41 protein-coding genes, 10 tRNA genes, 9 rRNA genes and 1 riboswitch (1 of these 61 cut by a window edge) are annotated in these 57,671 nt (G+C 44.9%); of the genes, 11 read left to right on the top strand and 49 right to left on the bottom strand.

What is annotated here, in order from left to right:
• The 12 genes from rpoB to OCW38_RS00750 form a co-directional block, all read right to left on the bottom strand.
• A protein-coding gene (rpoB, locus tag OCW38_RS00805; RefSeq protein ID WP_261894771.1) for a DNA-directed RNA polymerase subunit beta crosses the window boundary here: on the bottom strand, positions 1 to 1,758 show its start. Its footprint begins 2,271 nt before the window's first position; the window shows 1,758 of its 4,029 coding nt (coding positions 1-1,758); it begins with the start codon at positions 1,756 to 1,758; its stop codon lies beyond the left edge, outside the window.
• Positions 1,759 to 1,992: 234 nt separating this feature from the next.
• The gene (gene rplL / locus OCW38_RS00800; protein ID WP_010435548.1) at positions 1,993 to 2,358 is read right to left on the bottom strand and encodes a 50S ribosomal protein L7/L12; all 366 of its coding nucleotides are present in this window, start codon (positions 2,356 to 2,358) and stop codon (positions 1,993 to 1,995) included.
• 57 nt (positions 2,359 to 2,415) lie between these two features.
• Complete coding sequence (gene rplJ, locus OCW38_RS00795; RefSeq protein ID WP_010435550.1) at positions 2,416 to 2,910, bottom strand: 50S ribosomal protein L10; 495 nt, start codon at positions 2,908 to 2,910, stop codon at positions 2,416 to 2,418.
• A gap of 244 nt (positions 2,911 to 3,154) precedes the next feature.
• Positions 3,155 to 3,859 carry a 50S ribosomal protein L1 gene (gene rplA / locus OCW38_RS00790; protein ID WP_010435553.1) on the bottom strand — a complete coding sequence of 235 codons (705 nt, stop codon included), beginning with the start codon at positions 3,857 to 3,859 and terminating at the stop codon, positions 3,155 to 3,157.
• A gap of 4 nt (positions 3,860 to 3,863) precedes the next feature.
• The gene (rplK, locus tag OCW38_RS00785; protein WP_010435555.1) at positions 3,864 to 4,292 is read right to left on the bottom strand and encodes a 50S ribosomal protein L11; all 429 of its coding nucleotides are present in this window, start codon (positions 4,290 to 4,292) and stop codon (positions 3,864 to 3,866) included.
• 213 nt (positions 4,293 to 4,505) lie between these two features.
• Entirely contained in the window at positions 4,506 to 5,054 is a 549-nt protein-coding gene (gene nusG / locus OCW38_RS00780) for a transcription termination/antitermination protein NusG (RefSeq protein ID WP_010435556.1), read from the bottom strand.
• Positions 5,055 to 5,067: 13 nt separating this feature from the next.
• The gene (secE, locus tag OCW38_RS00775; protein WP_010435558.1) at positions 5,068 to 5,445 is read right to left on the bottom strand and encodes a preprotein translocase subunit SecE; all 378 of its coding nucleotides are present in this window, start codon (positions 5,443 to 5,445) and stop codon (positions 5,068 to 5,070) included.
• A 223-nt stretch (positions 5,446 to 5,668) separates the two neighbouring features.
• A complete protein-coding gene (tuf, locus tag OCW38_RS00770) occupies positions 5,669 to 6,853 on the bottom strand; it encodes an elongation factor Tu (RefSeq protein WP_010435158.1) in 1,185 nt (394 codons plus the stop codon).
• Positions 6,854 to 6,945: 92 nt separating this feature from the next.
• A tRNA-Thr gene (locus tag OCW38_RS00765) sits at positions 6,946 to 7,021 on the bottom strand.
• 13 nt (positions 7,022 to 7,034) lie between these two features.
• Positions 7,035 to 7,109: transfer RNA gene (locus tag OCW38_RS00760), tRNA-Gly, on the bottom strand.
• Positions 7,110 to 7,148: 39 nt separating this feature from the next.
• A tRNA-Tyr gene (locus OCW38_RS00755) sits at positions 7,149 to 7,233 on the bottom strand.
• Positions 7,234 to 7,276: 43 nt separating this feature from the next.
• Positions 7,277 to 7,352: transfer RNA gene (locus OCW38_RS00750), tRNA-Thr, on the bottom strand.
• A gap of 210 nt (positions 7,353 to 7,562) precedes the next feature.
• Here OCW38_RS00750 and coaA point away from each other — a divergent pair.
• Positions 7,563 to 8,486 (top strand): type I pantothenate kinase, encoded by a 924-nt coding sequence (gene coaA, locus OCW38_RS00745; RefSeq protein WP_029189146.1) that lies wholly within the window; start codon positions 7,563 to 7,565, stop codon positions 8,484 to 8,486.
• 7 nt (positions 8,487 to 8,493) lie between these two features.
• Here the strand turns inward: coaA and birA are convergent, their stop codons facing one another.
• Positions 8,494 to 9,459, bottom strand: coding sequence for a bifunctional biotin--[acetyl-CoA-carboxylase] ligase/biotin operon repressor BirA (gene birA / locus OCW38_RS00740; protein ID WP_016769201.1), 966 nt, complete (start codon positions 9,457 to 9,459; stop codon positions 8,494 to 8,496).
• Positions 9,456 to 10,502, bottom strand: a complete 1,047-nt coding sequence (gene murB / locus OCW38_RS00735) for a UDP-N-acetylmuramate dehydrogenase (RefSeq protein ID WP_010435581.1) — start codon at positions 10,500 to 10,502, stop codon at positions 9,456 to 9,458. The genes birA and murB overlap by 4 nt, the downstream gene beginning before the upstream one ends.
• Before the next feature lie 66 nt (positions 10,503 to 10,568).
• On the opposite strand from murB, the gene OCW38_RS00730 reads away from it, so the two are divergent.
• On the top strand, positions 10,569 to 11,000 hold the full coding sequence (locus OCW38_RS00730; protein ID WP_010435583.1) for a GNAT family N-acetyltransferase: 432 nt from the start codon (positions 10,569 to 10,571) through the stop codon (positions 10,998 to 11,000).
• A gap of 91 nt (positions 11,001 to 11,091) precedes the next feature.
• Positions 11,092 to 12,432: a CDP-diacylglycerol--serine O-phosphatidyltransferase gene (gene pssA / locus OCW38_RS00725; RefSeq protein WP_010435586.1), complete on the top strand. Its 1,341-nt coding sequence runs from the start codon at positions 11,092 to 11,094 to the stop codon at positions 12,430 to 12,432.
• A gap of 629 nt (positions 12,433 to 13,061) precedes the next feature.
• On the opposite strand, the gene OCW38_RS00720 is transcribed toward pssA, so the two are convergent.
• From OCW38_RS00720 to OCW38_RS00650, 15 genes are all read right to left on the bottom strand, one after another.
• Positions 13,062 to 13,138: transfer RNA gene (locus OCW38_RS00720), tRNA-Asp, on the bottom strand.
• Positions 13,139 to 13,205: 67 nt separating this feature from the next.
• Positions 13,206 to 13,321 (bottom strand): 5S ribosomal RNA (gene rrf / locus OCW38_RS00715).
• A 100-nt stretch (positions 13,322 to 13,421) separates the two neighbouring features.
• A 23S ribosomal RNA gene (locus OCW38_RS00710) occupies positions 13,422 to 16,315 on the bottom strand.
• 402 nt (positions 16,316 to 16,717) lie between these two features.
• Positions 16,718 to 16,793, bottom strand: a tRNA-Val gene (locus tag OCW38_RS00705).
• A 70-nt stretch (positions 16,794 to 16,863) separates the two neighbouring features.
• Positions 16,864 to 16,939: transfer RNA gene (locus OCW38_RS00700), tRNA-Lys, on the bottom strand.
• Positions 16,940 to 16,941: 2 nt separating this feature from the next.
• Positions 16,942 to 17,017 (bottom strand) — tRNA-Glu (locus tag OCW38_RS00695).
• Between the two features lie 122 nt (positions 17,018 to 17,139).
• Positions 17,140 to 18,694: ribosomal RNA gene (locus OCW38_RS00690) — 16S ribosomal RNA — on the bottom strand.
• A gap of 373 nt (positions 18,695 to 19,067) precedes the next feature.
• Positions 19,068 to 19,183: ribosomal RNA gene (rrf, locus tag OCW38_RS00685) — 5S ribosomal RNA — on the bottom strand.
• A 100-nt stretch (positions 19,184 to 19,283) separates the two neighbouring features.
• Positions 19,284 to 22,176: ribosomal RNA gene (locus OCW38_RS00680) — 23S ribosomal RNA — on the bottom strand.
• A gap of 379 nt (positions 22,177 to 22,555) precedes the next feature.
• A tRNA-Ala gene (locus OCW38_RS00675) sits at positions 22,556 to 22,631 on the bottom strand.
• A 21-nt stretch (positions 22,632 to 22,652) separates the two neighbouring features.
• Positions 22,653 to 22,729 (bottom strand) — tRNA-Ile (locus OCW38_RS00670).
• A 66-nt stretch (positions 22,730 to 22,795) separates the two neighbouring features.
• Positions 22,796 to 24,350, bottom strand: a 16S ribosomal RNA gene (locus tag OCW38_RS00665).
• 373 nt (positions 24,351 to 24,723) lie between these two features.
• Positions 24,724 to 24,839, bottom strand: a 5S ribosomal RNA gene (gene rrf, locus OCW38_RS00660).
• 100 nt (positions 24,840 to 24,939) lie between these two features.
• Positions 24,940 to 27,833: ribosomal RNA gene (locus tag OCW38_RS00655) — 23S ribosomal RNA — on the bottom strand.
• Between the two features lie 356 nt (positions 27,834 to 28,189).
• Positions 28,190 to 29,744: ribosomal RNA gene (locus OCW38_RS00650) — 16S ribosomal RNA — on the bottom strand.
• The 16S, 23S and 5S rRNA genes sit together here with 6 tRNA genes alongside, the layout of an rRNA operon.
• Positions 29,745 to 30,403: 659 nt before the next feature.
• Between OCW38_RS00650 and OCW38_RS00645 the strand changes: the two genes are divergently transcribed.
• On the top strand, positions 30,404 to 30,856 hold the full coding sequence (locus OCW38_RS00645) for an RNA recognition motif domain-containing protein (protein WP_010438674.1): 453 nt from the start codon (positions 30,404 to 30,406) through the stop codon (positions 30,854 to 30,856).
• On the opposite strand, the gene murI is transcribed toward OCW38_RS00645, so the two are convergent.
• The 3 genes from murI to btuB are packed head-to-tail and all read right to left on the bottom strand — an operon-like array spanning position 30,819 to position 34,235.
• Positions 30,819 to 31,625 (bottom strand): glutamate racemase, encoded by an 807-nt coding sequence (murI, locus tag OCW38_RS00640; RefSeq protein ID WP_016768449.1) that lies wholly within the window; start codon positions 31,623 to 31,625, stop codon positions 30,819 to 30,821. The two genes, OCW38_RS00645 and murI, sit on opposite strands and share 38 nt — an antisense overlap.
• A gap of 60 nt (positions 31,626 to 31,685) precedes the next feature.
• Entirely contained in the window at positions 31,686 to 32,351 is a 666-nt protein-coding gene (locus OCW38_RS00635) for a Dph6-related ATP pyrophosphatase (protein WP_102297025.1), read from the bottom strand.
• Positions 32,352 to 32,399: 48 nt separating this feature from the next.
• Positions 32,400 to 34,235, bottom strand: coding sequence for a TonB-dependent vitamin B12 receptor (gene btuB, locus OCW38_RS00630; protein WP_261894767.1), 1,836 nt, complete (start codon positions 34,233 to 34,235; stop codon positions 32,400 to 32,402).
• Positions 34,236 to 34,275: 40 nt separating this feature from the next.
• A riboswitch (cobalamin riboswitch) is annotated at positions 34,276 to 34,479 on the bottom strand.
• A 154-nt stretch (positions 34,480 to 34,633) separates the two neighbouring features.
• Between btuB and trmA the strand changes: the two genes are divergently transcribed.
• Positions 34,634 to 35,743, top strand: a complete 1,110-nt coding sequence (trmA, locus tag OCW38_RS00625) for a tRNA (uridine(54)-C5)-methyltransferase TrmA (protein ID WP_016795180.1) — start codon at positions 34,634 to 34,636, stop codon at positions 35,741 to 35,743.
• An 80-nt stretch (positions 35,744 to 35,823) separates the two neighbouring features.
• On the opposite strand, the gene OCW38_RS00620 is transcribed toward trmA, so the two are convergent.
• Both OCW38_RS00620 and fabR read right to left on the bottom strand, forming a co-directional pair.
• A complete protein-coding gene (locus OCW38_RS00620; RefSeq protein ID WP_102297028.1) occupies positions 35,824 to 36,195 on the bottom strand; it encodes a YijD family membrane protein in 372 nt (123 codons plus the stop codon).
• Positions 36,195 to 36,836, bottom strand: coding sequence for an HTH-type transcriptional repressor FabR (gene fabR, locus OCW38_RS00615; protein WP_102297031.1), 642 nt, complete (start codon positions 36,834 to 36,836; stop codon positions 36,195 to 36,197). The genes OCW38_RS00620 and fabR overlap by 1 nt, the downstream gene beginning before the upstream one ends.
• 327 nt (positions 36,837 to 37,163) lie before the next feature.
• Between fabR and sthA the strand changes: the two genes are divergently transcribed.
• The gene (gene sthA, locus OCW38_RS00610) at positions 37,164 to 38,564 is read left to right on the top strand and encodes a Si-specific NAD(P)(+) transhydrogenase (RefSeq protein ID WP_010438694.1); all 1,401 of its coding nucleotides are present in this window, start codon (positions 37,164 to 37,166) and stop codon (positions 38,562 to 38,564) included.
• A gap of 189 nt (positions 38,565 to 38,753) precedes the next feature.
• On the opposite strand, the gene dinF is transcribed toward sthA, so the two are convergent.
• The 4 genes from dinF to OCW38_RS00590 form a co-directional block, all read right to left on the bottom strand.
• Entirely contained in the window at positions 38,754 to 40,109 is a 1,356-nt protein-coding gene (gene dinF / locus OCW38_RS00605; protein ID WP_198595948.1) for an MATE family efflux transporter DinF, read from the bottom strand.
• A gap of 117 nt (positions 40,110 to 40,226) precedes the next feature.
• Positions 40,227 to 41,105, bottom strand: coding sequence for a class I SAM-dependent methyltransferase (locus OCW38_RS00600; RefSeq protein ID WP_016768444.1), 879 nt, complete (start codon positions 41,103 to 41,105; stop codon positions 40,227 to 40,229).
• A 98-nt stretch (positions 41,106 to 41,203) separates the two neighbouring features.
• On the bottom strand, positions 41,204 to 41,824 hold the full coding sequence (gene lexA / locus OCW38_RS00595) for a transcriptional repressor LexA (protein ID WP_022570862.1): 621 nt from the start codon (positions 41,822 to 41,824) through the stop codon (positions 41,204 to 41,206).
• Positions 41,825 to 41,918: 94 nt separating this feature from the next.
• Complete coding sequence (locus OCW38_RS00590; RefSeq protein ID WP_016798924.1) at positions 41,919 to 42,281, bottom strand: diacylglycerol kinase; 363 nt, start codon at positions 42,279 to 42,281, stop codon at positions 41,919 to 41,921.
• 221 nt (positions 42,282 to 42,502) lie between these two features.
• On the opposite strand from OCW38_RS00590, the gene plsB reads away from it, so the two are divergent.
• Together plsB and OCW38_RS00580 are read left to right on the top strand one after the other, a co-directional pair.
• Positions 42,503 to 44,926 (top strand): glycerol-3-phosphate 1-O-acyltransferase PlsB, encoded by a 2,424-nt coding sequence (plsB, locus tag OCW38_RS00585; protein ID WP_010438703.1) that lies wholly within the window; start codon positions 42,503 to 42,505, stop codon positions 44,924 to 44,926.
• A gap of 165 nt (positions 44,927 to 45,091) precedes the next feature.
• Positions 45,092 to 46,468, top strand: coding sequence for an IS4 family transposase (locus OCW38_RS00580; protein WP_261894103.1), 1,377 nt, complete (start codon positions 45,092 to 45,094; stop codon positions 46,466 to 46,468).
• Between the two features lie 71 nt (positions 46,469 to 46,539).
• Here OCW38_RS00580 and ubiA read toward each other — a convergent pair whose 3' ends face one another.
• Both ubiA and OCW38_RS00570 read right to left on the bottom strand, forming a co-directional pair.
• Positions 46,540 to 47,394, bottom strand: coding sequence for a 4-hydroxybenzoate octaprenyltransferase (ubiA, locus tag OCW38_RS00575; protein WP_010438705.1), 855 nt, complete (start codon positions 47,392 to 47,394; stop codon positions 46,540 to 46,542).
• Positions 47,395 to 47,937, bottom strand: coding sequence for a chorismate lyase (locus OCW38_RS00570; protein ID WP_010438706.1), 543 nt, complete (start codon positions 47,935 to 47,937; stop codon positions 47,395 to 47,397).
• Between the two features lie 162 nt (positions 47,938 to 48,099).
• Here OCW38_RS00570 and OCW38_RS00565 point away from each other — a divergent pair, with 162 nt between their 5' ends.
• Positions 48,100 to 48,507 (top strand): flagellar basal body-associated protein FliL, encoded by a 408-nt coding sequence (locus OCW38_RS00565; RefSeq protein ID WP_010438708.1) that lies wholly within the window; start codon positions 48,100 to 48,102, stop codon positions 48,505 to 48,507.
• Positions 48,508 to 48,597: 90 nt separating this feature from the next.
• Here OCW38_RS00565 and glpG read toward each other — a convergent pair whose 3' ends face one another.
• From glpG to ftsY, 6 genes are all read right to left on the bottom strand, one after another.
• Positions 48,598 to 49,440, bottom strand: coding sequence for a rhomboid family intramembrane serine protease GlpG (glpG, locus tag OCW38_RS00560; RefSeq protein ID WP_261894761.1), 843 nt, complete (start codon positions 49,438 to 49,440; stop codon positions 48,598 to 48,600).
• 55 nt (positions 49,441 to 49,495) lie between these two features.
• Entirely contained in the window at positions 49,496 to 49,819 is a 324-nt protein-coding gene (gene glpE / locus OCW38_RS00555; protein WP_010438714.1) for a thiosulfate sulfurtransferase GlpE, read from the bottom strand.
• 418 nt (positions 49,820 to 50,237) lie between these two features.
• A complete protein-coding gene (rpoH, locus tag OCW38_RS00550) occupies positions 50,238 to 51,095 on the bottom strand; it encodes an RNA polymerase sigma factor RpoH (protein ID WP_010438716.1) in 858 nt (285 codons plus the stop codon).
• 177 nt (positions 51,096 to 51,272) lie between these two features.
• Positions 51,273 to 52,241, bottom strand: a complete 969-nt coding sequence (gene ftsX / locus OCW38_RS00545) for a permease-like cell division protein FtsX (protein ID WP_016791846.1) — start codon at positions 52,239 to 52,241, stop codon at positions 51,273 to 51,275.
• Positions 52,228 to 52,905: a cell division ATP-binding protein FtsE gene (gene ftsE / locus OCW38_RS00540; RefSeq protein ID WP_004736585.1), complete on the bottom strand. Its 678-nt coding sequence runs from the start codon at positions 52,903 to 52,905 to the stop codon at positions 52,228 to 52,230. Before ftsE ends, ftsX begins: the two co-directional genes overlap by 14 nt.
• 77 nt (positions 52,906 to 52,982) lie before the next feature.
• Positions 52,983 to 54,212 carry a signal recognition particle-docking protein FtsY gene (gene ftsY, locus OCW38_RS00535; protein WP_016787987.1) on the bottom strand — a complete coding sequence of 410 codons (1,230 nt, stop codon included), beginning with the start codon at positions 54,210 to 54,212 and terminating at the stop codon, positions 52,983 to 52,985.
• Positions 54,213 to 54,442: 230 nt separating this feature from the next.
• Here ftsY and rsmD point away from each other — a divergent pair, with 230 nt between their 5' ends.
• Together rsmD and OCW38_RS00525 are read left to right on the top strand one after the other, a co-directional pair.
• Positions 54,443 to 55,045: a 16S rRNA (guanine(966)-N(2))-methyltransferase RsmD gene (gene rsmD, locus OCW38_RS00530; protein ID WP_016768440.1), complete on the top strand. Its 603-nt coding sequence runs from the start codon at positions 54,443 to 54,445 to the stop codon at positions 55,043 to 55,045.
• Between the two features lie 10 nt (positions 55,046 to 55,055).
• The gene (locus tag OCW38_RS00525; RefSeq protein WP_009848233.1) at positions 55,056 to 55,322 is read left to right on the top strand and encodes a DUF1145 domain-containing protein; all 267 of its coding nucleotides are present in this window, start codon (positions 55,056 to 55,058) and stop codon (positions 55,320 to 55,322) included.
• A gap of 117 nt (positions 55,323 to 55,439) precedes the next feature.
• Here the strand turns inward: OCW38_RS00525 and OCW38_RS00520 are convergent, their stop codons facing one another.
• The 3 genes from OCW38_RS00520 to OCW38_RS00510 all read right to left on the bottom strand — a co-directional run bounded on the left by OCW38_RS00520 (position 55,440) and on the right by OCW38_RS00510 (position 57,187).
• Positions 55,440 to 56,024: a YhgN family NAAT transporter gene (locus OCW38_RS00520; RefSeq protein ID WP_010438728.1), complete on the bottom strand. Its 585-nt coding sequence runs from the start codon at positions 56,022 to 56,024 to the stop codon at positions 55,440 to 55,442.
• 215 nt (positions 56,025 to 56,239) lie between these two features.
• Positions 56,240 to 56,476, bottom strand: a complete 237-nt coding sequence (locus OCW38_RS00515; RefSeq protein ID WP_010438731.1) for a YecH family metal-binding protein — start codon at positions 56,474 to 56,476, stop codon at positions 56,240 to 56,242.
• 90 nt (positions 56,477 to 56,566) lie between these two features.
• Positions 56,567 to 57,187 carry a lysoplasmalogenase gene (locus tag OCW38_RS00510; protein ID WP_010438734.1) on the bottom strand — a complete coding sequence of 207 codons (621 nt, stop codon included), beginning with the start codon at positions 57,185 to 57,187 and terminating at the stop codon, positions 56,567 to 56,569.
• Between the last annotated feature and the right edge of the window lie 484 nt (positions 57,188 to 57,671).

Genomic DNA, 57,671 nt, shown 5'->3' with positions numbered 1-57,671 from the left:
GAAACCGTAATCGTTACAACGTGCAAACGCAGATAGCGAGTTAATCAGACCGATGTTTGGACCTTCAGGCGTTTCGATCGGACATAGACGACCGTAGTGAGTTACGTGAACGTCACGTACTTCGAAGCCTGCGCGCTCACGAGTAAGACCACCAGGACCTAAAGCAGAGATACGACGTTTGTGCGTAACTTCTGACAATGGGTTGTTTTGGTCCATAAACTGTGAAAGCTGTGAAGAGCCAAAGAATTCTTTAACTGCAGCAGAGATCGGCTTAGCGTTGATAAGGTCTTGAGGCATAATTGCGTCAAGATCACCAAGACTTAGACGTTCTTTAACGGCACGTTCTACACGAACTAAACCAACACGGAATTGGTTTTCTGCCATTTCACCTACAGAACGGATACGACGGTTACCAAGGTGGTCGATATCGTCCACTTCGCCTTTACCGTTACGGATGCCGATCAGTTTTTTCATCACTTCAATGATGTCTGATTCATCCAGAGTACCGCGCTCTTCTTCTTCTTCACGCTCGATAGAGCTGTTGAATTTCATACGGCCTACAGTTGATAGGTCGTAACGATCTTCAGAGAAGAATAGGCTTTCGAACAATGATTCTGCAGCTTCTTTCGTTGGTGGCTCGCCAGGACGCATCATGCGGTAGATTTCTACCAATGCAGAAATGCGATCTACTGTGCTATCTGCACGTAGAGTGTCTGACATGAATGGACCATGGTCTAGGTCATTCGTGAACAGAACTTCTAGAGTCTTGTGACCTGCTTGAGATAAGTTAGCAAGAGCCTCTAGGCTGATCTCTTGGTTTGCACCAACAATTATCTCGCCAGTTGCTTCGTTGATGTAATCTTTCGCAGCAATCTTTTCAACGATGTACTCTACTGGTACTTCGATGTGCTCAACGCCATCTTTTTCAAGTTGACGGATGTGGCGAGCAGTAACACGACGACCAGTCTCAACGTAAGTTTTACCATTTGCTTCGATGTCGAATGACGCAGTTTCACCACGTAGACGATCAGGGACCAACTCCATAAGTAGAGTTTGGTCTTTCACTTCGAAGTTCACCTTGTCGAAGAACAGATCTAAGATCTCTTCTGTCGATTTACCAAGTGCACGAAGAATAATCGATGCAGGTAGTTTACGACGACGGTCGATACGTACGAATAAGTTATCCTTAGGATCGAACTCAAAGTCTAACCATGAGCCACGGTAAGGAATTACACGTGCGTTATAAAGAACTTTACCTGATGAGTGGGTCTTACCCTTATCACTGTCGAAGAACACGCCTGGGCTTCGGTGCAGCTGGGATACGATAACCCTCTCGGTACCATTAATTACGAAAGTACCATTGTCTGTCATAAGCGGAATTTCGCCCATGTAGACTTCTTGTTCTTTAATGTCTTTTACAGTACCTGCTGGTGCATCTCGATCAAAGATAACTAAACGTAGTTTTACGCGTAGTGGCTTTGAGTAAGTAACACCGCGGATTTGACATTCTTTAACGTCAAAAACTGGCTCACCAAGACGGTAGCTAACGTATTGCAGCTCAGAATTGCCGTTGTAGCTCTGAATTGGAAATACAGAACGGAAAGCAGCTTCAAGACCGTATTGACCTTCTGGATCCTGTTCGATGAATTTATCGAAAGAATCAAGCTGGATCGATAACAGGTATGGAATGTCCAAAACTTGTGGACGAGTACCAAAATCCTTACGGATGCGCTTTTTCTCGGTATAAGAGTAAACCATGGGGTTCCTCAGCTCGCTGATAAGTGACCCAAACCACCCAAAACACTCTTCAGAGGGGGCGGTGACAAACAGCTGTTTACTGTAGTGAACAATCATTTCGAAAAAATGACTGTTTTTTTGCTCGGATTATGACGGTTAAACAGCGGAAAATTCGTCATAGCCCTACAGCGCAAAAAGGCCGGTGGTTAATTAACCACCAGCCATTAGCCTTGCGGCTAAGAAATTAAGTAATAATTACTTGATTTCAACAGAAGCGCCAGCTTCTTCTAGCTGTGCTTTAAGAGCTTCAGCTTCAGCTTTGTCAACGCCTTCTTTAAGCGCTGCAGGAGCTGAGTCTACAAGACCTTTAGCTTCTTTAAGACCTAGGCCAGTTGCGCCACGTACAGCTTTGATAACTTGTACTTTGTTAGCGCCAGCAGCAGTAAGGATAACGTCGAATTCAGTTTGCTCAGCAGCAGCTTCAGCAGAAGCACCACCAGCTACAACTGCAGCAGCAGCAGTAACACCGAATTTCTCTTCCATAGCTTCGATAAGCTCAACAACTTGCATTACAGACATTTCTGCAACTGCGTCTAGGATTTGCTCGTTAGTAATAGACATAACAATTCTCTTTTAAGTCAACAATAAGTTTAAATAGCAACCAGTGAAAAGCAAGGCTTATGCCGCAGCTTCTTCTTTTTGGTCGCGAACAGCAGCGATAGTACGAACCAGCTTGCCAGCAGAAGCTTCTTTCATGCACATCATTAGGCGTGCGATAGCTTCGTCGTAAGTTGGTAGTGTCGCTAGTACTTCAGCATCAGTAACTGCGCCTTCAAATGCAGCAGCTTTGATCTCGAAATCTTTATTCTCTTTAGCGAAGTCTTTGAAAAGACGCGCTGCAGCACCTGGGTGCTCATTAGAGAATGCGATCAGAGTTGGACCAGTGAAAGTGTCTACTAGACACTCGTAGTCTGTACCCTGAACCGCACGGCGTGCTAGTGTGTTACGAACAACTTTCATGTAAACACCCGCTTCGCGAGCTTGTTTACGTAGAGAAGTCATTGCGCCAACTTCAACGCCACGAGAATCAGCTACAACTGCAGAAAGTGCACCACTGGCAGCTTCGTTGACTTCAGCAACAATTGCTTTTTTGTCTTGAAGATTTAAAGCCATTTGGATTAACCTCTGGTTGTGATTACAGCACTCAGTACAAAATGTATTGAGCGTTTACGATGTTATTTAAAAGCAAATAAATTCACTTCAAACAACAACATCGCCTACGTAGGTTTTATTAAGCTTCATCTTAAAAAGATTTAGCGCCTACGGTCTTGGGATAGATGATTTTGAATTGCTTCAAAAACCACCCAACCACAAATATTAGGCGCAGAAGTATACACTAAATCTGCGCCTAAGCAAATTAGTTTGCTTGAGTATCAAGGCTAGCTTGATCAACAGCAACACCAGCACCCATCGTAGTAGAGATGCTTACTTTCTTCAGGAAAGTACCTTTCGCTGAAGAAGGTTTAGCTTTCTTAAGAGCAACTAGAAGAGCTTCTAGGTTCTCTTGAAGCTGGTTAGCTTCGAAAGATGCTTTACCGATAGTAGTGTGGATGATGCCGTTCTTGTCGTTACGGTAACGAACCTGACCAGCTTTAGCGTTTTTAACCGCTTCAGCAACGTTAGGAGTTACAGTACCAACTTTAGGGTTTGGCATTAGACCGCGTGGACCTAGGATTGTACCTAGTTGACCAACAACGCGCATTGCATCAGGAGAAGCAACAACAACGTCAAAGTCCATTACGCCTTTTTTCACTTGCTCAGCAAGATCTTCCATACCAACGATATCTGCGCCAGCTTCTTTAGCTGCTTCTGCGTTTGCACCTTGAGTGAACACAGCAACGCGGATTTCACGGCCAGTACCGTGAGGTAGCACAGTTGCGCCACGTACGTTTTGGTCAGATTTACGAGCATCGATGCCTAGATTAACAGCAACATCTACAGACTCAACGAATTTAGCAGTAGCTAGTTCTTTAAGAAGAGCAACAGCTTCGTTGATTTCGTATTCTTTAGTTGAGTCAACTTTGTCGCGGATTACGCGCATACGCTTAGTAAGTTTTGCCATGATCTTATCCCTCTACCACTAGGCCCATTGAACGAGCAGTACCAGCAATAGAACGCTTCATTGCTTCGATGTCAGCGCCAGTCATATCAGCAGCTTTAGTTTCTGCGATTTCCTGAACTTGAGCGTCAGTTACAGTACCAACTTTCTCAGTGTTTGGACGACCTGAACCAGACTTAACGCCAGCAGCTTTCTTAAGAAGAACAGCAGCAGGTGGAGTCTTAGTTACGAACGTGAAAGAACGGTCATTGTAAACAGTAATAACTACTGGAGTAGGTAGACCTTTCTCAACAGATTCTGTTTTTGCGTTGAACGCTTTACAGAATTCCATGATGTTCACGCCGTGTTGACCTAGAGCAGGACCAACCGGTGGACTTGGGTTTGCCATACCAGCTGCAACTTGCAGTTTGATATAAGCTTCAACTTTCTTAGCCATGATATTTCCTAATATTTTGGGTACGTGCGCTAACCGTAAGGCAAGCTCCCCACAAATTAAATTAACTCTTTTTTACTTCCGAAGAAGCAAAAAGGCGCGAAATTATAATCATAATTCGCGCCTTTAACAACCCTAAAAAGGTGATTTTTTATACTCTTTTATTTTGAACAGCTTATGAAGTATTTATCCACAGCTTGATCAAAGGTTCGAGTATTAGTCCAGTTTTTCAACCTGACCGAATTCAAGCTCAACCGGTGTTGCACGACCAAAGATCGATACAGATACCTTAATGCGGCTTTTCTCGTAATCTACTTCTTCAACAGTACCGTTAAAGTCAGCAAATGGACCATCGTTCACACGAACCACTTCACCCGCTTCGAACATTGTCTTAGGACGTGGAGACTCGCTCGCTTTCTCTAGACGGTTCAAGATAGCATCAGCTTCTTTATCAGTGATTGGTGCAGGACGATCAGAGGTACCACCAATGAAGCCCATAACACGCGGAATGCTGCGTACTAAGTGCCATGATTCATCATTCATGATCATTTGAACTAATACGTAGCCAGGGAAGAACTTACGTTCACTTTTACGGCGTTGACCTGCACGCATTTCCACTACTTCTTCAGTAGGTACTAGCACATCGCCAAATAGTTCTTCCATGTTGTGCATTTTAATATGCTCGCGTAGCGATTGTGCAACACGACCTTCAAAGCCAGAAAAGGCTTGAACTACATACCAACGTTTTTTTGGAGCTTCACTCATGAATCAGAACCCTCTACACCCCAGTTGCTAGAGAAACTAGACGGACCATAATGCCGTCAATTCCCCAAAGCACTAGAGACATAACAATACATACAGCTAAAACGATCAATGTAGTTTGCATAGTTTCTTGGCGAGTAGGCCAAACAACTTTACGAATCTCCATACGAGATTCTTTTGCAAAATCGATCGCAGCTTTACCTTTAGTTGTTGTTGCTGCAACGCCTAGTGCGGCAGCAATCAGCACAACTACACCTGCAGCGCGAATTACAACAGACAATTCACCATACAGGTAATTACCCACAACAGCAGCAGCCAACAGAACAAAAGCGACGATCCACTTCATTGTATCTGCTGCACCTGAGCTATCAGGAGTTTCAGCGTTTGCTTTCATAAAACCAACCTGTGATAAGTCTTAAATATAGACGACAATAACCCCGCTGTTGCAGGGCACATTCCTTTGCGTTGCAAAACAACACATCTAACAGTCATTTTAGTCAAAAAGACCGTTTAATTCTTTGCTAATAGCGAAAATCGATGTCAAAACATCCAACTCTTTTTTCAGCGCAGAAAAAGGGCATCAAATGATGCCCTTTTTACTAGTGGTTCGTCAAATCTTATGCAAAGATTTTAGCTACAACACCAGCACCAACTGTACGGCCACCTTCGCGGATTGCGAAACGTAGACCTTCGTCCATTGCGATTGGAGCGATTAGCTCAACAGTCATTTGAACGTTATCACCTGGCATTACCATTTCTACGCCTTCAGGTAGAGTAATGTCGCCTGTTACGTCAGTTGTACGGAAGTAGAACTGTGGACGGTAACCCTTGAAGAAAGGAGTGTGACGGCCGCCTTCGTCTTTAGAAAGTACGTATACTTCAGACTCAAACTTAGTGTGTGGGTTGATAGAACCTTTCGCAGAAAGTACTTGACCACGTTCAACGTCATCACGCTTAGTACCACGTAGAAGTGCACCAACGTTCTCACCTGCACGACCTTCGTCAAGCAGTTTACGGAACATTTCAACACCAGTACAAGTAGTAAGAGTAGTCTCTTTGATACCAACGATTTCTACTTCGTCACCTACACGTAGGATACCGCGCTCGATACGACCAGTTACAACAGTACCACGACCTTGAATTGAGAATACATCTTCAATTGGTAGTAGGAACGGTTGGTCTACTGCACGCTCTGGCTCAGGAATGTAAGAATCTAGTGCTTCTGCAAGCTCAACGATCTTGTCTTCCCATTGCTTCTCGCCGTTTAGTGCGCCAAGTGCTGAACCTTGGATTACTGGTAGGTCATCACCTGGGAAGTCGTATTCAGAAAGAAGTTCACGAACTTCCATCTCAACTAGCTCAAGTAGCTCTTCGTCATCAACCATGTCACATTTGTTCATGAATACGATGATGTAAGGGATACCAACTTGACGACCAAGTAGGATGTGCTCACGAGTTTGAGGCATAGGGCCGTCAGTCGCAGCAACAACTAGGATACCGCCGTCCATTTGTGCAGCACCAGTGATCATGTTTTTAACATAATCCGCGTGTCCTGGACAGTCTACGTGTGCGTAGTGACGTGCTGGAGTGTCGTACTCAACGTGAGAAGTTGCGATTGTGATACCGCGCTCACGCTCTTCTGGAGCGTTATCGATAGATGCGAAATCTTTAGCAACACCGCCGTACACTTTTGCAAGAGTAGTACAGATAGCAGCAGTTAGAGTTGTTTTACCGTGGTCAACGTGGCCGATAGTACCAACGTTTACGTGCGGTTTCGTACGTTCAAATTTTTCTTTAGACATGGGGTGTCCCTCTAGGTACGGATTAGGTGGCTTAACATAAGACCACGCAACCAAAAAAATGGTTTTTTATTAAAGGAGAAGAAGCTTTAGACTGGTGCTAATACCCAGAGTCGAACTGGGGACCTCACCCTTACCAAGGGTGCGCTCTACCGACTGAGCTATATCAGCACACAAAATGAGTTGGAGCGTGCAGCGGGAATCGAACCCGCATCATCAGCTTGGAAGGCTGAGGTAATAGCCATTATACGATGCACGCAACACGTAACTCTGCTTGAGCTATTTAACCTTTAGAATATGGTGGAGGGAGACGGATTCGAACCATCGAAGGCAGTGCCGGCAGATTTACAGTCTGCTCCCTTTGGCCACTCGGGAACCCCTCCAAATTTTGAGCTTTCTCTCGCTGCCTTATAGGAAGGGAGAAAGTGGTGCCGACTACCGGAATCGAACTGGTGACCTACTGATTACAAGTCAGTTGCTCTACCTACTGAGCTAAGTCGGCACAAGTGGGGCGCATTTTATTGAATGATTTTCCACCTTGCAATAGTAAATTGAAAAAAAATGGAAAAATCTCATCTCAAATTCCTATATACAGCTATTTAGCTCAAGGTTTCTGCCTTTAACCCGCATCTAGTACAGGAAGATATTTTATTTATCTAGCGCATGATGTATTTTCCATGCACTTGTTTTGTCATCCACTATAGAGTTTAGTATGAGTCCATATATGTCATTCGACCGCGCACGTTGGTCTGAGCTAAGGAATTTAGTTCCGATGACACTTTCTGAAAGCGACTTAAAAGAGCTTCAAGGCATCAATGAAAAACTCACAATGGAAGAAGCTGTAGAGATTTATCTACCGTTATCTCGTCTATTGAATCTCTATGTTGCCGCAAGACAAAACAGAAATTCAGTGCTTCATGAATTCCTAGATAAAAAAGAGAAAGCGCCACCTTTTATTATTGGCATAGCTGGAAGTGTTGCTGTAGGTAAAAGTACAACCGCACGCCTGCTTAAAGCTCTCTTATCCCGCTGGGAAAACCATCCCAAAGTAGAACTCGTGACCACAGATGGCTTTTTGTACCCAAATGAGGTGTTAGAAGAGAAAGGGTTGATGAGTAAGAAAGGGTTTCCTGAGTCTTACGACATCAAGCGCTTAGTCAACTTTGTTTCAGATGTTAAAGCATGTAAAAGAAATGTCACTGCGCCAGTTTACTCTCACCTGACTTATAATATTACTGGTGATGTGAAGTGTGTGGATCTACCAGATGTTCTTATCATTGAAGGACTTAACGTTTTGCAAAGTGGCATGAACTACCCACACGAACCACATCGTGTCTTCATATCTGATTTCCTTGATTTTTCACTCTATGTTGATGCGGACAGCAAGCAGATCAAAGAGTGGTATATCAATCGTTTCATGAAATTTCGTGATGGCGCGTTTACCAAGCCCGGTTCGTACTTTAGTCATTACACCCGTCTGTCGAATCAAGCAGCATTCGATAAAGCGGAAGGTATATGGAGCTCAATTAATGGCTTGAACCTAGAACAAAATATCCTTCCGACAAGAGAAAGGGCACATCTGATTCTACGTAAAGGCGCAGATCATATGGTTGAAGAAGTGTTGCTTAGAAAATAGTAACGCCTTAGTCTCCTTTTCTTAACGATATCTCTCCACCAATATAGCTCTCGATGCCGTTCTCTGTTTTGAGTAACACGGCACCTTGTTCATCGATCCCCTGAACGACACCTTCAATTTCTCTAGGTCCAATAATCAATTTGACATTGCGACCTAAGAAATTATCTAAGCGATTCCAACGTTCGACAAAATTCGACATCCCTGTTAGTTCATAGTCGACAAGAGACTTGTCCCAGGCATTAATCAGAGCCTGTGCAAGCTGATTACGATCCGGTACTTGTCCATCACACACCTCCTTGAGAGAGGTCCATGGCTGGCCAATACCTGATGTTGTCGGGTCCATAGATAAGTTAAGGCCCAAACCAATTACAATATGAGCAGCACCACCAGATTGCCCTGACAACTCTACCAATATTCCTGCTAGCTTTTTGTCATTATGGTAAAGGTCATTCGGCCATTTAAGCTTAACGCCTTCGACTCCCATCTCTTCCAAAGCTTCAACAACGGCAACACCAACTACGAGGCTTAATCCCATAGCAGCAGCCATACCCGCATCAAGTCGCCAGTACATCGAAAGGTACAGATTAGCGCCAAATGGTGACACCCACTCGCGCCCGCGACGTCCTCGACCTGCTGCTTGATATTCAGCAATGCAGACTGAACCGGATTCGAGGTCGTTGGTGCGTTCTAACAGATGCTGGTTTGTTGAACCTATGATTGGAATCAGTTCAAGGGAAGCATCACGGCTAACAGCAGACAATCGCCCTTGGTCAAGCATTTCTAAGCGTCTGGCTAGCTTATAACCTTTCCCTTGCACTCGATAAATATCCAAGCCCCACTCTTGAATACCTTTAATATGCTTACTGATCGCAGCTCGTGATACTCCGATCATTTCACCAAGGAATTCTCCAGAATGAAACTCACCATCAGCAAGGCATCTTAATAAGGCAAGCTTAGTACTGTGTTCTCTCATACTAATATCTCCAATGCTTTATCTAAGTTTGTCTCACCTTGTCGTCCCATAAAACGGACTTCATGTTCCAATTGAATATCAAATTTATCTAAGACAGATTGACGTACTCGCTCAGCTAGCTTAATGACATCCAAAGCAGTGGCTTTGTCATAGTTGATAATAACCAACGCTTGGTTTGGGTGAACTTGAGCACCACCTTCGATTACACCTTTGAACTGACATTGATCAATGAGCCATCCAGCAGCAACTTTGATCATGTTATTATTCTCATAACCTACAATGCTCGGGTACAGCAATAGCAATCGATCAAAATGATCTTTGGTGATCACTGGGTTTTTGAAGAAGCTGCCGGCATTACCTTGCACAGCAGGGTCTGGCAACTTGCTCGAACGAATGGCACATACTTCATCAAATATAGTACGAGGAGAAAGGGTCTCTATAGGAAGGCTTTTTAACGGACCGTAGTGATTACACGGCTTCCACTCTTTAGGTAATGCTAAGCCGATCGCAACAACAATCGCTTTACCGTATAAAGCGTGTTTGAAAATAGAATCTCTATAACCAAAGAGACATTGCTCTTTGGTTAATCGTTTAACTGTATAAGTATCCAGGCAAAGAGTATCGACATATTCGCACACGTCTTGCAGTTCAACACCATATGCACCAATATTTTGAATAGGTGCAGAACCTGAACAGCCCGGTATCATTGCTAAATTTTCGAGGCCACCAAGCCCCTTTCCAACGCTCCACTCAACCAAGCTAGGCCAATCTTCACCACCGTTAACATGCAGTAAGTGATGGCTATCTATCTCGGTCAAAGTAATCCCCGTCAACTGATTCACAATGATCAGGCCCGCGAAATGATCAGTAAAAAGCATGTTACTGCCCTTTCCCAGTATTAACTTAGGTAAGGCCGACCATTTAGAGTCTTTATAAACAGAAATCAGTTCTTCGATGGTTGTCACTTCAACCAACGCATCACACGTCTGATCGATGGAAAATGTATGAACATTTTTTAAACTAGCATTGAGATGGAATTGCATGATGATATTCAATTAACTTACACTGCAGCCATTCTACCGTAGATAAACAAGTGGCGCAGTGACAGAATGAACAATGTCATCATTACCCAATTAGACCCCGTAAAGGTTCCTCTCGTTAAACGTTTCTATAAAGAACACTACCCAACAGGAAAAGCTAATAAGAGTGAACTGATTTATTCATTGTTACTGGATAACGAGCTTTGTGGTGTCGTGCGTTTTCGAACGATAGAAGATAGCCGCTTGCTTACCGGCATGGCTATCTCAAAACAGCATAGAGGCAAGCAATTAGGCTCCCAGCTTATGGAGTACTGTGAGCAACATACACTCACAGAAAAAGACTACTGCTTTACATACGCTCATCTCATAAACTTTTATACACGACACCAATTTATACAAATAGACCCAAAACAACTACCTAATGGTTTGAGAGTTTTATACGAGCGATATTCGAATAGCGGAAAAGATCTCATTCCTATGCATTATCAGCAAAATTGTTAGAGAATGCCTCGATTATCTAGTATTTGATGCTATGCCTTTGGTAAAATTAAAGGTTCGCAATTTTGCATATTTTTAAGGTAAAACAGTCAATATGATTGCCAGTAGGAATCCATTCATACAATTGCCAACCATAGCGCAGAATCCTGACAAGTTTGAAGTACTACTATCAGCGCAAGAGTTTCGAACTCGTTTACTTGACGAGATATCTCGCGCAACGACTCGTATTAGTTTAGTCGCTTTGTACCTTGAAGATGATGAGGCTGGCCGTGAGATCCTAACTGCCTTATATGAAGCAAAGCAAAAGAACCCAGATTTGGACGTGAGTGTTTGTGTCGATTGGCATCGAGCACAACGCGGATTAATTGGTGCAGAATCTTCTGAAGGCAATGCAGCAATGTACAAAGAATTCGCTGAAAAATATCAGCTCTCTGTTCCTGTCTATGGCATCCCTGTTCGCGGTAAAGAGGTCTTTGGCGTTTTACATCTGAAAGGATTTATTGTCGACGATAACGTGATCTATAGCGGTGCAAGTCTTAATAATATTTATCTGAATTATCATGACCGCTATCGCTTTGATCGCTACCATGTTTTAAACAACCCAACACTGGCTGATTCAATGTTCACTTATGTACAAGAACAAATGATCGCAGATAGTGCTGTTTATGATTTAGCTGATAAGAACAAGCCTGCTACCAAAGAACTCAAACCAGCTATTCGCCAATTCCGTTCGTCATTAGCAAGATCTCAATATCAGTTCGATGGACAAGAAGTTTCACCTGAACAAGTTGCCATAACGCCACTGGTCGGTATAGGTAAAAGACGTAATCGCCTGAATCAAGGAATTAATCAGCTGGTTGCTCAAGCGAAAGATGAGATATTCATTTGTACTCCTTACTTTAACTTCCCACCTAGTTTAGCAAAGGAAGTAAAGAAAGCGCTCAAGCGTGGTGTAAAGGTCAGCATTGTTGTTGGTGATAAGACCGCGAACGACTTCTTCATTTCACCAGAAGAAGAGTTTAAAACCATTGGCGGGCTGCCTTACCTTTACGAATTGAACTTACGTCGTTTTGCTAAAGCCAATGAAGCCAACATTGCCAGTCGCAATTTATCAATTCGGCTTTGGAAACACGACTCTAATAGCTTCCACCTTAAGGGTATTTGGGTCGATAAGCGCTATATGCTATTAACGGGGAATAATCTCAACCCTCGCGCATGGAAACTAGATCTAGAGAATGGTATTTTTATCCAAGATAACTACCATCACCTAACGGATAAGTTCCAAGCCGAAGTTGATAACATCCTTCAACATACGCAACTTATCTGCACTTACAAACAATTAGATAAAGTCGATACCTACCCGGTCGAAGTTCAGAAATTGATTCGAAAGATCACTCGCGTGAAAGCCGATAGAGTGCTTAAGCAAATACTGTAGTAGATGTATTAAAAACACTATTTATCAACGCCTGGCAAACGCTAGGCGTTTTTGTATCTACGAGGTAACGAGTCAACATCTCTATTTATTCACAGTGAGTGTGGTAGATCTAAGTGCTAAGTACCCTAACTTTTCCTTAGTTAGTCTAAGAGTTCCGGATACCTGTATCCGGTATGATATAGAGAACAGTTAAACGAGTACCAATACGAACATAATCGACAATTACCCTCTACGTATTAAAAGCAATAATGGTCGTCATTCCCTACAGCAAAGTACGTGAGCGATAGGAAATCTCACATAATAAAGCAATAAGATAAGCCAAATTTGATGTTCTGTTCTATTTTAGCTTAACGACCAGAGTTAGAAGTAACCACCTATATTCCCAAGCAGCACGTCCCGATATCGAGTGAAGTACCAGAGCTAGTGATAAGGATCTGTAGCCAAATTCCAAAACACATACGCTTAAAACGACGAAAGCCTAGTCGTCAGACTAGGCTTTCTAATATGTGCCGGCATAGCGTTAAGTGCAGGGGCTCGATGCCTTTACCGCACTCATACAATCTAAAAGCAAAACACTTTTCTTCAAATGTAAAAAAGCCCTGCTATTACTAGCAGGGCTTTCTAATAAGTGGCGGAGTGGACGGGACTCGAACCCGCGACCCCCGGCGTGACAGGCCGGTATTCTAACCAACTGAACTACCACTCCGCAGTGGTCAACTCACTAAGTGAGCGTCCATATCTCCAGGTTGGTCAACCTAAAGATTTAATTTAAAGCCTGGCGATGTCCTACTCTCACATGGGGAAGCCCCACACTACCATCGGCGCTATTGTGTTTCACTTCTGAGTTCGGCATGGAATCAGGTGGGTCCACAATGCTATGGTCGCCAAGCAAATTTTAAAATTCGGAAAGCTAATCTAAAAGTTATGTCTCTTCAAACGCATTCAAGGTCTGTCTTTCTATTGAGTCCACAAAACCCCTTGGGTGTTGTATGGTTAAGCCTCACGGGCAATTAGTACAGGTTAGCTCAATGCCTCGCAGCACTTACACACCCTGCCTATCAACGTCGTAGTCTACGACAACCCTTTAGGACACTTATAGTGCCAGGGAAAACTCATCTCAAGGCTCGCTTCCCGCTTAGATGCTTTCAGCGGTTATCGATTCCGAACTTAGCTACCGGGCAATGCCATTGGCATGACAACCCGAACACCAGAGGTTCGTCCACTCCGGTCCTCTCGTACTAGGAGCAGCCCCTTTCAATTTTCCAACGCCCACGGCAGATAGGGACCGAACTGTCTCACGACGTTCTAAACCCAGCTCGCGTACCACTTTAAATGGCGAACAGCCATACCCTTGGGACCGACTTCAGCCCCAGGATGTGATGAGCCGACATCGAGGTGCCAAACACCGCCGTCGATATGAACTCTTGGGCGGTATCAGCCTGTTATCCCCGGAGTACCTTTTATCCGTTGAGCGATGGCCCTTCCATTCAGAACCACCGGATCACTATGACCTGCTTTCGCACCTGCTCGAATTGTCATTCTCGCAGTCAAGCGGGCTTATGCCATTGCACTAACCACACGATGTCCAACCGTGTTTAGCCCACCTTCGTGCTCCTCCGTTACTCTTTGGGAGGAGACCGCCCCAGTCAAACTACCCACCAGGCACTGTCCGTAATCCCGATTCAGGGACCAACGTTAGAACATCAAAACTACAAGGGTGGTATTTCAAGGACGACTCCATCACATCTAGCGACGCAATTTCATAGTCTCCCACCTATCCTACACATGTAGGTTCAATGTTCAGTGCCAAGCTGTAGTAAAGGTTCACGGGGTCTTTCCGTCTAGCCGCGGGTACACTGCATCTTCACAGCGATTTCAATTTCACTGAGTCTCGGGTGGAGACAGCGTGGCCATCATTACGCCATTCGTGCAGGTCGGAACTTACCCGACAAGGAATTTCGCTACCTTAGGACCGTTATAGTTACGGCCGCCGTTTACCGGGGCTTCGATCAAGAGCTTCGACCGAAGTCTAACCCCATCAATTAACCTTCCGGCACCGGGCAGGCGTCACACCGTATACGTCATCTTACGATTTTGCACAGTGCTGTGTTTTTAATAAACAGTTGCAGCCACCTGGTATCTGCGACTCTCGTCTGCTCCATCCGCAAGGGACTTCACTGATAAGAGCGTACCTTCTCCCGAAGTTACGGTACCATTTTGCCTAGTTCCTTCACCCGAGTTCTCTCAAGCGCCTTGGTATTCTCTACCCGACCACCTGTGTCGGTTTGGGGTACGATTCCTTACAATCTGAAGCTTAGAGGCTTTTCCTGGAAGCATGGCATCAATGACTTCACTACCGTAGTAGCTCGACATCGTATCTCAGCGTTAGTAGCGGTCCGGATTTACCTAAACCACCCGCCTACATACTTGAACCTGGACAACCGTCGCCAGGCCCACCTAGCCTTCTCCGTCCCCCCATCGCAATTGTAAGAAGTACGGGAATATTAACCCGTTTCCCATCGACTACGCCTTTCGGCCTCGCCTTAGGAGTCGACTTACCCTGCCCCGATTAACGTTGGACAGGAACCCTTGGTCTTCCGGCGAGGGAGTTTTTCACTCCCTTTATCGTTACTCATGTCAGCATTCGCACTTCTGATACCTCCAGCAGCCCTTACAGACCACCTTCAACGGCTTACAGAACGCTCCCCTACCCCACATACCCTAAGGTACGTAGCCGCAGCTTCGGTGTATAGCTTAGCCCCGTTACATCTTCCGCGCAGGCCGACTCGACCAGTGAGCTATTACGCTTTCTTTAAATGATGGCTGCTTCTAAGCCAACATCCTGGCTGTCTGAGCCTTCCCACATCGTTTCCCACTTAGCTATACTTTGGGACCTTAGCTGGCGGTCTGGGTTGTTTCCCTCTCCACGACGGACGTTAGCACCCGCCGTGTGTCTCCCGGATAGTACTTACTGGTATTCGGAGTTTGCAAAGGGTTGGTAAGTCGGGATGACCCCCTAGCCTTAACAGTGCTCTACCCCCAGTAGTATTCGTCCGAGGCGCTACCTAAATAGCTTTCGGGGAGAACCAGCTATCTCCAGGTTTGATTGGCCTTTCACCCCTAGCCACAAGTCATCCGCTAATTTTTCAACATTAGTCGGTTCGGTCCTCCAGTTGATGTTACTCAACCTTCAACCTGCCCATGGCTAGATCACCTGGTTTCGGGTCTAATCCTAGCAACTGTACGCCCAGTTAAGACTCGGTTTCCCTACGGCTCCCCTAAACGGTTAACCTTGCTACTAAAATTAAGTCGCTGACCCATTATACAAAAGGTACGCAGTCACACCACGAAGGTGCTCCTACTGCTTGTACGTACACGGTTTCAGGTTCTATTTCACTCCCCTCACAGGGGTTCTTTTCGCCTTTCCCTCACGGTACTGGTTCACTATCGGTCAGTCAGTAGTATTTAGCCTTGGAGGATGGTCCCCCCATATTCAGACAGGATATCACGTGTCCCGCCCTACTCGTTTTCACTGATTATGATGTGTCGGTTACGGGGCTATCACCCTTTGTTGCGAGACTTTCCAGACTCTTCACCTGCATCATTAAAAGCTTAAGGGCTAATCCAATTTCGCTCGCCGCTACTTTCGGAATCTCGGTTGATTTCTCTTCCTCGGGGTACTTAGATGTTTCAGTTCCCCCGGTTTGCCTCCTGTTGCTATGTATTCACAACAGGATACGTGCTTATGCACGTGGGTTTCCCCATTCAGGAATCCCAGACTCAAAAGGTTATTACTACCTAATCTGGGCTTATCGCAAGTTATTACGCCTTTCATCGCCTCTGACTGCCAAGGCATCCACCGTGTACGCTTAGTCACTTAACCATACAACCCGAAAGGGTTTCTATTTGCTTTCACTTTAAAAAGTGAAGACAAATAAGCGTATGGCAACTAACCAAGGTTTTTGGTTGTCATCAAGAAGGGTTAATTCTTGATAACTGTTTGCCGGACTCAATTGTGAATCAAACTAAAGTTTGATTCGAATACAAGACACTTGAATGTGTTTGTTGTGTTTATCTAATGAAAGATAAACATTGAGAACTTTTAAATTTGATTGAATTACTCGTAAGTAATCAATCAGTCAGCTTTCCAAATTGTTAAAGAGCATGAGACTTTAAGAACAGTGTTCTAAAATTCACATTTTCTAAAGACTCTCAGGGTCAAAGATACCAACCAACGACAAAAGAAGTGGTTTGGATATGTAAATAACCAAGAATATTTAGAGAATGGTGGGCGATACCGGGCTCGAACCAGTGACCCCCTGCTTGTAAGGCAGGTGCTCTCCCAACTGAGCTAATCGCCCACGATAGTTTCTTTTGTCTTCACTTTTAATAAAAGTGAAAATAAAAGCCATCCTTTACGCGGAGAAAGAATGGTGGGTCGTGCAGGATTCGAACCTGCGACCAATTGATTAAAAGTCAACTGCTCTACCAACTGAGCTAACGACCCAATGGTATCCCGTAGGGGAGTCGAACCCCTGTTACCGCCGTGAAAGGGCGGTGTCCTAGGCCTCTAGACGAACGGGACACTGCTAATTTATCTCTACTTTTAAAAGTAGAAACAAACCTTGAAGAACTTGGGAGTTCTTCATCTCTTTGCTTTTCTAAACCTAATCAATCTGTGTGGACACTCATCGTGGTATCTTCGTATAAGGAGGTGATCCAGCCCCAGGTTCCCCTAGGGCTACCTTGTTACGACTTCACCCCAGTCATGAACCACAAAGTGGTGAGCGTCCTCCCCGAAAGGTTAAACTACCCACTTCTTTTGCAGCCCACTCCCATGGTGTGACGGGCGGTGTGTACAAGGCCCGGGAACGTATTCACCGTGACATTCTGATTCACGATTACTAGCGATTCCGACTTCATGGAGTCGAGTTGCAGACTCCAATCCGGACTACGACGCACTTTTTGGGATTCGCTCACTATCGCTAGCTTGCTGCCCTCTGTATGCGCCATTGTAGCACGTGTGTAGCCCTACTCGTAAGGGCCATGATGACTTGACGTCGTCCCCACCTTCCTCCGGTTTATCACCGGCAGTCTCCCTGGAGTTCCCGACATGACTCGCTGGCAAACAAGGATAAGGGTTGCGCTCGTTGCGGGACTTAACCCAACATTTCACAACACGAGCTGACGACAGCCATGCAGCACCTGTCTCAGAGCTCCCGAAGGCACACCTGCGTCTCCGCTGGCTTCTCTGGATGTCAAGAGTAGGTAAGGTTCTTCGCGTTGCATCGAATTAAACCACATGCTCCACCGCTTGTGCGGGCCCCCGTCAATTCATTTGAGTTTTAATCTTGCGACCGTACTCCCCAGGCGGTCTACTTAACGCGTTAGCTCCGAAAGCCACGGCTCAAGGCCACAACCTCCAAGTAGACATCGTTTACGGCGTGGACTACCAGGGTATCTAATCCTGTTTGCTCCCCACGCTTTCGCATCTGAGTGTCAGTATCTGTCCAGGGGGCCGCCTTCGCCACTGGTATTCCTTCAGATCTCTACGCATTTCACCGCTACACCTGAAATTCTACCCCCCTCTACAGTACTCTAGTTCACCAGTTTCAAATGCAGTTCCGAGGTTGAGCCCCGGGCTTTCACATCTGACTTAATGAACCACCTGCATGCGCTTTACGCCCAGTAATTCCGATTAACGCTCGCACCCTCCGTATTACCGCGGCTGCTGGCACGGAGTTAGCCGGTGCTTCTTCTGTTGCTAACGTCAAGATGCGCAGCTATTAACTACACACCCTTCCTCACAACTGAAAGTACTTTACAACCCGAAGGCCTTCTTCATACACGCGGCATGGCTGCATCAGGCTTTCGCCCATTGTGCAATATTCCCCACTGCTGCCTCCCGTAGGAGTCTGGACCGTGTCTCAGTTCCAGTGTGGCTGATCATCCTCTCAGACCAGCTAGGGATCGTCGCCTTGGTGAGCCATTACCTCACCAACTAGCTAATCCCACCTAGGCATATCTTGACGCGAGAGGCCCGAAGGTCCCCCTCTTTGGCCCGTAGGCATTATGCGGTATTAGCCATCGTTTCCAATGGTTATCCCCCACATCAAGGCAATTTCCTAGGCATTACTCACCCGTCCGCCGCTCGACGCCCAACAAATCCTCCGAAGAATCAATGTTGTCGTTTCCGCTCGACTTGCATGTGTTAGGCCTGCCGCCAGCGTTCAATCTGAGCCATGATCAAACTCTTCAATTTAAGATTTTGTGACTCAACGAATACTGACTTCAAAACTACTATGTAATTTTAAAGCTATTACCATTCCAACAGAATGGTAATGAATTGACTGTGCCAAATAACCGAAGTTATTCGTATTGGTCACTCAGTTCATTGAAATCATTTTGTTACCGAAGTAACAGTTACTACCTAAGTAATAACGTTTTGATATTCATCAACGAGTGCCCACACAGATTGATAGGTTTAAATTGTTAAAGAGCTTTGCTTTCAGTACCTTAGTACGTAAGCAGGACGCGTATAATACGCTTTCTACTTTGAAAGTCAACATAAAATACTAAGAAAACTTAGAACTCTATGGTGACTTGTCTATTAAATAGACAAAGTCGAAATTAAAGCCTGGCGATGTCCTACTCTCACATGGGGAAGCCCCACACTACCATCGGCGCTATTGTGTTTCACTTCTGAGTTCGGCATGGAATCAGGTGGGTCCACAATGCTATGGTCGCCAAGCAAATTTTAAAATTCGGAAAGCTAATCTAAAAGTTATTTCTCTTCAAACTCATTCAAGGTCTGTCTTTCTATTGAGTCCACAAAACCCCTTGGGTGTTGTATGGTTAAGCCTCACGGGCAATTAGTACAGGTTAGCTCAATGCCTCGCAGCACTTACACACCCTGCCTATCAACGTCGTAGTCTACGACAACCCTTTAGGACACTTATAGTGCCAGGGAAAACTCATCTCAAGGCTCGCTTCCCGCTTAGATGCTTTCAGCGGTTATCGATTCCGAACTTAGCTACCGGGCAATGCCATTGGCATGACAACCCGAACACCAGAGGTTCGTCCACTCCGGTCCTCTCGTACTAGGAGCAGCCCCTTTCAATTTTCCAACGCCCACGGCAGATAGGGACCGAACTGTCTCACGACGTTCTAAACCCAGCTCGCGTACCACTTTAAATGGCGAACAGCCATACCCTTGGGACCGACTTCAGCCCCAGGATGTGATGAGCCGACATCGAGGTGCCAAACACCGCCGTCGATATGAACTCTTGGGCGGTATCAGCCTGTTATCCCCGGAGTACCTTTTATCCGTTGAGCGATGGCCCTTCCATTCAGAACCACCGGATCACTATGACCTGCTTTCGCACCTGCTCGAATTGTCATTCTCGCAGTCAAGCGGGCTTATGCCATTGCACTAACCACACGATGTCCAACCGTGTTTAGCCCACCTTCGTGCTCCTCCGTTACTCTTTGGGAGGAGACCGCCCCAGTCAAACTACCCACCAGGCACTGTCCGTAATCCCGATTCAGGGACCAACGTTAGAACATCAAAACTACAAGGGTGGTATTTCAAGGACGACTCCATCACATCTAGCGACGCAATTTCATAGTCTCCCACCTATCCTACACATGTAGGTTCAATGTTCAGTGCCAAGCTGTAGTAAAGGTTCACGGGGTCTTTCCGTCTAGCCGCGGGTACACTGCATCTTCACAGCGATTTCAATTTCACTGAGTCTCGGGTGGAGACAGCGTGGCCATCATTACGCCATTCGTGCAGGTCGGAACTTACCCGACAAGGAATTTCGCTACCTTAGGACCGTTATAGTTACGGCCGCCGTTTACCGGGGCTTCGATCAAGAGCTTCGACCGAAGTCTAACCCCATCAATTAACCTTCCGGCACCGGGCAGGCGTCACACCGTATACGTCATCTTACGATTTTGCACAGTGCTGTGTTTTTAATAAACAGTTGCAGCCACCTGGTATCTGCGACTCTCGTCTGCTCCATCCGCAAGGGACTTCACTGATAAGAGCGTACCTTCTCCCGAAGTTACGGTACCATTTTGCCTAGTTCCTTCACCCGAGTTCTCTCAAGCGCCTTGGTATTCTCTACCCGACCACCTGTGTCGGTTTGGGGTACGATTCCTTACAATCTGAAGCTTAGAGGCTTTTCCTGGAAGCATGGCATCAATGACTTCACTACCGTAGTAGCTCGACATCGTATCTCAGCGTTAGTAGCGGTCCGGATTTACCTAAACCACCCGCCTACATACTTGAACCTGGACAACCGTCGCCAGGCCCACCTAGCCTTCTCCGTCCCCCCATCGCAATTGTAAGAAGTACGGGAATATTAACCCGTTTCCCATCGACTACGCCTTTCGGCCTCGCCTTAGGAGTCGACTTACCCTGCCCCGATTAACGTTGGACAGGAACCCTTGGTCTTCCGGCGAGGGAGTTTTTCACTCCCTTTATCGTTACTCATGTCAGCATTCGCACTTCTGATACCTCCAGCAGCCCTTACAGACCACCTTCAACGGCTTACAGAACGCTCCCCTACCCCACATACCCTAAGGTACGTAGCCGCAGCTTCGGTGTATAGCTTAGCCCCGTTACATCTTCCGCGCAGGCCGACTCGACCAGTGAGCTATTACGCTTTCTTTAAATGATGGCTGCTTCTAAGCCAACATCCTGGCTGTCTGAGCCTTCCCACATCGTTTCCCACTTAGCTATACTTTGGGACCTTAGCTGGCGGTCTGGGTTGTTTCCCTCTCCACGACGGACGTTAGCACCCGCCGTGTGTCTCCCGGATAGTACTTACTGGTATTCGGAGTTTGCAAAGGGTTGGTAAGTCGGGATGACCCCCTAGCCTTAACAGTGCTCTACCCCCAGTAGTATTCGTCCGAGGCGCTACCTAAATAGCTTTCGGGGAGAACCAGCTATCTCCAGGTTTGATTGGCCTTTCACCCCTAGCCACAAGTCATCCGCTAATTTTTCAACATTAGTCGGTTCGGTCCTCCAGTTGATGTTACTCAACCTTCAACCTGCCCATGGCTAGATCACCTGGTTTCGGGTCTAATCCTAGCAACTGTACGCCCAGTTAAGACTCGGTTTCCCTACGGCTCCCCTAAACGGTTAACCTTGCTACTAAAATTAAGTCGCTGACCCATTATACAAAAGGTACGCAGTCACACCACGAAGGTGCTCCTACTGCTTGTACGTACACGGTTTCAGGTTCTATTTCACTCCCCTCACAGGGGTTCTTTTCGCCTTTCCCTCACGGTACTGGTTCACTATCGGTCAGTCAGTAGTATTTAGCCTTGGAGGATGGTCCCCCCATATTCAGACAGGATATCACGTGTCCCGCCCTACTCGTTTTCACTGATTATGATGTGTCGGTTACGGGGCTATCACCCTTTATTGCGAGACTTTCCAGACTCTTCACCTGCATCATTAAAAGCTTAAGGGCTAATCCAATTTCGCTCGCCGCTACTTTCGGAATCTCGGTTGATTTCTCTTCCTCGGGGTACTTAGATGTTTCAGTTCCCCCGGTTTGCCTCCTGTTGCTATGTATTCACAACAGGATACTTACTTATGTAAGTGGGTTTCCCCATTCAGGAATCCCAGACTCAAAGGTTATTACTACCTAATCTGGGCTTATCGCAAGTTATTACGCCTTTCATCGCCTCTGACTGCCAAGGCATCCACCGTGTACGCTTAGTCACTTAACCATACAACCCGAAAGGGTTTCTATTTGGTTTCACTTTAAAAAGTGAAGACAAATAAGCGTATGGCAACTAACCAAGGTTTTTGGTTGTCATCAAGAAGGGTTAATTCTTGATAACTGTTTGCCGGACTCAATTTACTTTTTGTTTCCACTTTTTAATAAAAAGTAGAATCAAAAAATGAACAATCATTTCTGATCATTCGAATACAAGACACTTGAATGTGTTTTGTTGTGTTTATCTAATGAAAGATAAACATTGAGAACTTTTAAATTTGATTGAATTACTCGTAAGTAATCAATCAGTCAGCTTTCCAAATTGTTAAAGAGCTTGATTCAATAAAATGAACCATTTTTAAAGACTCTCTTAAGAGAATACTTAAAGATGGTGGAGCTATGCGGGATCGAACCGCAGACCTCCTGCGTGCAAGGCAGGCGCTCTCCCAGCTGAGCTATAGCCCCATCTTTGTTTCTAGTCGATATTGGTGGGTCTGAGTGGACTCGAACCACCGACCTCCCGCTTATCAGGCGAGCGCTCTAACCAGCTGAGCTACAGACCCAATATCGTCTCTTTACTTTTCTAAACCTAATCAATCTGTGTGGACACTCATCGTGGTATCTTCGTATAAGGAGGTGATCCAGCCCCAGGTTCCCCTAGGGCTACCTTGTTACGACTTCACCCCAGTCATGAACCACAAAGTGGTGAGCGTCCTCCCCGAAAGGTTAAACTACCCACTTCTTTTGCAGCCCACTCCCATGGTGTGACGGGCGGTGTGTACAAGGCCCGGGAACGTATTCACCGTGACATTCTGATTCACGATTACTAGCGATTCCGACTTCATGGAGTCGAGTTGCAGACTCCAATCCGGACTACGACGCACTTTTTGGGATTCGCTCACTATCGCTAGCTTGCTGCCCTCTGTATGCGCCATTGTAGCACGTGTGTAGCCCTACTCGTAAGGGCCATGATGACTTGACGTCGTCCCCACCTTCCTCCGGTTTATCACCGGCAGTCTCCCTGGAGTTCCCGACATGACTCGCTGGCAAACAAGGATAAGGGTTGCGCTCGTTGCGGGACTTAACCCAACATTTCACAACACGAGCTGACGACAGCCATGCAGCACCTGTCTCAGAGCTCCCGAAGGCACACCTGCGTCTCCGCTGGCTTCTCTGGATGTCAAGAGTAGGTAAGGTTCTTCGCGTTGCATCGAATTAAACCACATGCTCCACCGCTTGTGCGGGCCCCCGTCAATTCATTTGAGTTTTAATCTTGCGACCGTACTCCCCAGGCGGTCTACTTAACGCGTTAGCTCCGAAAGCCACGGCTCAAGGCCACAACCTCCAAGTAGACATCGTTTACGGCGTGGACTACCAGGGTATCTAATCCTGTTTGCTCCCCACGCTTTCGCATCTGAGTGTCAGTATCTGTCCAGGGGGCCGCCTTCGCCACTGGTATTCCTTCAGATCTCTACGCATTTCACCGCTACACCTGAAATTCTACCCCCCTCTACAGTACTCTAGTTCACCAGTTTCAAATGCAGTTCCGAGGTTGAGCCCCGGGCTTTCACATCTGACTTAATGAACCACCTGCATGCGCTTTACGCCCAGTAATTCCGATTAACGCTCGCACCCTCCGTATTACCGCGGCTGCTGGCACGGAGTTAGCCGGTGCTTCTTCTGTTGCTAACGTCAAGATGCGCAGCTATTAACTACACACCCTTCCTCACAACTGAAAGTACTTTACAACCCGAAGGCCTTCTTCATACACGCGGCATGGCTGCATCAGGCTTTCGCCCATTGTGCAATATTCCCCACTGCTGCCTCCCGTAGGAGTCTGGACCGTGTCTCAGTTCCAGTGTGGCTGATCATCCTCTCAGACCAGCTAGGGATCGTCGCCTTGGTGAGCCATTACCTCACCAACTAGCTAATCCCACCTAGGCATATCTTGACGCGAGAGGCCCGAAGGTCCCCCTCTTTGGCCCGTAGGCATTATGCGGTATTAGCCATCGTTTCCAATGGTTATCCCCCACATCAAGGCAATTTCCTAGGCATTACTCACCCGTCCGCCGCTCGACGCCCAACAAATCCTCCGAAGAATCAATGTTGTCGTTTCCGCTCGACTTGCATGTGTTAGGCCTGCCGCCAGCGTTCAATCTGAGCCATGATCAAACTCTTCAATTTAAGATTTTGTGACTCAACGAATACTGACTTCAAAACTACTATGTAATTTTAAAGCTATTACCATTCCAACAGAATGGTAATGAATTGACTGTGCCAAATAACCGAAGTTATTCGTATTGGTCACTCAGTTCATTGAAATCATTTTGTTACCGAAGTAACAGTTACTACCTAAGTAATAACGTTTTGATATTCATCAACGAGTGCCCACACAGATTGATAGGTTTAAATTGTTAAAGAGCTTTGCTTTCAGTACCTTAGTACGTAAGCAGGACGCGTATAATACGCTTTCTACTTTGAAAGTCAACATAAAATACTAAGAAAACTTAGAACTCTATGGTGACTTGTCTATTAAATAGACAAAGTCGAAATTAAAGCCTGGCGATGTCCTACTCTCACATGGGGAAGCCCCACACTACCATCGGCGCTATTGTGTTTCACTTCTGAGTTCGGCATGGAATCAGGTGGGTCCACAATGCTATGGTCGCCAAGCAAATTTTAAAATTCGGAAAACTGTGTTTAAAAGTTATGTCTCATCAAACGCATTCAAGGTCTGTCTTTCTTTGAGTCCACAAAACCCCTTGGGTGTTGTATGGTTAAGCCTCACGGGCAATTAGTACAGGTTAGCTCAATGCCTCGCAGCACTTACACACCCTGCCTATCAACGTCGTAGTCTACGACAACCCTTTAGGACACTTATAGTGCCAGGGAAAACTCATCTCAAGGCTCGCTTCCCGCTTAGATGCTTTCAGCGGTTATCGATTCCGAACTTAGCTACCGGGCAATGCCATTGGCATGACAACCCGAACACCAGAGGTTCGTCCACTCCGGTCCTCTCGTACTAGGAGCAGCCCCTTTCAATTTTCCAACGCCCACGGCAGATAGGGACCGAACTGTCTCACGACGTTCTAAACCCAGCTCGCGTACCACTTTAAATGGCGAACAGCCATACCCTTGGGACCGACTTCAGCCCCAGGATGTGATGAGCCGACATCGAGGTGCCAAACACCGCCGTCGATATGAACTCTTGGGCGGTATCAGCCTGTTATCCCCGGAGTACCTTTTATCCGTTGAGCGATGGCCCTTCCATTCAGAACCACCGGATCACTATGACCTGCTTTCGCACCTGCTCGAATTGTCATTCTCGCAGTCAAGCGGGCTTATGCCATTGCACTAACCACACGATGTCCAACCGTGTTTAGCCCACCTTCGTGCTCCTCCGTTACTCTTTGGGAGGAGACCGCCCCAGTCAAACTACCCACCAGGCACTGTCCGTAATCCCGATTCAGGGACCAACGTTAGAACATCAAAACTACAAGGGTGGTATTTCAAGGACGACTCCATCACATCTAGCGACGCAATTTCATAGTCTCCCACCTATCCTACACATGTAGGTTCAATGTTCAGTGCCAAGCTGTAGTAAAGGTTCACGGGGTCTTTCCGTCTAGCCGCGGGTACACTGCATCTTCACAGCGATTTCAATTTCACTGAGTCTCGGGTGGAGACAGCGTGGCCATCATTACGCCATTCGTGCAGGTCGGAACTTACCCGACAAGGAATTTCGCTACCTTAGGACCGTTATAGTTACGGCCGCCGTTTACCGGGGCTTCGATCAAGAGCTTCGACCGAAGTCTAACCCCATCAATTAACCTTCCGGCACCGGGCAGGCGTCACACCGTATACGTCATCTTACGATTTTGCACAGTGCTGTGTTTTTAATAAACAGTTGCAGCCACCTGGTATCTGCGACTCTCGTCTGCTCCATCCGCAAGGGACTTCACTGATAAGAGCGTACCTTCTCCCGAAGTTACGGTACCATTTTGCCTAGTTCCTTCACCCGAGTTCTCTCAAGCGCCTTGGTATTCTCTACCCGACCACCTGTGTCGGTTTGGGGTACGATTCCTTACAATCTGAAGCTTAGAGGCTTTTCCTGGAAGCATGGCATCAATGACTTCACTACCGTAGTAGCTCGACATCGTATCTCAGCGTTAGTAGCGGTCCGGATTTACCTAAACCACCCGCCTACATACTTGAACCTGGACAACCGTCGCCAGGCCCACCTAGCCTTCTCCGTCCCCCCATCGCAATTGTAAGAAGTACGGGAATATTAACCCGTTTCCCATCGACTACGCCTTTCGGCCTCGCCTTAGGAGTCGACTTACCCTGCCCCGATTAACGTTGGACAGGAACCCTTGGTCTTCCGGCGAGGGAGTTTTTCACTCCCTTTATCGTTACTCATGTCAGCATTCGCACTTCTGATACCTCCAGCAGCCCTTACAGACCACCTTCAACGGCTTACAGAACGCTCCCCTACCCCACATACCCTAAGGTACGTAGCCGCAGCTTCGGTGTATAGCTTAGCCCCGTTACATCTTCCGCGCAGGCCGACTCGACCAGTGAGCTATTACGCTTTCTTTAAATGATGGCTGCTTCTAAGCCAACATCCTGGCTGTCTGAGCCTTCCCACATCGTTTCCCACTTAGCTATACTTTGGGACCTTAGCTGGCGGTCTGGGTTGTTTCCCTCTCCACGACGGACGTTAGCACCCGCCGTGTGTCTCCCGGATAGTACTTACTGGTATTCGGAGTTTGCAAAGGGTTGGTAAGTCGGGATGACCCCCTAGCCTTAACAGTGCTCTACCCCCAGTAGTATTCGTCCGAGGCGCTACCTAAATAGCTTTCGGGGAGAACCAGCTATCTCCAGGTTTGATTGGCCTTTCACCCCTAGCCACAAGTCATCCGCTAATTTTTCAACATTAGTCGGTTCGGTCCTCCAGTTGATGTTACTCAACCTTCAACCTGCCCATGGCTAGATCACCTGGTTTCGGGTCTAATCCTAGCAACTGTACGCCCAGTTAAGACTCGGTTTCCCTACGGCTCCCCTAAACGGTTAACCTTGCTACTAAAATTAAGTCGCTGACCCATTATACAAAAGGTACGCAGTCACACCACGAAGGTGCTCCTACTGCTTGTACGTACACGGTTTCAGGTTCTATTTCACTCCCCTCACAGGGGTTCTTTTCGCCTTTCCCTCACGGTACTGGTTCACTATCGGTCAGTCAGTAGTATTTAGCCTTGGAGGATGGTCCCCCCATATTCAGACAGGATATCACGTGTCCCGCCCTACTCGTTTTCACTGATTATGATGTGTCGGTTACGGGGCTATCACCCTTTATTGCGAGACTTTCCAGACTCTTCACCTGCATCATTAAAAGCTTAAGGGCTAATCCAATTTCGCTCGCCGCTACTTTCGGAATCTCGGTTGATTTCTCTTCCTCGGGGTACTTAGATGTTTCAGTTCCCCCGGTTTGCCTCCTGTTGCTATGTATTCACAACAGGATACTTACTTATGTAAGTGGGTTTCCCCATTCAGGAATCCCAGACTCAAAAGGTTATTACTACCTAATCTGGGCTTATCGCAAGTTATTACGCCTTTCATCGCCTCTGACTGCCAAGGCATCCACCGTGTACGCTTAGTCACTTAACCATACAACCCGAAAGGGTCTTAGTGTATGGCAACTAACCAAGGTTTTTGGTTGTCATCAAGAAGGGTTAATTCTTGATAACTGCTTGCCGGACTCAATTGTGAATCAATGTAAACATTGATTCGAATACAAGACACTTGAATGTGTTTGTTGTGTTTATCTAATGAAAGATAAACATTGAGAACTTTTAAATTTGATTGAATTACTCGTAAGTAAATCAATCAGTCAGCTTTCCAAATTGTTAAAGAGCATAAAGCAAAAAGCTTTAATCAATAACTTACGTTATTAATTAAAGCTCTGGCTTTAACTAAATCTAAACCATCAATCTGTGTGGACACTCATCGTAAATATCTTCGTATAAGGAGGTGATCCAGCCCCAGGTTCCCCTAGGGCTACCTTGTTACGACTTCACCCCAGTCATGAACCACAAAGTGGTGAGCGTCCTCCCCGAAAGGTTAAACTACCCACTTCTTTTGCAGCCCACTCCCATGGTGTGACGGGCGGTGTGTACAAGGCCCGGGAACGTATTCACCGTGACATTCTGATTCACGATTACTAGCGATTCCGACTTCATGGAGTCGAGTTGCAGACTCCAATCCGGACTACGACGCACTTTTTGGGATTCGCTCACTATCGCTAGCTTGCTGCCCTCTGTATGCGCCATTGTAGCACGTGTGTAGCCCTACTCGTAAGGGCCATGATGACTTGACGTCGTCCCCACCTTCCTCCGGTTTATCACCGGCAGTCTCCCTGGAGTTCCCGACATGACTCGCTGGCAAACAAGGATAAGGGTTGCGCTCGTTGCGGGACTTAACCCAACATTTCACAACACGAGCTGACGACAGCCATGCAGCACCTGTCTCAGAGCTCCCGAAGGCACACCTGCGTCTCCGCTGGCTTCTCTGGATGTCAAGAGTAGGTAAGGTTCTTCGCGTTGCATCGAATTAAACCACATGCTCCACCGCTTGTGCGGGCCCCCGTCAATTCATTTGAGTTTTAATCTTGCGACCGTACTCCCCAGGCGGTCTACTTAACGCGTTAGCTCCGAAAGCCACGGCTCAAGGCCACAACCTCCAAGTAGACATCGTTTACGGCGTGGACTACCAGGGTATCTAATCCTGTTTGCTCCCCACGCTTTCGCATCTGAGTGTCAGTATCTGTCCAGGGGGCCGCCTTCGCCACTGGTATTCCTTCAGATCTCTACGCATTTCACCGCTACACCTGAAATTCTACCCCCCTCTACAGTACTCTAGTTCACCAGTTTCAAATGCAGTTCCGAGGTTGAGCCCCGGGCTTTCACATCTGACTTAATGAACCACCTGCATGCGCTTTACGCCCAGTAATTCCGATTAACGCTCGCACCCTCCGTATTACCGCGGCTGCTGGCACGGAGTTAGCCGGTGCTTCTTCTGTTGCTAACGTCAAGATGCGCAGCTATTAACTACACACCCTTCCTCACAACTGAAAGTACTTTACAACCCGAAGGCCTTCTTCATACACGCGGCATGGCTGCATCAGGCTTTCGCCCATTGTGCAATATTCCCCACTGCTGCCTCCCGTAGGAGTCTGGACCGTGTCTCAGTTCCAGTGTGGCTGATCATCCTCTCAGACCAGCTAGGGATCGTCGCCTTGGTGAGCCATTACCTCACCAACTAGCTAATCCCACCTAGGCATATCTTGACGCGAGAGGCCCGAAGGTCCCCCTCTTTGGCCCGTAGGCATCATGCGGTATTAGCCATCGTTTCCAATGGTTATCCCCCACATCAAGGCAATTTCCTAGGCATTACTCACCCGTCCGCCGCTCGACGCCCATTAACGCACCCGAAGGATTGTTAGTGTCGTTTCCGCTCGACTTGCATGTGTTAGGCCTGCCGCCAGCGTTCAATCTGAGCCATGATCAAACTCTTCAATTTAAGATTTTGTGACTCAACGAATACTGACTTCAAAACTAATATTCATTGCTCTTTCGAAAAAGATTGATGAACATGTAATTCTAAAGCTATTACCCCTCTCTTCTTAAATAAATAGGAACAGAATGGTAATGAATTGACTGTGCCGAATAACTACAAGTAGTTAAACGTATTGGTCACTCAGTTCATTGAAATCAAGTTTGTTACCGAAGTAACTGTTTTATCCAAAAGGATAAAACGTTTTGATATTCATCAACGAGTGCCCACACAGATTGATAGGTTTAAATTGTTAAAGAGCGCTAGCGTTTTGTGATTCACATCTCAGTCGCTAGGGGTGCGTACTATACCTGCACCACTTTGAGAGTCAAGGGTTATTTTCAAACTCTTTTTCTCTACCGATTTCGCTGTGTGACTCTCGTCTCACTCCGTATCGGTGAGGCGGCATTATAGAGAGATTGATATGGAGCACAAGGACTTTTTCAAATAAAAATTTCGTTCGTCTAAAAAGCCACCAGATTCGCATTTTTCGAATAAAAACTAAACATTTGAGACGTATCACAGCAATACATTGGAAATATGGAAGCCATGAACGTAAGATTCATGTGTCTATTTTGTTAATAGTAGATGCGTCTATTTCGTTTATTAATATGTAGTATTCCGATATGAACTCAAAAAAATCGATGTTGTTAATTGTCGCACTGGCTGTATTAGGCGGCATTGTTTTCTCTCAGGTAGATATATCGCCTGCAATTACCTTTATCCTTGGTGTCTTGGCTTCCGCTTTTGTTGTTAACTTTTCAAGCACCGACTCAAAATCTGATTCTGAACCTAAGGCTTCAACAAAAACACTTTATGTGGGTAACCTTCCATACAAAGCGAATGAATCACATGTACGTGAATTATTCTCAGAGCATGGTGAAGTATTTGCAGTACGTTTAATGAAAGACAAACGTACTGGTAAAAGAAGAGGCTTTGGATTTGTTGTTATGGCAAGTGATGATGTGAATCATGCAATCTCTGCACTTAACGATAAAGATTACATGCAACGAACTTTAAAAGTACGAGTTGCAAATGATCCTAAACATCCTGAAACGGACGAATCTGAACTGAGCTAAACCCTAACTGCTTTAACATACTATTTAGTGCACTTTCTTTTTTAGGAGGTGCACTACAAAAAACTTCACGCAATCCTCTCTCTTTATCACCACTATCCAAATCCAACAAATCTTGAACTCGCTTCGCAATCGCTTTACCGGAATCAACCAATAAAACACTCTTACCCAAGACTTGTTGAATCTCAGATTTTATCAGCGGGAAATGTGTGCACCCTAATACGGCCACATCAACCATGTTGATCATCGGTTGAAGAATCTGCTGCAACTCTTCAATACAAATTTCCTCGCCTCTGAGTTTATCTTCGGCCATATCCACCAGCCGAGTAGAACCTAAAAGTTCGACTCTTTTATTACTCGAGAAATTGTTGATGAGCTCGTGTGTGTACTCTCGCGTAATCGTTGCAGGAGTAGCAATGAGACCCAACGCTTTATTGGCAAGTAGGGATGCTGGCTTAATTGCCGGAACAACGCCAACAATTGGGATTAGATTATTAGCGCGAAGTGTAGGCAAGACTATCGTACTGGCCGTATTACAAGCTATCACTACAATATCAATAGCGTGACTCACCACAAAGCTAGCGACGATACTTTGGACTCGCTGAATAAGAACTTGCTGATCGAGCTCGCCATATGGGTAAGCCTCGTTATCGAATACATAGATATAATTGTGATTTGGTAGCAACTGACTTATCTCTTTATATACAGACAGGCCACCAACTCCAGAATCAAAGATCAATATGTTTTTTTGTATGCTTTCCGCCACAACCATTACCTATAATAAGTTCCGCAGCAATGATACCCCTTCACTTAGTTTTCGCCAATCATCACTCTACATAATGCAAGCTCGGTAGCGTTGATGAACAAAGCGCTCACCTTGATCTAAATTTTCTAGATCTATCTTGAGCTTACCTTTAAAGCATGGCGCTGACGTCACTAAGGTGTGGAACTCACCATCTTCGCCACATGGATCGACATGACTCGGTAAGCTACCTATGAGCTCAAGTGTGTACTCCTTCCCGCAATAGCTCATATCTAATGCATCGCTATCGACCGTGACGAGAAAGGTTTCGATGCCTCTGTCTATTATTTCAGTCGCTAATGCCTGACTGCTCTCTCCCATTAGAGGGAACACGCACTCCCAACCAGCTGGTTCTATATAGCTCTTTCGATAATCTGCAATGCCATTACAAAACATGTCTCCAAACGCGACCGCATCAATTGATAAGCCAGAACCTTTAAGTGCGGAAACAATAGTACTTTGATAAATCTCATTACTAGGAAACACTTCTGGAAGCTCAATCGTGATTAATGGCAAACCGACTAATTGCGCCTGCATGGCAACAACATCAATCGGAGTCACTTGGAAAGGAACCTCATCTCCAACATATGTCGTATAGAGAGCAACAACTTCATATTCGGAGCTTTCAAGTAGACGTTCTAGCGTTAATGTCGAGTCTTTACCTGACGACCAACTTATGATGACTTTCTTTTTCATTGATATACCCAATAAGAAAAAACCGCCCGGAGGCGGTTTAGGTGTAAATTAGAATTGATAAGCTACGTTCAGGTAGTAAGCACGCTCTGCGGCTGGGTACCCTAAAGCCGTTTCGTAGTCTTCATCAAGTAAGTTATCAACACGAGCACTGATCGTAGTGTTCTCATTAGCATAATAGCTAACAGCAGTGTCGACCAATGAATAAGATGGGAGAGTTACATCACTATATGGCCACGTCCCGTAATCAACATCAGGTCGCTTACCTACATATTGATAGCTTATAGACCAATCGACGACGTCAAATGCCACCAATGCATTCCACTTATACAGTTCTTTTGCTCGGCGTTGCAACTGCTTGCCATCATCACCTTCTGCATCTTTATAATCAGCACTCAGCTGGTGTTGAACAATGCCCGTATCAAACTCGGCAGTCAGCTCTACACCTTGAATATGCGTCTCACCATCAACGTTGATGTATTTATATGTTGTTGGGTGGTAATCGATTAGATTGGTGATTTTGTAATCGTATCCAGTTAATGTCCAATATACGTCTTTCACTAGACCATAGAAGCCTACCTCAATCGCATCAGATTCTTCTGGCTTAAGATCTTGAGTTCCGTAAGACGGATCATACTGTTGGTAAAGGTTTGGAGCTTTAAAAGCTGTACCGTATGAAGCTTTCATACCAAATTCTGGAATAAATTGATAACCAGCCCCGACGTTATATGTCGTTTCTGTACCAAATTCTTCATTGTCATCGACTCTTGCACTTGCTTCTAAAGTTGCAGAATCAACAGTGACCGAAGATAGACCGAATACTGCCAAGTTAGAACGGTCGAATGTTTTATTCGCATTCTTATCTACATATGACTCATCGCGCCAATCAACGCCACCAGCTAACACAACATTCTTGTTTAATTTATAGCTATTAATCCACTGAACATTGCTTTGTTCTAACTCGTCTTGAGTTCCAGAGGTTTTGCTTTCACCAAATTGATAGTTCCAAGAATCTTGGCTTTGTACTGTAGCTTGCATTTCAGAGCGTAATTGAAGGCCTTGATAAGTACCACCAATCGACACTGATAAATCGTCTTTTTCAGATTCCATATAACTACGTGTACTGTATGTATTGTCGTACTGGTAAATATTCTCATAGGCACGAACATTACCAAATACACTGAATTGTTCATTCAACTTATGAGTATAACCAATCAAACCGTTCAACGTCTCGAAGCCATGGCGGTCGCCATCATTTAAGCCTGGTACGGGCTTAACATTGTAGCCTTCATCGCTTTCATGGCTAATAGCAAGGTTTAGCTGACCATTTTCAGAAGTCGCAACACCGGATGCTAGACTAAGTTCTTGATAGTCTAGGCTACCCAAACCAGCACTCAATGTTGTTGACTCATCCGTCGCACGAGCAATCGTAATAATGTTGATTACACCACCAATAGCTTCGGAACCGTATAAAGAAGCTCGAGCTCCTCGTACATACTCGATCCTCTGAACATAACTCAATGGAATCTGGTTGAAATCTACCGCACCTTTTGCTGCACGAGCAAAACGAACACCATCAACTAAAACGAGGACTTGATCAGAACTTGTTCCGCGAACAAATATAGAAGCGAGCTGTCCCCTACCACCATTTTGAGTAATCTGGATCCCTGTTAATCTTCTCAACACATCTGGGATTGTTTTAGCTTGTGTTCTTTGAAAATCTTGGCGGGTAACAACTTCAACATCAGTTAATGTCGCCGTGGCAGACTGCTCAAAACGGTTAGCTGTAACGACCACGGTTTCGTCGGCAGTGGCTTCTTGGGCATGTAAATTGGAGATAGGTGAAAGCAGCGATGCTACAGCAACCGCTAAAAGGGATTTGTTCATGTTGTGATCCTAAATCGCGTAAAGTCCTACCAAACCACATTGTGTGGCTTAGCCGCTGGCAGGTATTCGGACTCAAGAGCACAACCTTATGGTTACCTAATATTCGACTTCCCACAAAAAGCTATTTGCAGTGTCTTATGAATATTCGTTCTCTTTTACCGCTGCGCGTCAGTTCTGGATTCACACCAGATTCCCTCTTCAGCCATCTATACATCCAAATGGCACCAGCTTGTCGGAGATAGTATTAACCTATGAATCATTTGTCTAGTCTAAGATAGTTATAAGCTATAGTTTTCAAGGTCGATTTACATTGAATAGCTCTCAACACTGGACAAGCGCCTGTGATTGAATAAAATCTGCGCTCTTGATTTAAAAGCACGACAGCAAAAGGCATAACAATGGCGAATTTAGATGTAAACCCGCAACGCTACCAAGAACAGCTCGCAGAAAAGACTGAACGTCTTACTGAAATGTTCTCACAATACAATGTGCCTGAGCTGGAAGTGTATGAATCTCCAGAACAACACTACCGCATGCGTGCTGAATTCCGCGTGTGGCATGAAGGTGACGATATGTATTACGTCATGTTCAATCAAGAGACCAAAGAAAAATACCGCGTAGACCAGTTTCCTGCGGCTAGTCGTCTTATCAACGATCTAATGCCTCTATTAACGGATGCAATGAAGAGCAACCACTCTCTACGCCACAAGCTATTCCAAGTAGACTTCCTTTCTACGTTAAGCGGTGAGATTTTGGTGTCACTGCTTTACCACCGTCAATTAGGTGAACAGTGGATTCAAGATGCTAAAGCGCTTAAGCAGCAATTAAATGATGAAGGCTTTAACCTAAACCTGATTGGCCGTGCGCGTAAGATGAAAATCGTACTGGATCGCGACTACGTCATTGAAAAGCTAGATGTGAATGGTGATAGCTATATATACCAGCAAGTAGAGAACAGCTTTACTCAACCAAACGGCAAAGTAGCAGAGAAAATGTTGGAATGGGCTGTCGACTGTACTCAAGACAGCAAAGGTGACTTGCTTGAGCTTTACTGTGGTAACGGTAACTTCTCATTAGCTCTGGCACAAAACTTTGAGCGTGTACTTGCAACAGAGCTAGCGAAGCCATCTGTAGAATCTGCTCAATACAACATTGCGGCGAACAAGATTGATAATGTTCAGATCATTCGTATGTCTGCGGAAGATTTTACCGTAGCAATGGAAGGTAAGCGTGAATTCCGCCGCCTACAGCAAGCAAACATCGATCTAAAGAGCTACAACTGCAACACTATCTTTGTTGATCCACCGCGTTCAGGTATGGACGTTGATACTTGTAAGATGGTGCAAGGCTACGAGCGCATCATGTACATCTCTTGTAACCCTGAAACACTGAAAGAGAACCTAGAGATCTTAAGCGAAACCCACGATATCACTCGTTTTGCTCTGTTCGACCAGTTCCCTTACACGCACCACATGGAAGCAGGTGTGTTCTTAGAACATAAAGCATAAAACACGCTTTCTCGACCTAAGACAAACAGCAGATACAAAAAAACGAGCCAATCGGCTCGTTTTTTTATTTATAGGTTGGCTTAAGCTGTCTTGCCGATAAAGCCTAACTTCTTACCTACCCAAGCTAAAAGCAGCATCGCGACAATAATCGCAAAGAAGTTTGAACCTGCATCAGGGTGCTGTGCTTTCACAAAAGCCGAGTGGCCAAATGCACCTACAAAGAAACAAGCCAAACCCACTAACGGAATATCTTCAGATACTGGATTAGTTAGGTATTCTTGGTAAAGCGCTTGTACAGCCAAAACTAAAGCAATCAACGGGAAAATAGAGAAGCCCACTTCGCTCATTGTTACCCAAGATAACAGTGCATCACCACACGCACCTGCAACAACAGCAAGTACGAGTGTCTTTCTTTCAGAACCACGGTTTACAGTATTATTTTCATTCGACATTATTCAATCCCGCCTTTTAATCGGTTACGTTCACGTTCTTTACGATACCAAAAAGCCCCTTTGGCCATCATTCGTAATTGCATGATCAAGCGTTCAGCCAATTCATCTCGCTGACGTCGATCTAAATCTAATGCTTCTGCCCCTGAGTTGAAAACCAATATGACCGAGGCTTCTGCTTGAGTAAAAGCTTCATCTCTTGTCATGCCTGTCGTTATCAGGTATTCGGTTAATTCAACAGAGAAGTGTTGTATCTCACGAGCTACCGCTGCACGAAACTCAAATGAAGTTCCTGAGCGCTCGCGTAATAACAGTCTGAATACGTTTGGGCTGCTTTCAATGAATTCCATAAAGGTTTCAACCGATGTGCGAATCACACTGCCTTCTTTTACTATACGCTGACGAGCTTGACGCATTAATTGGCGTAATAATAAACCACCTTCATCAACCATGGTTAAGCCGAGCTCATCCATATCTTTAAAGTGACGATAAAAGGAAGTCGGTGCTATTCCAGCCTCACGAGCGACTTCTCTCAAGCTTAGGTTGGAAAAACTACGATCGGCGCTGAGTTGGCTAAATGCTGCATCAATTAAGCTACGACGAGTTTTTTCTTTTTGCTGTGCGCGAATGCCCATTGGTTTCATACTTTATCAATTTCTTCTTTTACAGCCTAAACAGGCATGTCTGATTCTCTGGTTAATATAACGCGAATCACTTCTTTATATAAGGCACTCTGGTTATATAAGACACTAAACACACCTCTTTGTTCACGTATCGAAGTAAATACGTTCGAAGAAAAAATTTCAATATCCACACTGTCATTTGGAGACATACGACATACCAAATATTCTTTTTTCGATGACTCGGCGTGATCTCACCGACTCTCTGATACCCTTTTCATGTACCCAAGAACAGAATCAGTTAAAATCTCGCTAAAGCAATGTTAATCAAATATAACAAGGAAGATAGCTATGCCACACTCCAACCACTTTGATGTAATCGTAATTGGTAGTGGCCCCGGAGGAGAAGGGGCAGCGATGGGATTAACCAAAGCCGGGTTGAACGTTGCAATCATTGAGAAAGAAAGCAGCGTTGGTGGTGGTTGTACTCACTGGGGAACCATTCCGTCAAAAGCACTGCGTCACGCTGTTAGTCGTATTATCGAATTCAACAGCAATCCGCTGTTTTGTCAGAACAACAAAAGCATTCACTCAACGTTCTCTAACATCTTGGGGCATGCTAAATCAGTCATCGACAAACAGACTCGCTTGCGCCAAGGATTCTACGACCGCAACCAGTGTACGCTAGTGTTTGGTACTGCACGTTTTATCGATACTAACACTGTCTCGGTAATGCAAAGCGATGGTACTGAAGAACATTACAGTGCGGACAAATTTGTTATCGCGACAGGTTCTCGTCCTTATCAACCAGATAATGTCGATTTTCTGCATGAACGTATTTACGACAGCGACTCGATTCTTTCTCTTAAACACGACCCGCAACATATCATCATCTATGGTGCTGGCGTTATTGGCTGTGAATACGCGTCGATTTTCCGTGGTTTGGGCGTAAAAACCGATCTCATCAATACTCGAGACCGCTTACTGTCATTCTTAGACAATGAAACCTCAGATGCGCTTTCTTACCACTTCTGGAACAGTGGCGTAGTCATTCGTAACGATGAAACCTTTGAGAAAATTGAAGGCACTGATGACGGTGTAATCATTCACCTAGAGTCAGGTAAGAAAATGCGTGCTGATTGCCTACTGTATGCCAATGGCCGAACAGGTAACACAGACAGACTAAACCTTGGTGCTGTTGGGCTAGAATCGGACTCTCGTGGGCAAGTCTCAGTAAATACCAATTACCAAACCAATGTTGATCATGTTTATGCTGTCGGGGATGTGATTGGCTACCCTAGCCTAGCAAGCGCTGCTTATGACCAAGGTCGATTTGTGGCTCAAGCAATAGTGAAAGGTGAAGCTGAACGCCACCTTATCGAAGACATTCCAACAGGTATCTACACCATCCCGGAGATCAGCTCTGTTGGTAAAACTGAGCAAGAGCTTACCGCAGCTAAAGTACCGTATGAAGTGGGACGTTCTTCCTTCAAGCACCTAGCTCGTGCTCAAATTGCGGGTAAAGACATTGGTAGCTTGAAGATTCTGTTCCATCGCGAAACCAAAGAGATTTTAGGTATCCACGTGTTTGGTGAGCGTGCCGCTGAAATCATCCATATCGGACAAGCGATTATGGAGCAGAAAGGTGAAGCGAATACCATCGAGTACTTTGTAAATACAACCTTTAACTACCCAACGATGGCAGAAGCTTATCGTGTTGCAGCACTCAACGGGCTTAACCGTTTATTCTAGACAAAGCACCAATAGGAGTATTTGACCACCCATAGGCCAAATACAAAAACAGCAAGCAGCGCGCTTGCTGTTTTTATTTAAGATATTGAACATTAAAGCATTAATAGTAATTAGATCATGATGTTCTAAATACCCCTTTTCCTGTACAGCCTCTATTTGTTGCTCCCTGAACTGAGCTATCTAAGTAAGCTAAGCGAGAAACTCACCCTTTTTCCACTGAGAAACAAACAACACACCAAGACCAATTCCGCGCATTGCCATAAAGCTCAGCATCGCTAGCCACAGTGCATGGTTTTCTAAGCCTGATGCTAAGTAGAAAATCGCGAAAAAACTGCAAGTCGCAACAAACATACTATTGCGCATATCCTTGCCTTTAGTGGCCCCAACGAAAATACCATCCAACAAGAAGCACCACATAGATACCAATGGCATCGCAATCAGCCATGGCAGATACACCTCGGCTTGGCTCTTCACGTCTGGGATTGTGGTGATCATATTGATTAAGCTAGAGCCAGCGATTACGAACGCTATGGTCAGTACTAAACAAGTATTGAAGCTCCAGAAGAAAGTACCAATCAATGACTGGTTTAGTTCATCTTTGTCTTTCGCGCCAATCGCCTTACCGACCATAGCTTCCATTGCATAGGCAAAGCCATCCATCCCATAAGAGATGATCATCAAGAAACTCATCAACACGGCATTGGCCGCAACAACATCATCGCCAAAGCTTGCACCTTGGAAAGTCATGAAAGTGAAAGTCGCTTGTAGACACAATGAACGAAGAAAGATATCGCGATTCAGTTTCACGAAACGACTCAAACCTTGGCTAGTTTTCTTAAGCAGATCCCATGGCGATGGTAACTGTTTCTTCGCCCAGATTCGGTAAACACAAATCAGGCCAAATGTTAGACCAGCATAATCCGCCATTACAGATGCCAATGCAGCACCTTCCACTTGCCACCCTAAACCGATAACAAAAACGATATCCAAAATGATATTGGTGATGTTGGTGATAATCACCATCCACATTGGCGCTTTGGCATTTTGAGTTCCGAGTAACCAACCTAAAATTACAAAGTTAGTTAGCGCAGCAGGTGCACTCCAAGCGCGGATTGAGAAATATTGCTGACCATAGTGCTTAACTTGATCACTGGCGCTACTCAATGAGAAAACTAAATCGGCGACTAGACTGTGTAAAAGCAAAAAGACACCAGCAAACCCTAAGGCCATAGTCACGCCTTGCACAAAGACTAAGCCAAGTTGCTTGCCATCATTCGCACCATAGGATTGTGCGGCTAGCCCTGTTGTCGACATACGCAGGAAGCCAAGCAACCAAAAGGTCACACTGATCATAGTGCCACCTAATGCCACACCACCTAAATACCAAGAATGCTCTAGATGACCAATAACCGCCACATCGACTAAGCCCAGCAGTGGAACCGTAATATTAGAGAGAACCATCGGGATCGCGAGCAACAACACTTTTTTGTGCATCGCCTGATTGGATAGCGTTTGAAAAATAATTTGGGGATTAAATAGCTTCACGATCACCTCTTAGCTTAGAGGCGATAGTTTAACCTAGTGGGTGGGCTTTCACTATGTTGTGTACTTTGTGTATTGGTTAGCTTTTACCAAACTATGTGTTGATAGAAGAAGCTAACGCTACCATTTAACTAGTACTAATTGAGGAGTTAAACGCTTTTTAAACTGAGAAATCTTACACAACAATCGCTGCCACAACTTCCAACGATTACATTGCTGCTCTAATGGTGAAAATGACTTAACCCATTGCGCCCATGGCAACCAATTGAGAACACTGTCTATTGGTGAAGACAACCCGTGAGCATACTTTCCAGAACCGAGCTTTTGCCCAAGAGCACTCGAGCTTTTGTCTCCAGCTAACACTAAACACGCGTGTGCATGAGTAAAGTAACGACTCAATGACTGAATAAAGTGCGCCGTCAGCTGTTCATTACAATCAAGCAGAGCATGTTCACACACCACCATCACAGAAGCTTGCTCTGGAATGTTAAGTTCATCTAACCAAGTTAAGTCGTCAACAGAGCCACACTCTAAACGATAGCGTTCATTTTTGTGGAACAGGCGTTGTCGCCAAAGCAGATTCTCGGTTACATCCAGCTCAACCCAATGACAGCGGCCATTATCTAAACGGTAGAAACGGGTATCGAGCCCTGCTCCCACGTTAATAATCCAAGCATCTGGGTTATGAGATAAAAACTGTTGAACTTGAGAATCACAAAGTTGAGTCAGTGTCGCGTAAAGGAGTTGTTGTTGGTCGAGTTCACCAGTAAGACATTCTGGTGCTAATTGGCAGCGTTTGCAGGCTTGAGCTGCGATAGGGTCATAGACTAGGCCGTCATCGGCAAGGCTTTCGCGGCTGCGAAACCAAAGATGTTGAACGAGATTCGTCGGAACTTGGAATTCTTGATGTGCAGACCCTTGATTAGAAGAAGCCTTTTGAACAGAGGAGCGCGGCTTACGAATAAGCGGCTTCATTTGAGGTTTGGTTGGATTTGGCATCATCATCTTCCTTGTATCTAGACAAAGAAGATGATAATGAATATCAATTACAATAACAAGTTATTGAGAATAAATATCAATAAGCTTTTTTGCAATGACTACATCCAGTCGGTGTTACGAATAATACCAACAGCCAGCCCTTCAATAGACAAATGTTGAGATTCTAGATCGACGTGAATTGGAGAAAACTCTTCATTTTCAGCATGTAACAGAACCGTTGAACCTTTGCGTTCTAGGCGTTTTACCGTTACATCATCATCAACACGAGCTACAACAACCTGACCGTCGCGTACGTCTTGTGTTTTATGAACAGCCAGTAGATCACCATCCATAATACCGATGTTTTTCATACTTTCGCCATTTACACGAAGTAAGAAGTCAGCCTGAGGTTTAAACATACCTGGGTCTACTTGGTAATGCATTTCTACATGTTCTTGAGCCAGAATAGGCTCACCAGCGGCAACCTGACCGATTAATGGTAAACCTTGTTCCTCATTTGCTGCATCTTCAAGCAAAATACGAATACCACGAGACGCACCCGGGATAATCTCTATCGCTTCTTTACGAGCAAGAGCTTTTAAATGTTCTTCTGCAGCATTAGCAGAGCGGAAGCCTAGTTCTCGTGCAATTTCTGCACGTGTCGGTGGCATACCGAAATCGTCAATCTTACTTTTGATAAGATCAAAAACTTGTTGTTGGCGCGGCGTTAACGGCTTCATGATTCACCTGTCTTTTTATACAGTTGACTGTGAGTATATCCAGTAACTGAACAAAAGCAAAGCAATTGGTTGTTTTTAGTTCATTTTTCAAGAATCACAAAAATAGGATCTCTAGCCACACGTAACCCGCTAGTATTAGACAGATGAGAACAGCCGCCGAGCCGACATCTTTCGCCATCCCAGAAAGCTCATGATGCTCACTACCGATTCGATCAACAACTGCTTCAATCGCGGTATTGATTAACTCGACAACCATCACTAACACAACAGCTGAGATCATCAAGATTCGCTCAACTTGGCTTACGTCCAAATAGAATGCCAACGGAATCAGTATTGCTGCCATGAACACTTCTTGCCGAAATGCAGCCTCGCCTTTAAACGAACTTGTGAGGCCTTGCCATGAAAAGCCTGCTGCTTTTATGATGCGTTTGAATCCGGTGTTTGATTTTTTGGTCATTTTTAACTCTATACTCAATCAGTCGATGAATGATTTTCCACAAACTTAACGGCAATATGACTATTTCCATTAAAAGGTTAGACCAGTTTCTGGTATTCTTGCATCGATTAAATTTACGCCTAGGCTTATCCCTATTTCACTCATAGGATTTATCCTTTTTCATCATAGAAATAGAGATACGCTTGAGCACATTGAAATAACTATTGAGGCAGTGAACCTATATGTCTTCTGGACAATCTTTTTCACGTTCATTAATGAAGCTACCTTTATCCGTATTGGTAAAGGGCACATCAATTCCTTCAAACCCTGTTGAAGATTTGAACATTGATTTGAGCAAACCGATTGTATACGCCTTACCGTTTCGCTCAAGTGTCGACATTCTTACATTGCAAAAACATGCACTTGAATTAGGTCTACCTGATCCATTAAGCAAGCTTGAAATCAACGGCAAATCACTGCAACGCTACGTTTTTATCTCTTCTCGCAAAACTCTGCTTCAAGACGATGATTATGTACCAAGCTCTTCAATTGAAGTGTTCTCTGAGTTGCTTTCACTGCATGCTGAAGACTCTGAGCTCGATGTTCAAGTTATCCCTGCCACTGTGCTTTGGGGACGTAAACCAGGTAAAGAGACTAACCAGAAACCTTACCTACAAGCAATGAATGGCTTAGAAAAATCAAAAGCGGTATTGCTCGCAGGTCGTGACTGTCTGGTTCGCTTTAGTCCTGTGGTATCTCTTCGCTACATGGCAAACTCACACGGTACCGACAGCACCATCGCGCACAAACTGGCGCGTGTAGCGCGTATCCACTTCTCTCGCCAAAAACTTGCTGCATCAGGCCCTAACCTTCCCAGCCGCCAAGCGCTGTTTGATCGCCTACTCAAATCAGAAGCGATCAAGAAAGCAATTGAAGACGAAGCACAAGCAAAGAACATCTCGATCGAGAAAGCGAGCAAAGAAGCTCAAGACATCATGGACGAGATTGCTGCAAACTTCTCTTACTCGCTGATCAAGCGTGGTGAGAAGATTCTGGGTTGGTTGTGGAATAAGCTTTACCAAGGCCTGCATATCAGCAACGCTTCAACGGTTCGTAAATTGGCTCAAGATGGTCACGAGATTGTTTATGTGCCTTGTCACCGTAGCCACATGGATTACTTGTTGCTTTCTTATGTGCTTTACCACGAAGGCATGGTGCCTCCGCATATCGCGGCGGGTATCAACCTCAACTTCTTCCCTGCCGGTCCTATTTTCCGTCATGGTGGTGCATTCTTTATTCGTCGTAGCTTCAAAGGCAACAAGCTGTACTCGACGATTTTCCGTGAATACCTAGCGGAATTGTTCGCTAAAGGTTACTCAGTAGAGTACTTCAGTGAAGGTGGTCGTTCTCGTACAGGTCGTCTATTGCAGGCAAAAACGGGCATGCTAGCGATGACCATTCAGGCAATGCTACGTGGTATGAACCGCCCTGTTACTTTGGTCCCTGTGTACATTGGTTATGAACACGTGATGGAAGTGGCGACTTACGCGAAAGAACTTCGTGGCAAGCGTAAAGAGAAAGAAAACGCGAGCTTAGTGATTCGTACCATTCGTAAGCTACGTAACTTTGGTAAAGGCTACGTGAACTTCGGTGAGCCTATTCAACTGAACCAATACCTGAATGAACACTCACCTGAGTGGACCAAAGACATCGACCCAATGGGCACCAGTAAACCACAATGGATGAATCCAGTGGTTAATGACCTGGCGACCAAAATGATGACGCACATTAACGATGCCGCGGCGACCAACGCATTGACCCTTTGTGCAACCGCGCTATTAGCCTCAAGACAGCGCGCATTGTCTCGTGACTCTTTGGTTTCTCAGATCAATTGCTACCTGTCTCTGCTTAAGAACGTACCTTACTCTGATACATTTACGGTACCAAAAGACAGTGCTGAAGATCTGGTAAAACACGCTGAATCGCTGAACAAGTTCCTAATTGAATCAGACTCAATGGGCGACATTATTTCGCTAGACCGTCACCAGTCAATTCTGATGACCTACTACCGAAACAACATCATTCACTTGTTCGCTCTGCCATCTTTAATTGCCCAGATGACCATTCGTCAGCGCGGTTTATCGATTGAAGCGATTCAAAAGAATGTTGCAGCAATTTATCCGTTCTTAAAGAAAGAGCTGTTCTTAAGCTACGACGAATCACAGCTTGAAGGCGTAGTATCAAACATCATTGATGAACTTGTTAGCCAGGGCATGATTGTTGTGTCTGACAATGAAGTGACGATCAACCAATCGAACAGCCAAGCTCTTATGCTGTTAGGCCGTACGATTTCAGAAACGCTACAGCGCTACTCTATTGCTCTAAACTTGCTGGCAGAGAATCCGGAACTGGACAAATCTGACCTTGAGCAGAAAAGCCAAGACATCGCACAGCGACTTGGTCGATTGCATGGTATCAATGCTCCCGAATTCTTCGATAAAGGTGTGTTTGCTTCTATGTTCGCAACGTTGAAGCAGCAACAGTACCTAGATAACGACGGCAACTGCGATTTAGAGAAGACTCAGCAATTCGCTAAGCTTCTTTACTCGATGCTTTACCCAGAAGTCCGTCTGACTATTCAAGAGAGTATTCACCAAGTCGAGTAATTCCTGTATATAGCAGGGCTCTGATAGCAGATTCAACGCGATCAAAAAAGGCACCCACTGGGCTGTCTCTTATACACAAATCCCTAAGCTATGCTTAGGGATTTTTTTTGAACTATTTTTAGGTTCTATGATCTGATCATCTAAGCAATGACAAGGATGATTATCATGACCTATATAGAGCCAACCCTTTGGGCACAAAAACAGTTCGGTCAAGCCCACCTTAATGACCCAAGACGTACTCAAAGACTCGTTGCTCTCGCAGCTTCACTGGCCGAGCAACCTGGCGTACCTGTCTCGAAACTCATTATCTCACCGGCTGAAATGGAAGGGGCTTATCGCTTCATCCGTAATGAGAAAATCAAAGCAGAAGATATCGCAGAGGCAGGGTTTTATGTCACTGCGCAAGAAGCGTTAAAGCAACAAACACTTCTTGCCTTAGAAGACACGACTTCTCTGAGTTACGCCCATCGCAGTATTCGAGATGAACTCGGACACTCCAATCAAGGCAATCGACATCGAGCGATGTTCGTACACTCTACCTTACTTTTTGCGCCCGACACTCAATCTGTGATTGGTTTAATTGAACAACAGCGCTGGACTCGTGATATAGAAAAGCGAGGTCAAAGACACCAGCATGCGACTCGACCATACAAAGAGAAAGAAAGTTATAAGTGGGAACAAGCCTCTCGCTATGTCGCTGAGCGACTTGGCGATAAAATGTCGGATGTCATTTCGGTGTGCGATAGAGAAGCCGACCTCTTTGAATACCTCACTTACAAGCGAGAGCAACAACAAAGATTCCTCGTTCGTTCCATGCAAAGCCGCTGTATTGAAGAGCATGATAATCGTCTTTATAGCTATGCATCTACTCTGTCATCAGCCGGGGAGAAAGTGCTCGAAATACCGCAAAAAGGCGGTCGCAAAGCTCGCAAGGCTCATTTAGATATTAAATATGCCCCCGTGACACTCAAGTCTCCTGCAAACAAGAAAGAGTTCGATAACATTCCGCTTTACTACGTGGGATGTATAGAACAAGGAGAGAATAACGATAAGCTAGCCTGGCACTTACTGACTTCGGAGCCGATAACGAGCAAAGAAGAGGCCCTCAAAATGGTCAGTTATTATGAGCGGCGCTGGCTAATAGAAGATTTTCATAAAGTCTGGAAAAGTGAAGGGACTGAAGTTGAGCAACTGAGAATGCAGAGTAAAGATAACTTAGAAAGGCTCAGCGTCATTTTAGCTTTTATCGCGACTCGCTTACTCCAGTTGAGGTTCATGAATGAGTCCGATGAGTTATCTAAGACCAGTTGTGAGCAGGTATTAAAAGGCAAAGCATGGAAGTTAATGTGGCTAAAGTTGGAGAAAAAGCAGCTGCCGAAGGAAGCGCCCAATATATCATGGGCTTACAATGGTATTGCTCGGTTAGGTGGCTGGAAGAATACCAAGCGAACGGGTCGCGCTTCCATAAAGACGTTATGGCAAGGATGGTTCAGGTTACAAACCATCCTTGAAGGGTATGAACTCGCTAAGTCTCTTGATTAACCAGACTTGTGATCAAGAGACAGCCCACTGGGTGCCTTTTTCTTGAATATTCGTTTGATAAAAACTGATGCTTACCAGAAGGTAACGAACAAACCGACCGTTACGGCCATACCAACATAGTTGTTATTTAGAAAAGCTTGAAAACATAAGTCTCGGTCACGATGCCGCATCAAATGTTGTTGGTACACAAACAAGCTGCCTGCGGCTAACAATGCCCAATAGAAAGTATCACCCAATTGGTAGTGCATACCTAACACAATCAGCATCGCTAGAGTAACAAGTTGCAAAGAGCCGACGATAAGCTTATCGAAGCGACCAAATAAAATAGCCGTCGATTTAATACCAATCTTCAGGTCATCATCTCGGTCTACCATCGCATATTGCGTGTCGTAAGCAACCGTCCACAAAGCATTAATAACGAAGATAAACCAAACAATACTTGGTAGTTCATTGGTTTGTGCAGCCCATGCCATTGGTATCGCCCAACTAAACGCTAAGCCGAGGAACAACTGTGGAAGATGTGTAAAACGCTTCATGAAAGGGTAAATGAACGCCAGACCCACACCAATAAATGAGAGCTTAATGGTCAGTGGATTCATGGTGAGTACTAGCAAAAATGAAACTACGGCTAGCACTAAAAAGAGCAGAATCGCTTCCTTACTGGAAACCAAACCTGAGGGTAATGGACGCTGCTTGGTGCGTTTAACATGGCCATCCACTTTACGGTCCGCAAAATCATTGATCACACAGCCAGCTGAACGCATCAACACGACGCCGAGTACGAAAACAACCAAGACATCAAAATCAGGCATACCTTGTGCGGCGATAATCAGCGACCACAAAGTCGGCCAAAGGAGTAACAGAGTACCAATCGGGCGATTCATTCGCGTTAATTGCCAGTACGCCTTCGCTTTGGTGGCAAACATTTACACACTCTCCTTAGAGTAAATGGGTGATGTTGGTAAAAACAGTTCTGCCACAAGCATCGGTTTATGGTTCATCCATAATCGAGAGCGACGCGCGAGTAAACACTCATCACCTGCGATAACCCAACCGACTTGCAGCGCATCCCGCTCGACATTCTCAGCACTAAACACCGTTAGTCCAAGCGGGACATTTCCTTGTTGAGAAAGGTCGGAGTGTTGATGATCTTCTAACGTCACACGGGGAATCAAGGTTCGACCTAGCACCCATGGGGCATCATCACCCTTCAAAATCACTTTACGCAGCAAGCAATCAAATGATGATAAAAGATGTTCCTCGTCTTGTTGCAACATTGAGCGTTCTACAACTTGATTATGAAGCAACTCAACAGACAGGTGCTGACAACACTTCCCCAACTTGCGGGAAAGAGAACCTTGCTCCATAAGCCACTCTTTGGTGGTTTTATTAGGAAAATCAAATGTTTCTGTACTTTGCCAATCTACATTCATTAACGAATTAAGATACAGCGATATTGGCTGATTCATACTAGTATTCAATAGGTGACTTTACACGTACAATAAAGCTTCAACTTTCGAACAAAATTAAAGCGTTCTTCGAATCGTAAACGTATTTAGATTTAGACCGCTCATTGTAACAAGACTAATGCGTTTCGAATATCGCGAATAAACTAAAGAAAAGTCACAAATATGCACAAACGTTATGTAGCCCAAATATTTCTTGCGATTACTCTACTCTTTTCAGCATCTAGCTTCGCAGAAGAGGAGTCGGGGCCCAAACTAGCCTACTTCACGCTAGAGCCAGACCTGACCACTAATTTTTACACCAAAGGTAAAAAGCTGGGCTATATTCAAGTTCGCCTCGATATCATGGTCGCGAATAGCGATGACTTGGCGGCCATTGAGCATCACCAACCATTGATTCGCGATGCAGTGATTGAATTGCTTGGCAAACAAAACGAAGAAACCATCAAATCTCTGTCTGGTCGCGAAGATTTAAGAAAATCCTTAGTTGAACATCTCAACAAGATTCTGCTTCCTGAGACAGGTAAAACCCTCATTGCTGACTTATTGTTTACCAAATACCTTTATCAATAATGAAGATGTGAAAACGAATCCAAATAAAAAAGCGGCTCATCTGGCCGCTTTTTTGTCTCTAGCACTTGTCTATTCTCGATGATACAAGAGTTAGCTTGTTGCAGAGCGAGGTGCTTTCATTGAATCAATTAAACCAATAATTAAACCTGCCGCCAAACCGGCTAAATGAGCAGTATTCGCGATAGCCATGAACGGCTGCATGTAACCAAGCACTAACCACAACAGCATAAAGCCTACGATCTGCCTTGGGATATTCAAACCAAGCTGAGGGGCTTTCGACCCTAAAATCCATAAGTAGCCAACCAGAGCATAAACAACACCAGACAAGCCGCCGAAGTTTGCTCCTTCAACCCAATACTGTCCAGCGCCAGAAAGCGCAGAAGATATAGCAAATATCTGAAGTAGCTTGAGGCTACCTAGCTTTTTCTCGATGTCTCCACCTAACTGCCACCACCACAAGATATTAAATGCGATGTGCATAACAGAGAAATGCAAAACGGCATGACTCAACCAGCGCCATAGCTGCCATTGCTGCCCATCGACTGCGGGAAAATGCAGAGCATTGAAAATAGCTTGGCCAAAACCGATCTGTTGCAGCACAAAAATCACAACACACACCAACATCAGGCTTAGTGTCACAGGGCCTGCTTTCGCTTTGATCATGCCCATAAAGCTTGGAGTATGGTAATGGAAGTTGCTCTTTCTAGTCTCTGCCATGTCCCAAGAGGCCGCTTGATAGCGTTTATGATTGGCTTCCGCAAGAAAACGATTCAGCTCCGCCTCAGTTTCCACCTGGTATTGACTGTCTATCAGCCAAAGAGCAAAACGTCCCTCTCCCTCAGCAGACATTTGAATAGGGATCTGACGAGAAGCCATATAATCAATAAATGCTTGCGCAAGACGAGGATTGTCTAACACCATCAGTCTAATCATTGTTATTTCCTATTCATGCTATTAGAAAGGCTTGAAGTGGCTAAAGTGCTAAAGGCTATAACCCAGCGATCACTGGAAGTTCAGCACGATGCCAAGCTTCAAAGCCACCATCAACACTATATACCTCTTCAAAGCCTTGGTTCACTAAATATTGTGCAGCACCTTGGCTACTAATACCGTGGTAACACATGACTAAAATAGGTTGTTCGAACTCTACCTCATCCATGAACGACACCATCGTATCATTGGTAAGGTGATAAGCTGTCTTTGAGTGAGCCACCGCGAAAGACTGCGGGTCACGAATATCGACAAGTCTTGCTTCGCCTTGTTCTATAAGGGCTTGAGCGCTTTTAACATCGATATGTTTAAACTGGTCCATGACTTTCTCTTTTATGCTGATTTACTTTGCTGCCATTGTAACCTATCCCAAGGCTAACAATCACATCCACTTAATAAGGTTATCCACCAGCGATCACTTTTACACCGTTTGTGGATAAATCTGTGGATTGCGTGAATAAAGTGTTTTTTTTAAAATAGATCCACAACATGTAGTGATGATCCTGATCTAACTGTGGGTGTTATGAAAAATATCCCCACATCAAAAACCCTCACAAAGCCTTACTACACCCTGCTTTTAGACAACTGACGAATAAACTTCTCACAGAGTTATCCACAAAATCATTTTGCAAATTTCGATCGCAAAAGTTGAGAAATCGATCGAAAATAAAAAGGCCGAGATCTCTCGATCTCGGCCTTTTCAAATTCAGCTTATTTTACCGCTTCTGGCTTATCTGCCTTTAAAAGTCGCCAACAGCTTGCTTCAACTTCTTCATCGCATTCTTTTCTAACTGACGAACACGTTCTGCAGAAATGCTGTAAGTATCGGCAAGGTCTTGCAGTGTCGCTTTGTTGTCATCTAACCAACGTGAGCGAACAATGTGTTGGCTACGCTCATCTAAGCTCTTCAATGCGAGACCTAAACGATTGTTGGTATGAGATTCCCAGTTAGCGGCTTCAACTGTCTCAGCAACATCTGATGCTTTGTCTTCAAGGTAATAAACTGGTGCAGTATAAGCAGAGCCACCGTCGTCATCATCCATAGGCGCTTCAAACGTAGCATCTTGAGCCGCTAAACGAGATTCCATTTCACGAACCTCTGAAGGCTCGACACCTAATTCACGAGCAACAGTCTCGACTTCACCATTATTGAACCAACCTAAACGCTTTTTAGACTTACGTAGGTTAAAGAACAATTTACGCTGTGCTTTAGTCGTTGCGATCTTAACAATACGCCAGTTACGCAATACGTACTCATGAATCTCAGCTTTGATCCAGTGAACAGCAAAAGATACTAGACGAACACCAACTTCTGGGTTGAAGCGCTTAACAGCCTTCATTAAGCCGATGTTACCTTCTTGGACAAGATCAGCCATTGGTAACCCGTAGCCAGAATACCCTCTTGCAACGTGTACCACGAATCGTAAGTGGGAAAGGATCAAGCCTTTCGCAGCATCGATCTCACCTTTGTAATGTAATCGCTCTGCAAGTCCACGTTCCTCTTCAGGGGTCAGCATTGGGTAGCTGTTCGCTGATCGGATATAGCTATCTAAACTATCTTGTGTGACTAAAGCCATTTGATACGCTTGGTTTGCCATTCGGTTCCTCATCAATCTCTGATCTGGAGTAATACATCTATTAAAACCCAACAATCTTGAACCTAAAATGAACAGGTTTCAAGGAGGGGGAAGTAATTATGCATAATCAATTCGTCTATACAAGGCTAAAACTGGTTAAGAAGTGCCTATTTTTCGTCTAATTATGACTCTATTCACCTAAACAGGTTCAATTTCTTTTAGGTGACGCTGCGCAGAAAGCTTCGCAGCCACGCTACCAAGCAGGGTTCCAACGATCAAAAGCAGTAAGGATTCATCCCAACTCAAGCCAATTAGGCGGAAGTGGCTGTCATAAAGCTGAGCTAAGTCATCTACTGCGCTGTTGAGCAATATGGTAATCAATGCCGTCATGATCCAAGCACTAATCGAACCTAAAACACCAAACCACATCCCTGCATAAAGGTATGGTCGGAGAATAAAACTGTCGGTCGCACCAATCAGCTTCATGGTTTGAATCTCTTCTTTATGCGCCAATACATTAAATCGCAATGTGTTACCGATAATTAAAAACACCGCGCCCAACATCAATACCGTTAAGGTAATCACGATGACAGCCGCTAATGCTTTGATCGCATCTAATCGCGCTAACCAATCTTCGTCTAAACGAACATCGGTCACTAATTCTTGTTGTTTAACTGTGCCTGCCAGTTCTTTAATTAGGGTATCGCTGTGTACGCTTGGTGTAATCACCAACACGCCTGGTAATGAATAATCGTCTAGGATAGTCAGAGCATCTTCAAAACCAGAGTATTGGCTAAGGTCTTCAAGTCCTTGCTGCGGAGAAATGTACTCCACCAACTCAACTTGATCCCAACTTTCGATTTCATCCTTAAGCACCATAACTCTAGGCTCAGGAATGCCATCCTCTATATAAGCACTTATTTGTGACGGGCTAGTGACATCTTGCGCTACTTCACCAACATTTTTACCCAGTAGGTATAAACAAGCTGGCATCGCCAAAGCCATTGAAATAACCGCAAGCGTCAGCAAGTTACCCAAAGGTCGTTGCCACATTTGCGTGAAAGATGATTTTGCTTGCTTCCAATGAATAACAAAAAAGCCGTCACTTGAAGCGCGGTTTGCTGCTCGGTTAGATTGAGGTTTCTTGATACGCTTATTCGCGGCCATAGTCTTCAACCTCGCTCAAAAATCCTTGGTTTAATTCAAGGTGACGATATTGAGGGCGAGTGTTTACTAACCCGATATCGTGCGTCGCTAGGATAATGGTGACGCCCGCGCGGTTAAACTCTTCAAAGAGTCGCAACACACGGTTAGACAATTCAGGATCGAGGTTACCTGTGGGTTCATCCGCTAACAGCAGCGTTGGACGGTTAACCACGGCGCGAGCAATACCTACTCGTTGCTGTTCACCACCAGATAACTGACTTGGTAGGCAACGCGCCTTATCAAGTAATCCGGTTTTATCCAACGCAGCACTAACTCGACGTTTTATTTCGTTTTCAGAAATAGATTCAATACGCATAGGCAGAGCGACGTTATCGAAAATCGAGCGATCCATCAGCAGGCGGTGATCTTGAAAAACAATCCCAATATTACGTCGTAAAAAAGGAATGTCTTTGGCTGGAATCCGAGTGATATCGTGATCATTGAACCAAACACGGCCATCAGTCGGACGCTCAATAGCACAGATCAACTTCAGCAAGGTACTTTTACCAGCTCCAGAGTGACCACCCAAAAAAGCCATCTCTCCACGTTTAAGATGAAAATCCACTTTTTGGAGCGCTTGTCGCCCACCTCGGTAGGCTTTGCTCACTTGCTGAAATTTGATCACCGAAAATTCCTCTTACGATCACTCATATCAAATTTAAAACGGTAGCAGGTTAAGGATAAACCACTTTGCTACGCGCGTTACTCTTCGCGACTAAATAGTGCTTCAATAAAGTCTTTCGACTCAAACGGACGCAAGTCGTCAATACCTTCACCCACACCGATGTAGCGGATTGGAATCTGGAACTGATCCGCGATTGAGAAAATCACACCACCTTTTGCAGTGCCATCTAACTTCGTTAGCGTAATACCCGTTACTGGTGCAACTTCACTGAACAGCTTTGCTTGGCTGATAGCATTCTGACCAGTACCGGCATCTAGTGTTAGCATGATTTCGTGTGGTGCAGAATCATCAATCTTCTTCATTACACGAACAATCTTGCGTAGCTCTTCCATCAAGTTGCTCTTATTCTGCAAACGACCTGCAGTATCTGCAATCACAACATCAACACCACGAGCTTTCGCTGCTTCAATCGCATCGTAAATAACAGACGCACTGTCAGCACCAGTGTGTTGAGCGATAACGGGAACATCATTGCGCTGACCCCAAACTTGAAGTTGCTCAACCGCTGCTGCACGGAAGGTATCACCCGCAGCAAGCATCACTTTCTTGCCTTCACCTTGGAACTGTTTAGCCAGTTTGCCGATAGTGGTTGTTTTACCGACACCGTTCACACCGACCATTAAGATAACGTAAGGTGTTTTTGTTGTATCAACCACAAGAGGCTGTTCAACTTGGCTTAGGATATCGGCCATCTCTTCTTTGAGCAGACCATATAGAGCTTCACCATCTTTTAGGTCATTGCGAGATGCTTTTTCTGTTAGGTTTTCAATGATTTTTACGGTGGTATTCATACCCACGTCAGCAATCAGAAGTTGCTCTTCTAGCTCTTCAAATAGATCTTCATCGATTTGCTTACCTTTAAATAAACCAAAGAAGCCAGCACCAATATTGGCTTTGGTGCGACTAAGGCTACGCTTAAGGCGTGCAAAAAAGCTTTCTGTCGGCTTTTCTTGTACTTCTTCAACCTTAGCTTGAGGAGCTGCCACTTCTTCCTGCTCAGCTTCTACTTCGACAGATTGCTGCTCTTGTTGAATCTCTTCAAGCGCTTGCTCAGGTTCAACTGACTTAGATTCAATTGGCTTAGCTTGTTCAGCTTCAGGCGCGACCTGTTCAGCCTCAACTTGTGATTCAACTTCAGTTTGATCTTCAACGTTTTCTACGTTCGCTTCATTCTGAGTTTTTGGGCTTTGTTCTTCTTCACCAAAACCAAGCCACGATAATAATCCGCGCTTCTTTTTTTCCGTCATCAGAGGAGTTTCCTAGATCTACTAATTAGCTGTATTGACTTAATACACGTCGACTCTTTGCTATTGTTATACAATACAAGCTTGTATAAACGAATAGTAAAGAAAAATGACAAAGCAGTGATAAGTTTGCTTTTAGCTTGATACACTTTGTCATTGTAAATTTATTTAATACACGAACCCACTTAAATTGGGCTCGGTATAGTATCACTTTATTAGCGGTCAAAAAATCTATGGTAAGACGTCGCCAGCAAAACACATCACAAAAAAAGCCATCCGGAGGCTTTGTTCGAATTATTAGTGGCTCGTGGAGAGGTAGAAAACTGCCCGTTCATGATTTAGAAGGATTACGCCCAACCATTGACCGAGTAAAAGAGACACTCTTTAACTGGGTGGCTCAAGATATCCCACATTCAACTTGCTTGGATGTATTTGCCGGTTCTGGCGGTCTAGGTTTTGAAGCCGCTTCTCGCCAAGCAAAAATGGTGACACTGCTCGAAATGAATCAAAAGGCAGCCAAACAGCTTTCTGATAACGCGAAAGAGCTCAAAGCAGACAACATCAGTGTCGTGAATACTGATGCTATCTCTTTCCTTAAGAAGCCTGGCACTCCTTACGATATGGTTTTCCTTGATCCACCATTTCGTAAAGGCTTGCTGGCAGAAACAGTACAACTGCTTGAGAGTAATGGTTGGCTTGCAGACAATGCGATCATTTACGTTGAAACAGAGAAAGAACTGAAACTCGAAGCTATGCCAGATAACTGGGAATTGCATCGCGATAAGACCACTGGCCAGTCTAGCTACCGACTGTTCAATCGAATCACTGAAGAATAGGAGTTATTGAATGAAGTTCTTGCTTCCACTAGCAAAAGCAGCCATCGCCTTTGTTTGGTTTATCTTAATCGCCAATATTTTCTACCCATTCCCGGGTAATGCTGCGATTGCGCTTTATATCATGACAGCATTTTTGTTCTTCATGCACGGCCTGCAGATGCTGATTTTCATCGGTGCTTTTGGCGATAAGATCGAAATGTCACGTTGGGAGAAATGGTCAATACTGATTTTCGGAGTCTTTGCCCTACTCGATATCCGACGCAAACACATGATGTAATCAAGCTTAAGCTCAGATACAAAATACTGAACTACAGAAAACATCATGACAGAAACAGTCGATACAAAAGCGCCGCTCATTTGAGCGGCGTTTTTTTATTCATCGTTGATACTGATGTTAGCCCATGTAGCCCTTTACACCATCTAGGAACATTTGCGTCGACAGCATAACCAGCAACAAGCCCATCAAGCGCTCGATGGCTTTAAGACCTCTCTCTCCCAGTACTCGCAGGAAGAAGCCATTAAACATCAGAATAAAGAAGGTCGCGCCCCAAGCCAGCATCACAGCAGCTGAGAGCTCTAGCATGTTGTCAGGATGCTGGGTCGACAACAGAATCAATGCCGCAATCACTGACGGGCCTGCAATCATCGGAATCGCCATAGGCACAATAAACGGCTCTTCACCTGCCGCGAGGCCTGTAATACTACCTGCGCTTGGGAAAATCATCTTAATCGCGATGATAAACAAAATAATACCACCTGAGATACTCAAGGTTTCAGGTTGTACGTGCAGGAAGTTCATAATGCTTTGTCCAGCAAACAAGAACAACAGCAAGATAATCAGTGCAAACATCAGTTCACGAACAAGAACAATACGGCGACGCTTCGGATCGAGGTGCTTAAGGATAGAGAGCACAATTGGTAGATTACCAAGCGGGTCCATAATAAGAAACAGCATGGTTGCTGCAGATAAGATTTCCATAAGTTGATCTCGAAAAGCGAAGGTGCGCGGAGTATAACAGCCTCACATTGATTTTCGAACACAGTAGTTGGCATCGTTAAGAGGGAATTTACAGAGGGAAGTGATACGGAAATAAATATAGGAGTGGAGTCAAAACCTCTCATCCACTCGCCCAATATCTGAAGATCAAAAGGCTCTGAAACCAAAAATATCTAAAACTCAGTACCTACTAAAGATCAATGATTACACACGCGCTCGCGATTGGTACAAAGCTTGTTATCAACAATCACGACCTTTTCCATCTTCAGAAAAAACTTCAACAAAGCATCCAAATCTAGACCGTCTAGCTTACAAGTGTGAAAGCGAGCTTTTGCTCCATACGTCAGAGCCAGTTCTTGTGTCAGCTCTTCACGAGTCAGTGGTTTTTCACTAAGCAAATTTAAAACGTTGTGTGCGTGAATTTCGATAGTCATAACTCAATCTCATGTTTAATGAATTAAGCGTAGAGTACAGACTTTCAACAAGGCTGCCTTGATGTAGCTCAGAATTGAGTAAGCTCTACCCTAAATGGTCAGAGATGCCACAATAAGTGCATGTGCAAATAAATAACTGCCCGTCACCCAAAAGTAAGCACCTTTGATTGGGCTACGATAACAGTTCAGTGCATAAGCCAATGCAGAAAGCAGCAACACACTACAGCCAGCAAAGCCCACCGCATGGGACAGTTTAGGATCAAGCAACCAAACCTCACCAGAAGCCCATGCCAGCTGAATAAGCACCATCCCCATGATAACAACAGGAAAGACAAGTTTATCTAAGCGAGGCAATAATAAGAAGAAAGCAACAATACATGCCGCTAACAACAAAGCGAACAGCCACCAGACCATTTCTCCTGACAACTGTAACCAAAATGCTTTGCTATAACAAAGTTGAGCAACCAAGAAACAAACAAAATGTAGAGAACGTTTTTGAGTGAAAGTATGAAGAACATCTGCAATCGCAGAGATAGCCAACCCAGCCACTACCCAATAGGTAAAATCAGCAACAACAGATTGAGTTAAAGCAATGATCGCTAATAATACAAAGGTAAAAACCTTATACGATAAGGCCTGACCGATATGTCCATGTTTCGTTCCTGCTATTACTCCAATACCAGACAAGGAAACCGCTAACCAACTCCACATATCATTTACCCTATTGCTTTAAAACGTCGCCAGTCTAGGCACACGAGTGTTGATGTAAAGCCTAAGCCTTTCAAAATTGGATCTTGATTACGCTTCCACTAAAAAAGCACCTCTTTCCCCCAAGCAATAAGAAATCCCTTAGCTCTCATTGATATTTGTTTAAAACTAGAACACTTTCATACAAAACCTCTTTAAAGCTCGACTCCAGCCCTTCAACTTGTCATTTGGACAATTCTAGTCTAACGAAACTGTCAAAAATGCGCAAAAACCGGCTAAAATCATGATATTAAATACAAACCAAAAATAAATTAAGCAATTAAAAACAGCAACTTAAAACAAAAAAACAAAAATAAAACAGAAAAACAAAAGGCCAAGTAGCACTAGCCCACTAAAGTAAGAGGTTTGCTTTGATTTAACGTCTAATTGTCAGAACAACCCTATACCTATGTAAAAATTACCACTTAAAACCTAACAAAAAATAGAA

This window comes from Vibrio cyclitrophicus (assembly GCF_024347435.1).
Classification (GTDB): Bacteria; Pseudomonadota; Gammaproteobacteria; order Enterobacterales; family Vibrionaceae; genus Vibrio; species Vibrio cyclitrophicus.
This window is presented reverse-complemented; position numbering and strand designations above follow the sequence as displayed.

What these genes read in the sequence shown, in the direction of transcription:
- rplL (WP_010435548.1), bottom strand. Translation starts at nt 2,358, where the DNA reads ATGTCTATTACTAACGAGCAAATCCTAGACGCAGTTGCAGAAATGTCT.
- rplJ (WP_010435550.1), bottom strand. Translation starts at nt 2,910, where the DNA reads ATGGCTTTAAATCTTCAAGACAAAAAAGCAATTGTTGCTGAAGTCAAC.
- rplA (WP_010435553.1), bottom strand. Translation starts at nt 3,859, where the DNA reads ATGGCAAAACTTACTAAGCGTATGCGCGTAATCCGCGACAAAGTTGAC.
- rplK (WP_010435555.1), bottom strand. Translation starts at nt 4,292, where the DNA reads ATGGCTAAGAAAGTTGAAGCTTATATCAAACTGCAAGTTGCAGCTGGT.
- nusG (WP_010435556.1), bottom strand. Translation starts at nt 5,054, where the DNA reads ATGAGTGAAGCTCCAAAAAAACGTTGGTATGTAGTTCAAGCCTTTTCT.
- secE (WP_010435558.1), bottom strand. Translation starts at nt 5,445, where the DNA reads ATGAAAGCAAACGCTGAAACTCCTGATAGCTCAGGTGCAGCAGATACA.
- tuf (WP_010435158.1), bottom strand. Translation starts at nt 6,853, where the DNA reads ATGTCTAAAGAAAAATTTGAACGTACGAAACCGCACGTAAACGTTGGT.
- coaA (WP_029189146.1), top strand. Translation starts at nt 7,563, where the DNA reads ATGAGTCCATATATGTCATTCGACCGCGCACGTTGGTCTGAGCTAAGG.
- birA (WP_016769201.1), bottom strand. Translation starts at nt 9,459, where the DNA reads ATGAGAGAACACAGTACTAAGCTTGCCTTATTAAGATGCCTTGCTGAT.
- murB (WP_010435581.1), bottom strand. Translation starts at nt 10,502, where the DNA reads ATGCAATTCCATCTCAATGCTAGTTTAAAAAATGTTCATACATTTTCC.
- OCW38_RS00730 (WP_010435583.1), top strand. Translation starts at nt 10,569, where the DNA reads ATGAACAATGTCATCATTACCCAATTAGACCCCGTAAAGGTTCCTCTC.
- pssA (WP_010435586.1), top strand. Translation starts at nt 11,092, where the DNA reads ATGATTGCCAGTAGGAATCCATTCATACAATTGCCAACCATAGCGCAG.
- OCW38_RS00645 (WP_010438674.1), top strand. Translation starts at nt 30,404, where the DNA reads ATGAACTCAAAAAAATCGATGTTGTTAATTGTCGCACTGGCTGTATTA.
- murI (WP_016768449.1), bottom strand. Translation starts at nt 31,625, where the DNA reads ATGGTTGTGGCGGAAAGCATACAAAAAAACATATTGATCTTTGATTCT.
- OCW38_RS00635 (WP_102297025.1), bottom strand. Translation starts at nt 32,351, where the DNA reads ATGAAAAAGAAAGTCATCATAAGTTGGTCGTCAGGTAAAGACTCGACA.
- btuB (WP_261894767.1), bottom strand. Translation starts at nt 34,235, where the DNA reads ATGAACAAATCCCTTTTAGCGGTTGCTGTAGCATCGCTGCTTTCACCT.
- trmA (WP_016795180.1), top strand. Translation starts at nt 34,634, where the DNA reads ATGGCGAATTTAGATGTAAACCCGCAACGCTACCAAGAACAGCTCGCA.
- OCW38_RS00620 (WP_102297028.1), bottom strand. Translation starts at nt 36,195, where the DNA reads ATGTCGAATGAAAATAATACTGTAAACCGTGGTTCTGAAAGAAAGACA.
- fabR (WP_102297031.1), bottom strand. Translation starts at nt 36,836, where the DNA reads ATGAAACCAATGGGCATTCGCGCACAGCAAAAAGAAAAAACTCGTCGT.
- sthA (WP_010438694.1), top strand. Translation starts at nt 37,164, where the DNA reads ATGCCACACTCCAACCACTTTGATGTAATCGTAATTGGTAGTGGCCCC.
- OCW38_RS00600 (WP_016768444.1), bottom strand. Translation starts at nt 41,105, where the DNA reads ATGCCAAATCCAACCAAACCTCAAATGAAGCCGCTTATTCGTAAGCCG.
- lexA (WP_022570862.1), bottom strand. Translation starts at nt 41,824, where the DNA reads ATGAAGCCGTTAACGCCGCGCCAACAACAAGTTTTTGATCTTATCAAA.
- OCW38_RS00590 (WP_016798924.1), bottom strand. Translation starts at nt 42,281, where the DNA reads ATGACCAAAAAATCAAACACCGGATTCAAACGCATCATAAAAGCAGCA.
- plsB (WP_010438703.1), top strand. Translation starts at nt 42,503, where the DNA reads ATGTCTTCTGGACAATCTTTTTCACGTTCATTAATGAAGCTACCTTTA.
- OCW38_RS00580 (WP_261894103.1), top strand. Translation starts at nt 45,092, where the DNA reads ATGACCTATATAGAGCCAACCCTTTGGGCACAAAAACAGTTCGGTCAA.
- ubiA (WP_010438705.1), bottom strand. Translation starts at nt 47,394, where the DNA reads ATGTTTGCCACCAAAGCGAAGGCGTACTGGCAATTAACGCGAATGAAT.
- OCW38_RS00570 (WP_010438706.1), bottom strand. Translation starts at nt 47,937, where the DNA reads ATGAATCAGCCAATATCGCTGTATCTTAATTCGTTAATGAATGTAGAT.
- OCW38_RS00565 (WP_010438708.1), top strand. Translation starts at nt 48,100, where the DNA reads ATGCACAAACGTTATGTAGCCCAAATATTTCTTGCGATTACTCTACTC.
- glpG (WP_261894761.1), bottom strand. Translation starts at nt 49,440, where the DNA reads ATGATTAGACTGATGGTGTTAGACAATCCTCGTCTTGCGCAAGCATTT.
- glpE (WP_010438714.1), bottom strand. Translation starts at nt 49,819, where the DNA reads ATGGACCAGTTTAAACATATCGATGTTAAAAGCGCTCAAGCCCTTATA.
- rpoH (WP_010438716.1), bottom strand. Translation starts at nt 51,095, where the DNA reads ATGGCAAACCAAGCGTATCAAATGGCTTTAGTCACACAAGATAGTTTA.
- ftsX (WP_016791846.1), bottom strand. Translation starts at nt 52,241, where the DNA reads ATGGCCGCGAATAAGCGTATCAAGAAACCTCAATCTAACCGAGCAGCA.
- ftsY (WP_016787987.1), bottom strand. Translation starts at nt 54,212, where the DNA reads ATGACGGAAAAAAAGAAGCGCGGATTATTATCGTGGCTTGGTTTTGGT.
- rsmD (WP_016768440.1), top strand. Translation starts at nt 54,443, where the DNA reads ATGGTAAGACGTCGCCAGCAAAACACATCACAAAAAAAGCCATCCGGA.
- OCW38_RS00525 (WP_009848233.1), top strand. Translation starts at nt 55,056, where the DNA reads ATGAAGTTCTTGCTTCCACTAGCAAAAGCAGCCATCGCCTTTGTTTGG.
- OCW38_RS00520 (WP_010438728.1), bottom strand. Translation starts at nt 56,024, where the DNA reads ATGGAAATCTTATCTGCAGCAACCATGCTGTTTCTTATTATGGACCCG.
- OCW38_RS00515 (WP_010438731.1), bottom strand. Translation starts at nt 56,476, where the DNA reads ATGACTATCGAAATTCACGCACACAACGTTTTAAATTTGCTTAGTGAA.
- OCW38_RS00510 (WP_010438734.1), bottom strand. Translation starts at nt 57,187, where the DNA reads ATGTGGAGTTGGTTAGCGGTTTCCTTGTCTGGTATTGGAGTAATAGCA.